General features: G+C 37.3%; 52 protein-coding genes (2 of these 52 cut by a window edge). 31 read left to right on the plus strand and 21 right to left on the minus strand.

All coding sequences use genetic code 11. The features are described 5' to 3' along the window. On the minus strand, nucleotides 1-77 hold the 5' portion of the coding sequence (locus tag A1704_RS10745) for a DUF445 domain-containing protein (RefSeq protein ID WP_062673221.1). It extends 1168 nt beyond the left edge of the window; 77 of the gene's 1245 nt are visible here — the first part of the coding sequence; its start codon is at nucleotides 75-77; its stop codon lies off the left edge, out of view. Nucleotides 78-219: 142 nt separating this feature from the next. Here A1704_RS10745 and msrB point away from each other — a divergent pair, with 142 nt between their 5' ends. Continuing rightward, the gene (gene msrB, locus A1704_RS10750; protein WP_238590605.1) at nucleotides 220-666 is read left to right on the plus strand and encodes a peptide-methionine (R)-S-oxide reductase MsrB; all 447 of its coding nucleotides are present in this window, start codon (nucleotides 220-222) and stop codon (nucleotides 664-666) included. A 127-nt stretch (nucleotides 667-793) separates the two neighbouring features. Further along, nucleotides 794-1549: a murein L,D-transpeptidase catalytic domain family protein gene (locus tag A1704_RS10755; protein WP_062673223.1), complete on the plus strand. Its 756-nt coding sequence runs from the start codon at nucleotides 794-796 to the stop codon at nucleotides 1547-1549. Nucleotides 1550-1580: 31 nt separating this feature from the next. Here the strand turns inward: A1704_RS10755 and A1704_RS10760 are convergent, their stop codons facing one another. Both A1704_RS10760 and A1704_RS10765 read right to left on the minus strand, forming a co-directional pair. After that, nucleotides 1581-2954: a HAMP domain-containing sensor histidine kinase gene (locus tag A1704_RS10760; protein ID WP_062673225.1), complete on the minus strand. Its 1374-nt coding sequence runs from the start codon at nucleotides 2952-2954 to the stop codon at nucleotides 1581-1583. Beyond that, the gene (locus tag A1704_RS10765) at nucleotides 2951-3637 is read right to left on the minus strand and encodes a response regulator transcription factor (RefSeq protein WP_062673226.1); all 687 of its coding nucleotides are present in this window, start codon (nucleotides 3635-3637) and stop codon (nucleotides 2951-2953) included. The genes A1704_RS10760 and A1704_RS10765 overlap by 4 nt, the downstream gene beginning before the upstream one ends. 236 nt (nucleotides 3638-3873) lie before the next feature. Here A1704_RS10765 and A1704_RS10770 point away from each other — a divergent pair, with 236 nt between their 5' ends. Genes A1704_RS10770 through A1704_RS10780 form a run of 3 tightly spaced genes read left to right on the plus strand, consistent with a single transcriptional unit; the run spans nucleotide 3874 to nucleotide 6134 of the window. Next, nucleotides 3874-5202: a porin gene (locus A1704_RS10770; protein ID WP_117753099.1), complete on the plus strand. Its 1329-nt coding sequence runs from the start codon at nucleotides 3874-3876 to the stop codon at nucleotides 5200-5202. Nucleotides 5203-5213: 11 nt separating this feature from the next. After that, the gene (locus A1704_RS10775; RefSeq protein ID WP_065119613.1) at nucleotides 5214-5633 is read left to right on the plus strand and encodes a Dabb family protein; all 420 of its coding nucleotides are present in this window, start codon (nucleotides 5214-5216) and stop codon (nucleotides 5631-5633) included. 21 nt (nucleotides 5634-5654) lie between these two features. After that, nucleotides 5655-6134: a cupin domain-containing protein gene (locus A1704_RS10780; protein WP_082798759.1), complete on the plus strand. Its 480-nt coding sequence runs from the start codon at nucleotides 5655-5657 to the stop codon at nucleotides 6132-6134. An 83-nt stretch (nucleotides 6135-6217) separates the two neighbouring features. On the opposite strand, the gene A1704_RS10785 is transcribed toward A1704_RS10780, so the two are convergent. From A1704_RS10785 to A1704_RS10815, 7 genes are all read right to left on the minus strand, one after another. Continuing rightward, nucleotides 6218-7342 carry a TlpA family protein disulfide reductase gene (locus tag A1704_RS10785; RefSeq protein WP_062673232.1) on the minus strand — a complete coding sequence of 375 codons (1125 nt, stop codon included), beginning with the start codon at nucleotides 7340-7342 and terminating at the stop codon, nucleotides 6218-6220. Nucleotides 7343-7521: 179 nt separating this feature from the next. Continuing rightward, on the minus strand, nucleotides 7522-8763 hold the full coding sequence (gene fabF / locus A1704_RS10790; protein WP_062673235.1) for a beta-ketoacyl-ACP synthase II: 1242 nt from the start codon (nucleotides 8761-8763) through the stop codon (nucleotides 7522-7524). 2 nt (nucleotides 8764-8765) lie between these two features. Further along, complete coding sequence (locus A1704_RS10795; RefSeq protein WP_062673236.1) at nucleotides 8766-9191, minus strand: PaaI family thioesterase; 426 nt, start codon at nucleotides 9189-9191, stop codon at nucleotides 8766-8768. A 10-nt stretch (nucleotides 9192-9201) separates the two neighbouring features. Next, nucleotides 9202-10470, minus strand: coding sequence for an acetyl-CoA C-acetyltransferase (locus A1704_RS10800; protein ID WP_062673238.1), 1269 nt, complete (start codon nucleotides 10468-10470; stop codon nucleotides 9202-9204). A gap of 10 nt (nucleotides 10471-10480) precedes the next feature. Then, nucleotides 10481-11086 carry a TetR/AcrR family transcriptional regulator gene (locus A1704_RS10805; RefSeq protein WP_062673240.1) on the minus strand — a complete coding sequence of 202 codons (606 nt, stop codon included), beginning with the start codon at nucleotides 11084-11086 and terminating at the stop codon, nucleotides 10481-10483. A gap of 178 nt (nucleotides 11087-11264) precedes the next feature. After that, nucleotides 11265-11684 carry an OsmC family protein gene (locus A1704_RS10810; protein ID WP_002982623.1) on the minus strand — a complete coding sequence of 140 codons (420 nt, stop codon included), beginning with the start codon at nucleotides 11682-11684 and terminating at the stop codon, nucleotides 11265-11267. Between the two features lie 89 nt (nucleotides 11685-11773). Beyond that, nucleotides 11774-12640 (minus strand): helix-turn-helix domain-containing protein, encoded by an 867-nt coding sequence (locus tag A1704_RS10815; RefSeq protein WP_062673242.1) that lies wholly within the window; start codon nucleotides 12638-12640, stop codon nucleotides 11774-11776. 201 nt (nucleotides 12641-12841) lie between these two features. On the opposite strand from A1704_RS10815, the gene A1704_RS10820 reads away from it, so the two are divergent. The 12 genes from A1704_RS10820 (at nucleotide 12842) to A1704_RS10875 (ending at nucleotide 33553) form a co-directional block, all read left to right on the plus strand. Beyond that, nucleotides 12842-13720, plus strand: a complete 879-nt coding sequence (locus A1704_RS10820) for an AraC family transcriptional regulator (protein WP_062673244.1) — start codon at nucleotides 12842-12844, stop codon at nucleotides 13718-13720. Nucleotides 13721-14107: 387 nt separating this feature from the next. After that, nucleotides 14108-17068, plus strand: a complete 2961-nt coding sequence (locus tag A1704_RS10825) for a SusC/RagA family TonB-linked outer membrane protein (protein ID WP_082798760.1) — start codon at nucleotides 14108-14110, stop codon at nucleotides 17066-17068. 17 nt (nucleotides 17069-17085) lie between these two features. Next, complete coding sequence (locus A1704_RS10830; protein WP_062673246.1) at nucleotides 17086-18711, plus strand: SusD/RagB family nutrient-binding outer membrane lipoprotein; 1626 nt, start codon at nucleotides 17086-17088, stop codon at nucleotides 18709-18711. Between the two features lie 173 nt (nucleotides 18712-18884). Continuing rightward, a complete protein-coding gene (locus A1704_RS10835) occupies nucleotides 18885-20186 on the plus strand; it encodes an MFS transporter (protein WP_062673248.1) in 1302 nt (433 codons plus the stop codon). A gap of 30 nt (nucleotides 20187-20216) precedes the next feature. Next, complete coding sequence (locus A1704_RS10840; RefSeq protein WP_047376309.1) at nucleotides 20217-21188, plus strand: glycoside hydrolase family 130 protein; 972 nt, start codon at nucleotides 20217-20219, stop codon at nucleotides 21186-21188. A gap of 128 nt (nucleotides 21189-21316) precedes the next feature. Continuing rightward, entirely contained in the window at nucleotides 21317-23548 is a 2232-nt protein-coding gene (locus tag A1704_RS10845) for a GH92 family glycosyl hydrolase (protein WP_062673791.1), read from the plus strand. A 31-nt stretch (nucleotides 23549-23579) separates the two neighbouring features. After that, a complete protein-coding gene (locus A1704_RS10850) occupies nucleotides 23580-25007 on the plus strand; it encodes a glycoside hydrolase family 125 protein (protein WP_062673251.1) in 1428 nt (475 codons plus the stop codon). Nucleotides 25008-25116: 109 nt separating this feature from the next. Next, nucleotides 25117-27267, plus strand: coding sequence for an endo-beta-N-acetylglucosaminidase H (locus A1704_RS23890; protein WP_065119597.1), 2151 nt, complete (start codon nucleotides 25117-25119; stop codon nucleotides 27265-27267). A 58-nt stretch (nucleotides 27268-27325) separates the two neighbouring features. Further along, a complete protein-coding gene (locus A1704_RS10860; RefSeq protein WP_062673253.1) occupies nucleotides 27326-29734 on the plus strand; it encodes an endo-beta-N-acetylglucosaminidase H in 2409 nt (802 codons plus the stop codon). 132 nt (nucleotides 29735-29866) lie between these two features. Further along, on the plus strand, nucleotides 29867-30727 hold the full coding sequence (locus A1704_RS10865) for an ROK family protein (RefSeq protein ID WP_062673255.1): 861 nt from the start codon (nucleotides 29867-29869) through the stop codon (nucleotides 30725-30727). A 21-nt stretch (nucleotides 30728-30748) separates the two neighbouring features. After that, nucleotides 30749-33031: a GH92 family glycosyl hydrolase gene (locus tag A1704_RS10870; protein ID WP_062673257.1), complete on the plus strand. Its 2283-nt coding sequence runs from the start codon at nucleotides 30749-30751 to the stop codon at nucleotides 33029-33031. 24 nt (nucleotides 33032-33055) lie between these two features. Further along, nucleotides 33056-33553: a cupin domain-containing protein gene (locus A1704_RS10875; RefSeq protein WP_062673259.1), complete on the plus strand. Its 498-nt coding sequence runs from the start codon at nucleotides 33056-33058 to the stop codon at nucleotides 33551-33553. A gap of 162 nt (nucleotides 33554-33715) precedes the next feature. Here A1704_RS10875 and A1704_RS10880 read toward each other — a convergent pair whose 3' ends face one another. From A1704_RS10880 to A1704_RS10900, 5 genes are all read right to left on the minus strand, one after another. Continuing rightward, the gene (locus A1704_RS10880) at nucleotides 33716-36421 is read right to left on the minus strand and encodes a TonB-dependent receptor domain-containing protein (RefSeq protein WP_082798761.1); all 2706 of its coding nucleotides are present in this window, start codon (nucleotides 36419-36421) and stop codon (nucleotides 33716-33718) included. A 69-nt stretch (nucleotides 36422-36490) separates the two neighbouring features. Then, a complete protein-coding gene (locus tag A1704_RS10885; RefSeq protein WP_062673261.1) occupies nucleotides 36491-36853 on the minus strand; it encodes a hypothetical protein in 363 nt (120 codons plus the stop codon). Nucleotides 36854-36872: 19 nt separating this feature from the next. Further along, nucleotides 36873-37517 carry a hypothetical protein gene (locus A1704_RS10890; RefSeq protein ID WP_238590606.1) on the minus strand — a complete coding sequence of 215 codons (645 nt, stop codon included), beginning with the start codon at nucleotides 37515-37517 and terminating at the stop codon, nucleotides 36873-36875. Between the two features lie 78 nt (nucleotides 37518-37595). Next, nucleotides 37596-38282, minus strand: coding sequence for a response regulator transcription factor (locus A1704_RS10895; protein ID WP_002982671.1), 687 nt, complete (start codon nucleotides 38280-38282; stop codon nucleotides 37596-37598). A 162-nt stretch (nucleotides 38283-38444) separates the two neighbouring features. After that, nucleotides 38445-39989 carry a sensor histidine kinase gene (locus A1704_RS10900; RefSeq protein ID WP_062673264.1) on the minus strand — a complete coding sequence of 515 codons (1545 nt, stop codon included), beginning with the start codon at nucleotides 39987-39989 and terminating at the stop codon, nucleotides 38445-38447. Nucleotides 39990-40190: 201 nt separating this feature from the next. On the opposite strand from A1704_RS10900, the gene A1704_RS10905 reads away from it, so the two are divergent. After that, a complete protein-coding gene (locus A1704_RS10905; RefSeq protein ID WP_062673266.1) occupies nucleotides 40191-40682 on the plus strand; it encodes an SRPBCC family protein in 492 nt (163 codons plus the stop codon). Nucleotides 40683-40822: 140 nt separating this feature from the next. Here A1704_RS10905 and A1704_RS10910 read toward each other — a convergent pair whose 3' ends face one another. The 5 genes from A1704_RS10910 to A1704_RS10930 form a co-directional block, all read right to left on the minus strand. Continuing rightward, nucleotides 40823-41161, minus strand: a complete 339-nt coding sequence (locus tag A1704_RS10910) for a hypothetical protein (RefSeq protein ID WP_062673269.1) — start codon at nucleotides 41159-41161, stop codon at nucleotides 40823-40825. 41 nt (nucleotides 41162-41202) lie between these two features. Next, a complete protein-coding gene (locus A1704_RS10915; protein ID WP_062673271.1) occupies nucleotides 41203-41562 on the minus strand; it encodes a four helix bundle protein in 360 nt (119 codons plus the stop codon). Nucleotides 41563-41572: 10 nt separating this feature from the next. Beyond that, nucleotides 41573-43618, minus strand: a complete 2046-nt coding sequence (locus A1704_RS10920) for a S9 family peptidase (protein WP_062673273.1) — start codon at nucleotides 43616-43618, stop codon at nucleotides 41573-41575. A 171-nt stretch (nucleotides 43619-43789) separates the two neighbouring features. Then, nucleotides 43790-44530, minus strand: coding sequence for a uroporphyrinogen-III synthase (locus tag A1704_RS10925; protein ID WP_034691594.1), 741 nt, complete (start codon nucleotides 44528-44530; stop codon nucleotides 43790-43792). A 12-nt stretch (nucleotides 44531-44542) separates the two neighbouring features. Then, nucleotides 44543-45211: a DUF4271 domain-containing protein gene (locus A1704_RS10930; RefSeq protein ID WP_051934165.1), complete on the minus strand. Its 669-nt coding sequence runs from the start codon at nucleotides 45209-45211 to the stop codon at nucleotides 44543-44545. A gap of 242 nt (nucleotides 45212-45453) precedes the next feature. Between A1704_RS10930 and A1704_RS10935 the strand changes: the two genes are divergently transcribed. The 4 genes from A1704_RS10935 (at nucleotide 45454) to A1704_RS10950 (ending at nucleotide 48860) form a co-directional block, all read left to right on the plus strand. After that, complete coding sequence (locus A1704_RS10935; RefSeq protein WP_034691591.1) at nucleotides 45454-46170, plus strand: polyprenol monophosphomannose synthase; 717 nt, start codon at nucleotides 45454-45456, stop codon at nucleotides 46168-46170. A 5-nt stretch (nucleotides 46171-46175) separates the two neighbouring features. Continuing rightward, complete coding sequence (locus A1704_RS10940) at nucleotides 46176-46544, plus strand: DUF4296 domain-containing protein (protein WP_238590607.1); 369 nt, start codon at nucleotides 46176-46178, stop codon at nucleotides 46542-46544. Between the two features lie 66 nt (nucleotides 46545-46610). Continuing rightward, nucleotides 46611-47741 (plus strand): tRNA guanosine(34) transglycosylase Tgt, encoded by a 1131-nt coding sequence (gene tgt, locus A1704_RS10945; protein WP_062673277.1) that lies wholly within the window; start codon nucleotides 46611-46613, stop codon nucleotides 47739-47741. A gap of 6 nt (nucleotides 47742-47747) precedes the next feature. Further along, complete coding sequence (locus tag A1704_RS10950; RefSeq protein WP_034691587.1) at nucleotides 47748-48860, plus strand: LptF/LptG family permease; 1113 nt, start codon at nucleotides 47748-47750, stop codon at nucleotides 48858-48860. On the opposite strand, the gene A1704_RS10955 is transcribed toward A1704_RS10950, so the two are convergent. After that, nucleotides 48854-49567, minus strand: coding sequence for a biotin--[acetyl-CoA-carboxylase] ligase (locus tag A1704_RS10955; protein ID WP_062673279.1), 714 nt, complete (start codon nucleotides 49565-49567; stop codon nucleotides 48854-48856). The genes A1704_RS10950 and A1704_RS10955 overlap by 7 nt on opposite strands. A gap of 87 nt (nucleotides 49568-49654) precedes the next feature. Between A1704_RS10955 and rsfS the strand changes: the two genes are divergently transcribed. From rsfS to A1704_RS11000, 9 genes are all read left to right on the plus strand, one after another. Continuing rightward, nucleotides 49655-50020: a ribosome silencing factor gene (gene rsfS / locus A1704_RS10960; protein WP_047097448.1), complete on the plus strand. Its 366-nt coding sequence runs from the start codon at nucleotides 49655-49657 to the stop codon at nucleotides 50018-50020. A gap of 21 nt (nucleotides 50021-50041) precedes the next feature. Further along, a complete protein-coding gene (gene ftsH / locus A1704_RS10965; protein WP_062673282.1) occupies nucleotides 50042-52063 on the plus strand; it encodes an ATP-dependent zinc metalloprotease FtsH in 2022 nt (673 codons plus the stop codon). Nucleotides 52064-52198: 135 nt separating this feature from the next. Further along, the gene (locus A1704_RS10970) at nucleotides 52199-52780 is read left to right on the plus strand and encodes an LUD domain-containing protein (protein ID WP_034691583.1); all 582 of its coding nucleotides are present in this window, start codon (nucleotides 52199-52201) and stop codon (nucleotides 52778-52780) included. Nucleotides 52781-52804: 24 nt separating this feature from the next. Further along, on the plus strand, nucleotides 52805-53677 hold the full coding sequence (locus A1704_RS10975; RefSeq protein WP_062673285.1) for a phosphatidate cytidylyltransferase: 873 nt from the start codon (nucleotides 52805-52807) through the stop codon (nucleotides 53675-53677). A gap of 4 nt (nucleotides 53678-53681) precedes the next feature. Further along, entirely contained in the window at nucleotides 53682-54338 is a 657-nt protein-coding gene (locus tag A1704_RS10980; RefSeq protein WP_062673286.1) for a phosphatidylserine decarboxylase family protein, read from the plus strand. Nucleotides 54339-55244: 906 nt separating this feature from the next. Further along, nucleotides 55245-55718 (plus strand): helix-turn-helix transcriptional regulator, encoded by a 474-nt coding sequence (locus A1704_RS24915; protein ID WP_238590608.1) that lies wholly within the window; start codon nucleotides 55245-55247, stop codon nucleotides 55716-55718. 97 nt (nucleotides 55719-55815) lie between these two features. Continuing rightward, nucleotides 55816-56229, plus strand: coding sequence for a hypothetical protein (locus A1704_RS10990; RefSeq protein ID WP_062673290.1), 414 nt, complete (start codon nucleotides 55816-55818; stop codon nucleotides 56227-56229). A gap of 1 nt (nucleotide 56230) precedes the next feature. After that, on the plus strand, nucleotides 56231-56551 hold the full coding sequence (locus tag A1704_RS10995; protein ID WP_062673292.1) for a hypothetical protein: 321 nt from the start codon (nucleotides 56231-56233) through the stop codon (nucleotides 56549-56551). 293 nt (nucleotides 56552-56844) lie between these two features. Then, nucleotides 56845-57671, plus strand: the 5' portion of a protein-coding gene (locus A1704_RS11000) for a hypothetical protein (protein WP_062673295.1). It continues 976 nt past the right edge of the window; 827 of the gene's 1803 nt are visible here — the first part of the coding sequence; it begins with the start codon at nucleotides 56845-56847; the stop codon falls past the right edge of the window.

Genomic DNA, 57671 nt, shown 5'->3' on the forward strand with positions numbered 1-57671 from the left:
ACAGCCATCAGGACAAATAATCCGGTGGCAAATGCTTTATATTTTCTAAGTTGTTTTCTTTTTGCTTCGTCATTCATATTCTCAAATTTACTAAATTTGGTTATGAAACCATTCGTGGTTAAAGAATTAAAATTTACTATGAAATTTTTAATTTCAATAACCCTGTTAATTATTCTGCAGGCATGTACGCAGAAATATAAACCTATTAAAAAAATTCCTATGGAAAATACAGAAGCAAAAAACAATTCATACTATTCCAGAACCGATACTACAAAACTCAATGTTTCCAATGAAGAATGGAAAAAAATCCTTGCTCCGGATCTATACGCAATAGCCAGAGAAGCGGCAACAGAAAGAGCTTTTACAGGAAAATATAACGAATTTGATGAGGTAGGAGAATATTATTGTGCGGTATGTGGAAATCATCTGTTCCGTTCGACATCAAAATTTTCCAGCAGCTGTGGCTGGCCGAGTTTCTTTGAAGCTGATAAAGAAGGAGTCTATTATGTAAGAGATCAGTCGTACGGTATGGATAGAGTAGAGGTACTTTGTAAAAGATGTGATTCCCATCTGGGACATGTTTTTGATGACGGTCCGAAGCCTACAGGATTAAGATATTGTATGAATTCTATAAGTCTGGAATTTGTTCCGGATTCTCAAAAATAACCACTTTAATTCACAAAATCAGGACGTTAAAGTTTCTTAAATAGCGTTAAACTTTGTAGAGTTATAACCCTTTGGTAATTATGTTTTTATAATTTTGCCCCACTAATTTGGATTTATATAGTATTGAATGAAAGGATTTTATAGCGTATTAGGCCTTGTTTACATGGTGACGACTTCATTCTACATTTCCCCAAAAGTGGTGGCGAAAAGTGAGAATGTGAAAACAACGAAAACTGAAAAAGTAGCTGAAACGAAATCTGAGAAGAACACTGCAGCAGTGTCTTCATCAGAAGCACTGTACCAATCTATTGCATTTGAGCCGGGGCATGAACTGAATTATGATGTGTTCTCAAAAGCATTGACGGGCTATGAAAATTTAAAAAAAGCAGGATTGCTTACCCAGGACTCGCATTTATTGACTATCTGCGATTTTTCTATGTCTTCTAATACAAAAAGACTTTGGATTATTGACCTTGAAGACAAAAAAGTTCTGTTCAACTCATTGGTAGCACACGGAAAAAATACCGGCGAAGAATTTGCGACGAATTTTTCTAATAAGGAAAGTTCGCTGCAGAGTAGTCTTGGATTTTATATCACGGATGCAACCTATCAGGGCGATAACGGATACTCTCTGAAATTATTGGGAATGGATAAGGGCTTTAATGATGCTGCATACAGAAGAGCAATTGTAATGCATGGTGCGGATTATGTGAGTGATGCATTTGCTGCGATGCACAAAAGAATCGGAAGAAGCTGGGGATGCCCTGCCGTCCCAAGAGAACTGACACAGTCTATAATCAACACGATTAAAGGAAAAAACTGTCTGTTCATCTATTATCCTGATCAGAATTATCTTTCTTCCTCAGAATGGTTGAAAGCGTAAGATTAAAAAAGCAGTCATTTTTGACTGCTTTTTAATTTTTGGAAGGAAATTCCACAGTAAATACACTTCCTTTGGATACTTCAGAATTGATAGTCAATTTTCCTTCGTGTATTTCTACAATTCTTTTTACAATGGAAAGACCGATTCCGTTTCCTTTTTCGAAACTCTTATTAGAACCGCGGTAAAAAAGATCAAAAATTTTTGAAAGATCCTTTTCTGAAATACCGATCCCATGATCAATAAAATGGATTTTGATATGTTCCTGTTGGGTTTCTATCTCAATATGACAGCTTTTGTCTGCCGAATATTTACAGGCATTCTCTATTAAGTTCGAAAAAGCAACCTGCAGCAGGTAAGGATTACCATAAAAATCATAATTGTTTTCATCATCATCTGAGGCATTGCTCATATAATTGATCCCGATTTTGAAGCCGGCATTTTTCTGCAGCAATGCAAGCTTAGCTTCTGCTAAAATCTCATCCAGACGTAGATTGGTAAAACTGATCTGTGATACATCATAGCTGGCTCTGGCAAAATCTAACAAGGCAGATGACAACTCCGAAGCGTCATTGGCATCCTGCAGAGCATTGTCAATAGAAAGCTTATAGTCATCCAAGGTAACGTTAAGTTCCTTGGCAAGCTCAAGTTCTGCAATTAAGGTAGAAAGAGGAGTCCGGAATTCATGAGAAATAGTGGTCACGAATTGCTTATGATTGTTGAAGGATTTTTCAAGCCTGTTGAAGGTAGAATTAAAAGTTTCCGTGAGTTCATAAATCTCATCTTTTGCCTTGGGAATATCCAGCCGTTTATTAAGGTTGTGCTCTGAAATATCACGGATCTGGAGAATGATATCCTTTAAAGGCTTAAGCGTATAATAGGAAAAAAGAAATCCTATAATAAAAATGATAATAATGGAGCTGATGTAGATGATGATGATATCTTTTTTAAACTCAGAAATATGGGCCTTTCCCGTGACGTCTACCGCACTTCCAATAATATAATATTTTTCTCCGTTGGAGGAGAGCTGAATGGCAATATACTGACGATCACCCCGCTGCCAGAATATTCTGTTTTTATCGGATCTGATCATTTTATCCAGATATTTTTCATTGCTTTTGAGAGGAGGAAGATCTGTGAAGGTAAGCTCTTTTTTGCTGTTATAAACGCTGATGTCTGCTTCATTCAGAAGTTTTTGGTTACGCTGGTGGAGTTCACGGATTTTTTCATCACTGATTCTGGCATCAAATATAAATTCTGAACGCCAGATCACTTTGTATCCCAGCCGGTCATTGAATTCATCTTCTCTGTTTTTTTCAGAAACAAAATAAAGAACGTAAGCAAACAAAAATAAGATGCCTGCCGTAAGGATGGAATAAATGAGTGCTGTTCGGGTTGCTATTTTCATAATTGTGAAGCAAAAATAAATCCTACTCCGGGTTTGGTGTGAATCAGTTTATGATCAAAATTTTTATCAATCTTTTTCCGTAAATAAGCAATATAGACATCAATATAATTGGTTCCGGTGTCGAAATGATTCCCCCATACATTTTCGGCAATTTCTTCACGGGTAAGAATTCTTTCGGCATTGCTTACCAGAAATACCAGGAGTTTAAATTCTTTGGGAGTAAGTTCTATTTCCGCTCCGTTTCTGAAAACTCTGTTGAATTTCTTATCGATCTTCAGGTCATGATATTCGAGTTCGGTCAGATAAGCTTCTTTATTTTTATTTGATCTCCTTTGCAGAATAGCTTTGATTCTCACATAGAGCTCCCTAATCTCAAAAGGTTTCACCATATAGTCATCTGCTCCGGCGTCAAATCCTTCAATTTTTTCATCAATGGTTCCAAGAGCGGTAAGCATGATGATGGGAAGGTCCGGATATTGCTGTTTGATCAGTTTGGACAGATCAATACCACTCATTTTCGGAAGCATAATATCCGTAATGGCCAGATCAAATGTTATTTTATTCAGCAGGACAATCGCATCTTCTGCATCTTCCGAAATATAAACCTGATATTGCTGGCTTTCCAGCCCTCTTTTCAAAAGGCTTGAAACGCGTGAATTATCTTCTACAATTAAAATTTTCATAAAGAAATACGATGAATAGGGGTGTTGGTTTTCAAACGTTTTTTGATTTTAAAAGCCTGACTTTCATTTATTCCCAAAGCACTGTGCAAAGGTATTTTATATTTTTCTTTTATCAGAAAACATTCCCCCTTTTAATAGTTTTCTATAAGGTTTCTAATAGATTTCTAATACCTGTCGGGCTTTTAGCAATCTAATTTTGTCCCGTTGAAATCAACAAAAGATAAGAATAGAAAAATATGAAGACTACCTCTTTCAAAACAGCAATTGCGTTGTTTTCCTTATTAGGACTTATGGGGAAATTAGAAGCCCAGAAAAAAAATGATTTTAATAATCCCGGATTGACTCATTATTTCAATGAAGATCACTCAAGATATATTTCCTTTAGCGGATATGCAGAATTGTGGGCCAGATATACCCAGCTTAACCCTGGAAGCCTTGTCAATAACGAAGCAAAATCAGACCTGTCTGACCTTTCGCTTAGAAGGGTTCGTGTAAAAATGACTTATAAGCCAACAGAAAAGCTGATGTTTGTATTGCAGGGTGGAACTACCAACGTGAATGTCAATGCAAAAGGAAGTAATTATTTTGACCTTCTGGATGCCTACGCTGAATATGCTTTTAATGATAAAATTGCTCTTGGTGCAGGACGTTCTACATGGCGCGGCCTCTCAAGATTTACTACAGGACCTTTGAATACGCTGTTATACGACCTTCCAGCTTACGCAACCTCCAATGCGGGAACAACAGATTATACGGTAAGGGAATTGAGTGCCTATATTAAAGGACAGCTCGGAAGATTTGATTACCGTCTGGTAGTGGCTGATCCTTATACCATGGCAACTTCTGATCCGAAACTGAATGTAGCTTCCTTTAGTAAAAACTCCCCCGGAAAAGACTTCTCAGGATATTTCAGATATGCTTTTTTGGACAAGGAAAATATTTCCACTCCCTTTAATGCAGGAACTTATGTAGGGAAGAAGAATGTACTGAGTCTGGGAGCCGGGTTTGATTATATTCACAATGCATTATGGCATCTGGATTCCGGTAAAAATACAGTGAATGATGATATGAAAAGCTTTGCAGTAGATTTATTTTATGATGCACCACTGAATAAAGAAAAAGGAACGTCAATAAGCGCTTATGGGATGGCGATGCATAACGACTACGGACCCAATTATATCCGGTATGTTGGTACCAATAATCCTGCAACTTCTGTAGATGTTACACAAGCGAGTCTGAATGGAGCAGGAAATGCAATGCCTGTTATCGGAACCGGAAATACATATTATGTACAACTGGGAGGAACCCTGCCTTATCTGGACAAAGAAAAGAAAAATCTTCAGCTTCAGCCTGCCGTAGGAATGCAGCTGTCAGATCTGAAAGGACTTCATGATAATGCTGTGATCTATGATGCAGGAATATCTCTGCTGATGAACGGAATGTCTTCCCGTATAACCTTTGACGCTCAGAACAGACCTGTTTATACCAATGACCCTTCAAACAATGCCGTAGTTTCAGACCGGAAATGGCAGTTTGTCCTTAAATACAGAATAGATTTTAATTAAAATAAATGACAATGGAAAGAAGAAAATTTTTATTCCGCTCAGTCCAGGCTTCTGCTTTGCTGCTGATCTCAGGAAATATGTTTGCGTCTGCTTTACCCATGTTTAATCCTAAAAAAAAGAAAAAAGTGTACTTCCATTATTTGTTGTTCTGGCTTAGAAAAGACCTTTCCGGGCCTGAGGTAAAAGAATTTGAAAATTTTTTTGAAGGCCTTAAAAAGCTTCCTTATCAGAAGAATCTCCGTTACGGAAAACCGGCAGCTTCCAGCCCGAGAAGTGTTTTAGACAGCACATTTACTTATAATGCTTCTATGGAGTTCGATAGCCTGGAAGAACTTGAAGCTTATGGAAAACTTCCTGAGCATCTTGCTTTGGTTCAGAAATATAAACCATTCTTTGAAAGAATGCTGGTTTATGATACTGTTTATAATTAAAAATAAAAAATTAAATTTATAATGAAAAATATCATTAAGGGCTTAAGCCTTGTTTTAGTAGTAAGTACTGTAGGATTTATGAATGCACAACACAAAAACCATAAAAATGTAAGTGTCACTTCGGAGACCTCCACTGAGTTTATTCCTGCTATAAGATTAATCAACAATCCTGACGGCTCATGCTCTTTTGAGAAAGGGAAAATACCTACTCTTAAACATATGAATACCACAACATTCTGGATGAGTAATAAAACGGAGGAGTGGGAAAAAAATGCACATCCGGCTCCCAGAAGACAATATGTGATTACCATCAAGGGCAATATAAGATTTAAAGTAACAGATGGTTCTACTTTTATGATTAAACCGGGAGTAGTTCTTCTTGCTGAAGATCTTAAAGGAACCGGTCACAGCTGGGACATGGTGAAGAGCAAGGAGTGGGAAAGACTCTATATTCCGATTGCTGAAAATGCCGATGATTTTTTTATCCCGGATGCTCAATAGTTACAAGTCAATCTCTTTATAAGGGGTATATAATTCGTTATGTTTGAAGCAGTCAGTTTTGACTGCTTTTTTCTTTTGAAGAATTATTGTAGAAATTCTTTAATAACAGCTCTGGCTTCCTCAATGCTATTGCTGATTCGGGCAATTATTTTTCCGTTTTCATCGATGATGAAATGAAGAGGATAGCTTGTAGCATTCACTTTTTTTTGAAAGTCTTTGTTTACATCAAAAAAGTTCATCCAATCCGCATTATTTTTCTTTAAAATATTCCTGGCAACCTCCATTCTATTGGGTTTTTGCTCGTCTGTAATTGTAATGAAGTTTACATTTTGACCTTTATATTCATGATACAGATTCACAATTTCAGGCATACTTTTTATGCAAGGGGCGCAAGTCGTTGACCAATAATCAATAAAGGTTAATTTATATTTCTTAAAATCTTCCGAAGTCAGTTTATTCCCCTTTTCAAAATAAATGTCAGGTATTTTTTGTCCGATGGAGGTAGATTGTTCTGCTTTTAAACGGGCTTCAACACCTTTGTATAATGTATTTTGCTTAAATTTTGCGGAAAATAAATTTAAGTTTTTCAAATAAGCAGGATGGTAATCGTTAAGAGTATAATCATTCACAATTTCCCATAATGCAACATACGAATTGGGATTTTTCCTGATGTATTCTCCTAAAAATTCCTGTTTTTTATCTATATTGATCAAGCTATCACCTTGATAGGGATTTTTTGATTTTATATAAAACGGTTCCAATGATTTTTGTAAAATCTTATATTCTCTGTTGGTAGGGGAGTCTATATTAAGTTCTACATTATTAAAGTCTTTGGGTAAATCAATTTTATATTTTCCTCCTTCTAAGAAAAATACTTTTGTACTATAACCCGCTTTACCGTTCTTTCCTATATAACCAAACGCTACTGGTTGAGGGTATTCTGTAAAACCACTGGCAATATTTTTTTTTTGAATCTTAAAATAATAAATAGAATGTTTCATCCTGATCTTTTTTCCAAAATCAGAAATGTTGTTGTTGGTTTGTATTTTGAATGTATAAAGCTCTCCGAACCCGTTTCTGGTTGCTGGAGCTCCTAACATAAGGCTATCATTAATGTATGAATCTGAACTGAGATCAATTTCAAAATTATTCTGAGAATAAAGAAAATTCGAAATAAGAATTAATAATGCATAGAAAAGTTTCTTCATAAAATATTTTGTGACGGAACGAACTTACAAAAACTTTTATATATAAAAAATCCCTGCGCTTTAAAAACACAAGGATTGTAATTATTTCCGTTAAATATTTTCAGAATTTTATTCTTCTGACTAAGGAAGAATGTATAATTCAATTTCAGATATGAAAATCTGTCGTAAGTTTATGATAATTAAGAGAATTTCTTAAAAACAACAGTTGCATTATGTCCTCCGAATCCAAAGGCATTACTCAACGCAAAATTGATGTTTTTTTCTTTTGCTTCTCCGAAAACAATATTGATATCCTGAGGAATATTCTCATCAATACTGTGAAGATTGATTGTTGGAGGAATAATTCCATTCTGAATAGCCTTGATTGAAAGAATGGCTTCTACCGCTCCGGCAGCACCCAGCAAATGCCCGGTCATGGACTTTGTGGCACTGATATCAAGGTTTTTACTTCCCTTAAATGCTTTATTGATGGCTGTTAATTCAACCATATCTCCTAATGGAGTGGAAGTAGCATGAGGGTTAATATAATCAATGTCTTCCATGTTAGCTCCTGCTTCTTTCACGGCCAGTTGCATTGCTTTGATGGCTCCTGCTCCTTCCGGATGGGGTGCTGTCATATGATAAGCATCTGCCGTCATGGCGGCTCCGGCTAATTCTGCATAAATTTTTGCTCCTCTGGCAACAGCATGTTCGTATTCTTCAAGCACCAGTGCACCTGCACCTTCACCCATTACAAAACCATCTCTGTCTGCATCATAAGGACGGCTCGCGCTAGCAAAGTCATCATTCCTTGTAGACATGGCTTTCATAATAGAGAATCCTCCGATGGATGCCGGAGTGATAGCAGCTTCGGAACCTCCACTGACGATTACTTTTGCTTTCCCGAGACGGATATAATTGAAAGCATCCATCAATGCTGTATTTCCCGTAGCACAGGCAGAAACTGTAGTATAATTGATTCCCTGAAGCCCATATTTCATAGAAATCATTCCTGAAGCCATATTGGCAATAAACTTCGGTACAAAGAACGGATTGAAACGTGGTGTTCCATCTCCAGCAGCGAAATCCATTACTTCTTTTTCAAAAGTCCACATTCCGCCCTGTCCTGTTCCCCAGATCACTCCTGTATCAAAAGGATCCATCTTTTCAAGTTCCAGGCCGGAATCCTGAATGGCTTCTGATGAGGCATACATGGCATATTGTGTAAACAAATCACTTCTCTTGATTTCGTTATGATTCAGATATACTTTAGGATCAAAGTCTTTTACCTCACAGGCAAAATGAACTTTAAACTTTTCCGTATCGAAATGGGTAATGAGTCCTGCTCCGCTGACTCCTTTAATACTGTTTTGCCAAAATTCTTCGACATTATTTCCCAAAGGCGTCACTGCGCCCAGACCTGTAATGACAACTCTCTTCATACTTAGTTATTGATTTTGAATAAATTAGAGGTTCCTCTTGCGATCAATCGTGTTTTGTCTGCGTTCCATATCTCGCATTGTGCATTTACGAATTGTTTACCTCTTTTAATGATTTTAGTTTCGGCTACAATATTATCATTTTCTTTTGCAGTTGAAAAATAATCGATGACATTATTTATCGTGGTAATGAAAGAATTTTCATTTAAAGAAAACATAGTAGCGCCAATGATATCGTCTATAATGGCAGCGGTAACTCCACCGTGGAGGTTTCCGATAGGATTCAGCCATTCCGGTCTTATGGTATATTGAAATTCCAGCTGACCTTCTTCTGCAGAAAGAACAACAGGATTGAGCCATTTCATAAAAGGAGAAGGTGACTGGTCAAATTCTTTTCCGATGAATTGTTTTAATTGTGCTAATCTATCCATACGTGCGTTTTTATTTTTCTAAAATCATCGTTACTCCCTGTCCACGTGCTGCGCAAATGGATATAAATCCTTTTCCACTGCCTTTTTCATGGAGAAGTTTTGCCAGTGTTGCGATAATTCTTCCTCCCGTTGCTGCAAAAGGGTGGGCGGCGGCGAGACTTCCTCCTTTTATATTCAGTTTACTTCTGTCTATTTTCCCAAGAGCTTTTTCCAATCCGAATTTTTTGGCCAGCTCATCATTTTCCCAGATTTTTATTGTGGCTAAAACCTGTGCTGCAAATGCTTCGTGAATTTCATAATAATCAAAATCAGATAAATTCATGCCTGCTTTTTTAAGCATTCTCTCTGCTGCAAAAACAGGAGCAAGAAGTAAATCCTGTTTATTTTCAACATATTCTATTCCTGCCAGTTCTGAAAAAGTGATATAAGCTAAGACAGGAAGGTTATTAGCTTTTGCCCATTCTTCACTGGCCAGCAAAACTGCGGAAGCACCATCCGTAAATGGCGTTGAATTTCCTGCCGTTAAAGTTCCGTTCTGTTTATCAAAAGCGGGTTTCAGTTGTGAGAGCTTTTCAATACTGCTATCGCGTCTTAAGTTATTATCTTTCTCTAAACCAAAAGCAGGAGTAATCATATCATCAAAAAATCCTTCATCATAAGCTTTTGCCATATTCTGGTGGCTTTTTAAGGCTAGTTCATCCTGTTCTTCTCTGGAAATCTTGTAATATTTGGCGGTAATTTCTGTGTGTTCACCCATGACAAGACCTGTTTTGGGTTCCTGCCCTTTATAAGGAATGGGCATCCAGTCTTTGAGCTTCGGGCTTAGCAGTTGTTTTATTTTTCCAAACGCTGATTTCTCTTTATTGGCTTTTAACAGGGCTTTTCTTAACCTTGGTGAAGACTCAAATGGAATGTTGCTCATGGCTTCCACACCGCATGCAATACCACAGTCTATCTGACCCAGAGCAATTTTATTTCCGATATAAATAGCAGCTTCAATTCCTGTATCACATGCCTGCTGTAGATCACATGCAGGTGTTGCAGGGTCAAGAGTGGTATTCATCACTGTTTCTCTGATGAGGTTGCTCTCAGAAATATGTTTAATAACTGCACCACCCGCAACTTCTCCGAATCGTTTTCCTTTTAAATGATAACGATCTATTAATCCGTTGAGAGAAGCAAGAAGAAGATCCTGATTGCCCTGCTCTGAATAAGCGGTATTCATTCTGGCAAAGGGAATTCTGTTGTATCCTACAATAGCCACTTTTTTTGTTTCCATATGGTATTATTTATGATGGAAGAATATTGAGTTCATGATCAATCATATGACTGACTTTATCTAAAGCGTGGTTGAGAAAACTTTGGTCACCCATTGTTTTTGAAAGTAGAATTCCACCTTCAATAAGCATGATGAATAAGGATGCATATTGCTCAGCATTCACTTTTTTATTAATTTCCCCTTTACTTTGTCCTTCAGCAATGGCATTTGATATTTTTGTCATCCATTGTTCAAAAGACCTTTGCACCTGTGCTTTTAAGGCAGGAAAAGAATCGTCAGCTTCCGTAGCAGCATTCATTAACGGACAGCCGCCGTTGGCAAAGACAAACTTCCAGTTTTTCCGGTAAAAATCTACAAAAGCATGCAGTTTATCCAATGAAGTTGGATACTCATTACCAAAAGAGCGGCTAAGTGTTTTGCCCAGTAATCCCGCATTGTATTTATAAACCTCAATGGCTACTTCATCCTTGTTTTCAAAATTTCCATAGATGCTGCCTTTCGTCAGTCCGGTTGCCTGAGTAATGTCAGACAGCGATGTGGAAATATAACCCTTGGTATTAAAAAGGTTTGCTGTTTTCTCGATAATATGCTGTTTCGTCTTTTCTGCCTTCGACATTATAAATGTTTAAATATGATGCAAATATACAAAAATATACCACTCGGTATATTTTATTTTAAAAAGTTTAATCAGGTAATATTCTAACTTTTAAGTTTTGGCTGAGGCTAATGGATTCTTTTTAAATTAAAAAACGGACTAAAAGCCCGTTTCTATTGATATTGAATGATTACTTAAATTAGTTTTCCAACGTAGCATTCAATGTGATTTCAAAGTTGAATGCTGCACTTACAGGGCATCCTTCTTCAGCAATCTTAGCAAATTTCTGGAATTCTTCTTCTGAGATTCCCGGAACTTTAGCAGTAAGAGTCAGTTCAGATTTTGTAATCTTACCAATATTGGGATCAAGGGTAATTACAGAAGTCGTCTTTAATTCTTCAGGATTATAGCCTGCCTGAGATAATTCTGCATCCAGTTTCATGGTGAAACATCCTGCGTGGGCTGCTGCCAGCAATTCTTCAGGGTTGGTACCTACACCATCCGCAAAACGGCTGTTGAAAGAATATTGAGTCTGGTTTAAAGTTGTACTCTGAGTTGTTAAATGTCCTTTTCCTTCTTTAATGGTACCGTTCCAAACGGCTGTTGCGTTACGTCTCATAATGTTTGTTTTTGTATTTAGTAATGTTGTTTGATTTTGATGTTACAAAGGTATATCTATGGCGGGGAGTATTCAATAGATAAAATGACTTAACTATTGTACTTTTTTCCCGTGATGTAATTTTTTTTAAAATTTACCGGTGTGCTTCCCGTTTTATTCGTGAAAAGGCGGTTGAAATAAGCGGGATCTTCATAACCCAGATCATAAGCAATTTCTTTGACAGGTTTATCCGTATAAAAAAGTAACCTTTTTGCTTCTAATAAAATTCTGTTAATAATAAACTGGTTGGGAGACTCCAGCTTTAAGTTTTTAAATTTATGAGTTAAAGTTTTCGGAGCGATGTGAAGAAGCTCTGCATAATCAGCAACATTATGTTTTTCTCTGAAATGAATTTCCAGATGTCTGCTGAAATCTCTGAAAATATCAAGCTCACTGCCAGGAATTCTGATGGTATCATTGTCTAAGTTTTGTTTCTTCCATTTGCGGGTAGCTCGTATGATGATCTGTTTTACATAGGTTCTAATCATTTCCTCTGCGGAAGAATCCTTCCCTTTAAGTTCATCCCGAATATTCTGAAACAAACTTTTTATAAGAGAAGTTTCTGAATCATCAAGTTCTACAAAAGGAATTTCAAATACATTATGAAAGAGAAGGCCGTCACAAGCCACTTCCTTATCATGGATCTGAATACAGTAGAAATCCCGGTTGTAGAAAAGAAGAATAGATTCATCTTTGCCTTTTTGGATACTCAAATGTTGGTTGGTGAGGAAGAAAAGTGAAGGTTTCTTTGTTTTATAATGATTAAAATCTACTGTAAGTTCATATCCTGAAGGAATAAAAAATACTTTAATATCTGAAGAGAACCGACTTCCGTTGAAATTCTCCAGATTTTCTTCTGAAAATACTTCCAGTCCGAGTCTTTTATAGTGATCTTCAAAAATAAGCTGTTGCGGCATACTTTAACTTTAGTTTAAAGATAAAAAAAAAGCATGATTTGAACTGTATTAAATTACTTAACCTATGATTTCTTATGTTGGATATATAAAATTGAAATAAAATAAATTCAAAATATGTTTTTACATTGATATTATTTTATCATTTTTACAAAGATTTGTATTGTAACCTAAAAGTATTAACCTTTTTTCATAACTGCCTGTATGAGCGAATTAGAAAATATTCTGAGAGAAATAACTCCACTATCTCCTGAGGATAGTTTTCTCGTGTTTGACAGGATTAAAGCCTCATTTGACTTTCCTTATCACTATCATCCGGAAATTGAAATCAACTTTATTTATAAGGGGAAAGGCTACCGAAGAATGATCGGAGACCATACCGGAGAGATCGGAAATATAGAGTTGGTGCTGGTAGGACCCAATTTACCACACTGTTGGGCAAATTACAGATGTAAGAACAGAAAAACCCACGAAATCACCATACAATTTAATCAGGATTTCTTTCAACAGTCACTGATGGAGAAAAATATCCTGAAACCTATCAATAATCTGATGAAAGACTCCATCAGAGGAATTCTTTTTTCTACAGAAACGGCTGAGAAACTAAAAGATTCGTTTCTCAATCTTTCAAAGATGAACAGCTTTGAATCTTTTATAGAAATTATGAAAATTCTGAATGAACTTGCCGTTGCAGATAATAAAACACTTTTATCTTCATATAGTATTGAGCTTGAGTCTTTTGCAGATAATGATAAAATGAAGATTGTTCATGATTTTGTTCATAAAAATTTTGAGAACAAAATAACGCTGGATAATGTAGCATCATTGGTGAATATGAGCAATGTGACGTTTAACAGATTTATCAAAAAAAGAACAGGGAAAACTTTTGTTAATTATCTTAATGAAATTAGAATAAGTTATGCTGCGCGCTGGTTGATGGAAAAAAATCTTACTGTTTTTGAAATTGCCTTTGAGGCAGGTTTTAATAATATTGCGAACTTCAATAAGGTATTTAAATCCATCAAAAAGACAACTCCAACCGAATTTAAAGAACAATTTAAAGGAGTTAAAAAGATTGAATAATATGTATTAAAAATGTACAGCTTTCTGTTTTATATCTTATCTGACATCCTGCAATTCCGTCCAGAAATCTACTTATATTTTGTCCAAATATCAGAATAAATCCCCTTTTTTTAATTGTTCGGGAAGTGTTGTATTTTGTTGATATTTAAAGTGTTAATGGCTTTTGATTTTGATTGCTGAAAAAATAATATCGTTTTATGATAAAATAGTATTATATCAGACTGGCAACAAAATTTAGATTTGTGAATGTGAATTAAATCTTAACAAAACTTTAAATTATTTAATACTTAAACGGCAAAATTTTGTTGAAAAAACAATAATTTTTTTTGTATTAAAAAATAAAGTAATGTCACTGATTCTCAATTAAATCTAACGAATCTATACCTTATGAGAAAAGCAGTTATACCCGTTCTGTTCGTTTTTTCACTTACTGCGAATGCACAGGAGAAAAAAACAGCCGACACTACGAAGACAACCAGTATTGAGGAGGTCGTGGTCACCTCTTTGGGGATAAAAAGGCAGGCCCGCTCTTTGACGTATTCCAGTCAACAGATTGGCGGGGATGAGCTTACAGAAGTGAAAACTCCCAATCTATTAAATTCGATCAACGGAAAAGTTTCCAATGTGCAGATCAACAGAACCAATGGTGTAGGTAGCTCCGTAAGGGTGATTATGAGGGGGAACAAGTCTGTCAACAATACACAGCCATTATATGTAATTGACGGAATTCCTATTATCAACGGAACAGGAAAATCAGCAGATATCGGACAGTATTCCAATATGCCGGATCCCGGAGATGTACTAAGCTCCATCAATCCTGATGATATCGAAAGCATCAACTTCCTGAAAGGAGCTTCTGCTTCTGCATTGTACGGTTCTGCCGGAGGTAACGGGGCTATCCTGATTACGACTAAAAAAGGACGTGCAGGGAAAAGTTCAATTACTTACAGCTCCAGCCTTACAGTGGACAGGGCTTATAGTCTTCCAAAACTACAGCACAGTTATCTGTCTTATGACCCTTCTGTATCGGGATCACAGCCGGGACAGGCAGTAGACAGCTGGGGTGCAAAAGGATCTTCTAAAGATTATCTTAAAGACTTCCTTCAGACAGGAACAACTTGGGTAAATAGCCTTTCTTTCCAGTCAGGAAATGAGAGATCAACAAGTTATTTCTCAATCGGAAATACTACCAACAAAGGAGTAGTTCCCATGTCATATTTTGATCAGTATAATGTATCCTTCAGAAATTCAAGTAAGTTTTTGGATGATAAACTGACGTTAGATGCCAACTTCATCGGGTCATTACAGGAAAGTAAGAACAGACAGACTCCGGGAGCTTCTTTTTCTCCTTTGACGAGTTTGTACTGGCTGCCAAGAGGCGTAGATTTTGACCAATACGGAGGAAATAATTATTCTTACATCAATAAAACAAGATTTTTGCCGGCTCAAAATTGGTGGGAAGTCAATCCGGACGGAAGCTTCAAAGGAAATCCGGTGACACAGAATCCTTACTGGATCTTAAACAGAAATCCCGTGACAGTAAGCAACAAAAATACTTATGGAGCCCTTTCATTGTCTTATCAGATCAATCCATGGTTGACTGCGAGAGTGAGAGGAAACTATAGCTGGAATATTTCAGACAGCCAGCGTGATATTGCGGCTTTCTCAGCTCCTAGCTTACTAGCTAATGGTATTAATGGCAGAATGCTTAAAAATACATATGAAAATTCTTCTACTTACGGTGATGTCCTATTAATCGGTAGTCCCAAAATAAGTGAATCTATTTCATTGGATTTTACTGTAGGAGGAAGTATCAATACTACAAGAAATAAAATAGGACAAATTGATAATGCTTATCTAGCCAATCCAAATCTTTTCACTTTGAATAACCTTCAGTGGAATGTAAACAGAGCGCCTGGAGATGGATATCATAATACTTATACGAATATGAAAAAACAGGTACAGTCTGTTTTTGCAAGTGCTTCCGTAGGTTATAAAAATATGTTCTATGTAGATATGACTTTCAGAAACGACTGGGATTCTACTTTAGCATTAACAGGAAGAACCGGGTTTGATTATGAATCTGTAGGAGCAAACGCTATATTGTCTTCTATTTTCAAACTTCCGGAAGTAATTAATTTCTGGAAAGTAAGAGGATCTTATGCAACGGTTGGTTTGGGATTACCTACCAATATTACCAATGCAATGGTGGAATATAGCAAAGGGTATGTTTATGGAGTAGATGCAGGAACCATTGTATATCCAAAGAGTTCTTTTGCTACTGGAGCAGGTTTTGAGGCATTGCTTCCAAAGCCGGAACTTAACAAAACATTTGAAGCCGGAACTGAGTTGAGAATGTTGGGGAATAAATTAAATTTTGATATTACTTATTATAACTCAAATACGAGCAACCAATTACTGGAAACAACAATTCCTTCCTATTTAGGAGGATTAGCTCCAGGATCATACTACATCAACGCAGGAAAAATCCGAAATACAGGTTTTGAATCTTCACTATCCTACAAGATTTTTGATTCGTCAAAATTCGGATGGACGGCCACTTTGAATGCATCAGCAAATAAAAACAAGATTGTTGAATTATTACCAACAAGTATCAATGTTTCCAAAGATCTGACCTTTTCACTAACAGGTGGTGGTGATTATACAAGATTAAAACTTGGAGGTTCTTTTGGAGACCTTTACGGAATCAAATTTAAAAGAGATGATCAGGGCCGTATTCTTGTGAATGAAAAAGGTGTTCCTTTGGCAGAGAGTACTCCTTCTTATCTGGGTAATCCGAACCCTAAGTTTATTATGGGATTCAATAACTCCTTTACTATTGGTAAACTGGGAATCTCTTTCCTTATTGATGGTAAATTTGGAGGTAAAGTATTATCTCTTACAGAAAAAGCCAATGATCTATATGGAGTAAGCCAAACCACAGCCGATGCAAGAGATGCCGGAGGCGTATCTATTCCAAACGCAGTGTATGCACCAGGAACTCCAAACGCAGGACAGGCTTATACAGGGTTGACGAATGCAAAAGATTATTATAAAGCAGTAGGAACAACCGAAGGATTCGGGAAAGGAGTTGATGAAGCGTATTTATATAGTGCTACAACAATCCGTTTACGCCAGGCATCTGTTTCATATATGTTTGATATCAACTCAAAATATCTGAAAAATGCAACGGTAAGTTTAGTAGGAACCAATTTGTTTTTCTTCTACAAAAAAGCACCGTTTGATCCAGAGCAGGTATCAGGAAATACACCTGGTGGGGTAGGAGTAGATTCATTCGGTCTACCGGTTACCAGATCTATCGGATTATCTTTAAAAGCTAACTTCTAACTTTTACAATTAAGACAATGAAAATCAATACTATTAAAACATTGGTGTTTGGAGCTGCAGTACTTTTTTCTGCTTCGGGATGTACGAATGACTTTGACCAATATAATCAGGAGAAATTAGGAGGGCCTGAAAATTTTTATGCAGATTTTATCGCTATAGTAAACCCTATGAAATCTATTCAGAGAGGTTTGCAGGCAGATTATCAGTTATATCCAAACCTTAGTGCAGATATGTATAGCGGAATGTTCAGTACAGCAACACCATTTAACGGAGGAGTAAATAATCTTACGTACTCTATGATGGATGGATGGAATAACAGAATTATTGCCAGACAACAGGATATCTTCAATTATTCTATCATTATTGATAATGCTGCGAAAGGGAACTATCCAGGTGTAGATTTTACCGGAACACTTGCTGTAAAAAAGATTTTGAAAGTCATTACAGCCGCAAGAGTTTCAGACAGTCATGGCCCTGTAGTTTACAGCAAATATGAAAAACCCAATCCTAACGGAGTGACTGATTTTGACTCCCAACAGGAAGCCTACAACTATTTTATTGCTGATCTTACTGCAGCCATTACAGATTTACAGAAAGTAATTGCGATGCCAGCAACACAGAATGTTGAAGATAAAACTTCACTGAAAAGTGCAGACTTAGTATATGGAGGAAATATGGCGCAATGGGCAAAGTTTGCCAATTCTCTAAAGCTGAGGTTATCCATGAGAATGAGCTACGCTGATCCTGCAAAATCTAAACAATATGCAGAAGAAGCATTGGCTTCACCTGCAGGATTGATTACTGACAATGCAGATAATGCGTTGATCAGTGTAGGACAGTCAGAATTGAGTTTTATTATTTACTCATGGGGAGATTGTTTAATCGGAGCCCCTTTGATGGCATATATGAACGGATACAATGACCCAAGACTTCCGGCATATGCTATTCCTGCATCTGATCCAAGCTTACAGGGAAAATATATAGGAATACGTCAGGGCATTGATTTATTAAATGGTAAATCAACGTACGGAGGGTTCTCGCAGCCACAGGCAAAATCTGCCAGCGGAGATTATTTTTCCGGTACCGATGGTAAAATGAAATTATTCACCGCTGCAGAAACATGGTTCCTTAGAGCTGAAGCTGCTTTGAGAGGATATGCAGGAGCAGGAGATATTCAAACTAACTATACAACCGGAGTTCAGCAGTCTTTCGGGGAATGGGGGAAAAGTGCTAATGTTGCTGCTTATCTTGCCGATAATACTTCTACTGAAGCACCTTATATTGATCCGAAAAATGCAGACAATAACGTACTTGTTGGAAACCCCCAGTTAAGTACCATTACCATTGCATGGAATAACGGCGATACCAACGAAAGAAAATTAGAAAGAATTATTACCCAAAAATGGCTTTCTCTTTATCCAAACGGACCGGAAGCATGGGCTGAGCAGAGAAGAACAGGATATCCGGTTCTTTTTAAGGTAAGAAAGAATGACAGCGGCGGAGCTATCAGTACAGAAGCAATGATCAGGAGAATTCCTTTCACTATTGATACCAAAACATCATTATATAATTACCAGCAGGCCGCTCAAATGCTTAACGGTCCTGATACCGGAGGTACAAAACTTTGGTGGGATAAGAAATAAAAAATATTCAGAATCACTCATTAATAAAGAGACATCTCAAGATCAGATTTTTATTTGATGCATTCATTAAGGCGGGAGAATAGAGTAGAATCTCCAAAAAATTTATAGTTTCGTTTTTTTAGCCTGAATGTATTTTTGAGATGTTCTCTTTTATTTAGAATCTTATTTTAAATATGGGAAAAAACAACTCCGGAACCCGTCGGATTCAGCCGATTCTTTGGATTTCAACATTATATTTTGCAATGGGAGTGCCCTTTGTAACCATTAATGCGGTTTCAGGAATCATGTATAAAGATATGGGGGTTTCGGACTCGCAGATTACTTTCTGGACTGCCCTTATCATGTTCTCCTGGACATTAAAACCTCTTTGGAGCCCTTTTCTGGAGATCTATAAAACCAAAAAATTCTTCGTTGTTTTTACTCAGTTTGCGATAGGAATTCTGTTTGCATTAGTGGCCTTAAGCCTGCCAATGCATGCTTTTTTCAAATACAGTATTGCCCTTTTTGCGATAGTTGCATTTTGCGGAGCTACCCATGATGTGGTAGCAGACGGAACGTATATTGGGTTTTTGACCAATAAAGAGCAGGCAAAGTATATTGGATGGCAAGGTGCTTTTTACAACCTGGCGAAGATTATCAGCAGTGGAGCACTCGTTTATTTTGCCGGGGTTTTAGAAAAGACAAAAGGCGTAACCCATGCCTGGATGATCATTATGGTGATCTATGCATTACTCTTTTTTGTACTGGCTATTTACCACTATTTCATTCTGCCGAAGGAAAACAAAGAAGAACGGAAAGATGGAAAGACTGCCGGAAATGTTCGTCAAGAACTATTGGAAGTGATTACCTCTTTCTTCACCAAAAAGAAAATTCTATGGTGTATCCTCTTTATAATTCTGTACCGTTTTGCAGAAGGATTTGCGATCAAAATTGCGCCTTTATTTTTTAAAGCTCCAAGAACATTAGGAGGATTAGGATTATCTACTTCCGATATCGGGCTTATTTATGGGACATATGGTTCTGCAGCATTCATCCTGGGATCCGTATTGGCAGGGTATTTTATCTCAGCCCGCGGATTGAAAAGATCTTTGATATGGCTATGCTGTGCATTCAATATTCCATTTGTGGTCTATGCATTACTGGCTTATTATCAGCCGGCAGATCTTTTACCGGTAGGAATTGCGGTGGTAGTGGAATATTTCGGTTACGGATTTGGTTTTGTGGGACTAATGCTCTACATGATGCAGCAGATTGCACCCGGAAAACACAAAACGGCACATTACGCATTTGCAACAGGGATTATGAATCTTGGCGTAATGATTCCCGGAATGATCAGTGGAACGATCAGTGACTGGATCGGATACAAAATTTTCTTTATCTGGGTCTTGATTGCTACCATTCCTGCATTTTTGGTCACTTTATTTGTTCCTTTTCCTCATCCGGAAAATCAGAAAGAACAACAAATCAATTCATAATAATTAAAAATAAAAAGTAAAAAATACTTTATGACAGCTCAATCAGTAATGATCCCTTGGCAGGATCGCCCGGAAGGTTGTAATGATATCATGTGGAGGTTTTCCGAAAACCCGATCATTAACAGATACGCTATACCAACATCCAACAGTATATTCAACAGTGCCGTAATTCCTTTTGAGGACGGATTTGCCGGAGTGTTCCGTTGCGACAACAAGGCAGTACAGATGAATATTTTTGCTGGTTTCAGTAAAGACGGAATCAATTGGGATATCAATCATGACCCTATTGAAATGCAGGCAGGAAATACGGATATGATTGAATCCGATTACAAATACGATCCACGTGTAACTTTTATTGAAGACCGCTACTGGATCACCTGGTGCAACGGATACAATGGTCCTACCATCGGAATTGGGTATACTTTTGATTTTAAAGAATTTTTTCAGTGTGAAAATGCCTTTCTTCCATTCAACAGAAATGGTGTTTTATTCCCTGAGAAAATCAATGGTAAATATGCCATGTTGAGCCGTCCGAGTGATAATGGACATACACCTTTCGGAGATATTTATATCAGCTATAGCCCTGATATGAAATACTGGGGTGAACACCGTTGCGTGATGAAAGTAACACCTTTCGAAGACAGTGCATGGCAGTGTACTAAAATCGGAGGAGGGCCGGTTCCTATCAAAACAGAGGAAGGATGGCTGCTTTTCTATCATGGCGTGATCAATACCTGCAGAGGATTCAGATATTCAATGGGAGCTGCTTTGCTTGATCTTGAAGATCCTACAAAAGTGTTGTACAGAACGAAGCCTTATTTATTGGCTCCGGCTGAATTGTATGAACTGACAGGAGATGTACCCAATGTGGTTTTCCCTTGTGCAGCATTGACTGAAGGAGACAAAGTAACAGTATATTACGGTGCTGCTGATACCGTAGTTGCGATTGCCTTTGGATATATCTCAGAAATCATTGATTTTATGAAAAAGAATTCAATTTAATACAGTAATATAAAGTTTAGGAAAATAGGTTAATCATCTTAATTTTTCCGTTTGCTGGGAATTTTATAATGGTTTTCCTATTTTTAAACCAACTTTTAAATAAAAAAATCTCCGATACCTCTCTTATCATGAAAAAAGAACTGTTAATCTGCTTTTTTACCACCCTGATTTCTGTAGCTAGTGCCCAGCAAAATAAAAACGATGTTTTATCCTGGGTAGATCCTTTCATAGGCACAGGAGGACATGGGCATACTTTTCCTGGGGCAACCACGCCATTTGGAATGATACAGCTGAGTCCGGATCAGAATACAAAAAGTGGCGACTGGGACTGGTGCTCAGGATACCACTACAGCAGCAAAACGATTATGGGATTCAGCCATAACCATTTGAGTGGAACGGGTTGGGCAGACCTTGGAGATATTCTGGTAATGCCTACCGTAGGGCAGATTAAAATGGTTCCAGGATCAGAAGATAAACCGGAAACAGGATACCGTTCAAAATTTACGCACGATAAAGAAATAGCGTCTCCGGGGTATTATTCTGTAATGCTGGACAGCTATGGAATCAAAGCAGAGCTGACCGCTTCTCCAAGAGTCGGATTTCATAAATATACTTTCCCGAAAAGTAGTGAAGCTAATATCATTATTGATCCTACCAACAAAATCTTCGGAAATATCTACCATACTTTAGTAAGTGTGGAAGGCAATAATAAAATCAAAGGATACTGCTACAGCAATGGCTGGGGAGGTAAACGGTTTGCTTACTTCGTGATGGAGTTTTCCAAACCGTTTAAGTCTTACGGTGTTTATGCTGACGGAAAAATCAAAAATGATGAAAAAATTGCCCTTGCCAAAGATGCGAAAGCTTTTGTGAGATTTTCCACAGAAGATCAGGAAAGCATTGAAGTAAAAGTATCTCTATCTCCGGTGAGTACAGAAAATGCACAGGAAAATTTTGATACCGAAGCAACAAATGTTGATTTTGCCAAAGCAAAAGAAACAGCCCAAAAAACCTGGAGAGATCTGATCGGCAGATTTCAGGTGACAGGAGGAACGGATAGCCAGAGAAAAATTTTCTACACGGGAGTTTACCATACCTTCATTGCACCGAATTTATATATGGACGTGAATGGAGACTATGTTGCCGCTCAGGAAAACATGAATACCAAATGGTTTACCAACTACAGTACGTATTCTTACTGGGACGGATTCAGGGCAACACATCCATTATTGACTATTATGGACCAGAAACATACGAAAGAATTTGCCAATTCCCTGATCAGCAGATATACAGATCGTAAAGATCACATGCCAATCTGGGAGCTTTGCGGATATGATAACTTCTGTATGTTAGGATATCACAGTGCCTCGGTAATCTGGGATGCCATTTCAAAAGGAGTTCCGGGTATTGATGCAGAAAAAGCATTTGCCGCGATGAAAGATGCTTCTTTAACAGATAAAATGAGCAGCAGCGATGGTGGTGGCGGTCTTAATGATTATATCAAATTAGGCTATACTCCATCAGAAAACGGAGCTTCAGTTTCTGCAACATTAGAATATTCATATGATGACTGGTGTATTCAGCAGCTTGCAGAAAAATTAGGTAAAAAAGAAGAATCGGAAGTATATAAAAAACGTTCTATGAACTTCCTGAATACCTTCAATAAAGAAAATAATCACTTCTGGCCAAGACAAAAAGACGGTAAATTCTTAGCAGATTTTACTCTTAACGATTGGAAAAAACTTCAGCCACACTGGGTTTCCGGAAACATCTGGGCGTACGACTTCTTTGTTCCTCATCAGATTGATGAAATGATGAATCTGTACGGAGGGAAAAAAGGATTTGAAGAAAAACTGGATAAAACCTTCACAGAAGCACTTCATATGGAAGGAGAACAACATGTTGATATCTCAGGATTCATCGGATCTTTAGGATTCGGGGATGAGCCTGGTCATCATGTTCCATACCTGTACAACTATGCAGGAAGTCCTTACAAGACTCAGAAAATGGTAAAATATATCCGCGACAATATGTACGCGGCGAAACCAGACGGAATTGTCAATAATGAAGACTGCGGCCAGATGTCAGCATGGTATATCTTCTCATCATTAGGATTCTATCCTGTGACACCGGGGAAACCTGTTTATGCCATCGGTGCACCACAATTCCCGAAAGCATCATTAAAATTAGAAAATGGAAAAACTTTTACCGTGATCGCTGACAAGATATCCGACAAGAATATCTATGTACAGAAAATGTTCCTGAACGGTAAAGAATACAAAAGCTGGGAGCTGAATCACAGTGATATCATGAACGGTGGTGAATTGAGATTCGTAATGGGAAGCAAACCAGTAAAATAAGACTCATAAAAATAAACGAAACAAAATATCAATGGAAAGGAGAAATTTTATTAAAACAAGTGCATTGGCAGGAGCCGGATTGCTGTTTACTCAAAATGTTTTTGCTAAAAATTTAGTGCTGGACGATTTTCCTGTTGTCCGTGTTCCTAAAGATAAAAGACATTTTACCAGCGAATCCGTAGAAAGTGCTATTGCCGCGTTTAAAAAGAAAGTGAAAAACAAAGAGCTGAGCTGGCTTTTTGAAAACTGCTTCCCGAATACATTGGATACTACTGTTTATTATACGGAAACCGGAGGAATACCGGATACCTATGTGATCACCGGGGATATTGACGCCATGTGGCTTCGTGACAGTTCCGCACAGGTTTTCCCTTATCTGCAGTTTTCGAAAAAAGACGAAAAACTGCATAAGCTGATTTCAGGAGTAATCCATAAACAGACTACTTTCATCCTGAAAGATCCTTATGCGAATGCTTTCTATAACGATGATCAGAAGATCAGTAAATGGAAAGAATATGACCATACCGATATGAAGCCGGGCACCCATGAAAGAAAATGGGAAATCGACTCGCTTTGCTATCCTATCCGTTTGGCCTACCACTTCTGGAAAACTACAGGAGATACAAAACCTTTTGATGCGAACTGGCTGAAAGGAATCAAACTTACCCTGCAGACCTTTACAGAACAGCAGAGAAAACACGATTTAGGACCTTATAAATTCGAGCGTACAACGGCTTGGGCAACAGACGGAGTTCCTATGGGGGGATATGGTTATCCAACGAAACCTGTAGGATTGATCAGCTCTATGTTCCGTCCAAGTGATGATGCTACCATCTACGGATTCCTGATCCCTTCCAACTTATTTGCGGTGGTAAGCTTACGCCAAGCTGCGGAAATGGTTACTCAGATTAAAAATGAAAAAACGTTGGCTCAACAATTGAACAGCCTTGCTGATGAGGTAGAAACAGCCATCAAAAAATACGGAATTTACAATCATCCTGAATTTGGGAAAATATATGCTTTTGAAGTAAATGGCTTTGGAAGCTATAACCTGATGGATGATGCGAACTGTCCAAGCTTGCTGGGACTGCCTTATCTGGATGCGGTGAAAGCTGATGACCCTGTGTATTTGAATACAAGAAAATTTGTGTGGTCAGAAAACAACCCGTTCTTCTTCAAAGGTAAGCTGGCAGAAGGAATAGGAGGTCCGCATATCGGACTTGACATGATCTGGCCAATGAGTATCATAATGAAAGCACTCACTACCAAAGACAAAAGTGAGATCAGATGGTGCATAGATACCTTACAGAAAACGCACGGAGGAACAGGCTTTATGCATGAATCCTTCCATAAAGACGACTCTAAAAAGTTCACCAGAGAATGGTTTGCATGGGCCAATACCTTATTTGGAGAATTGCTATGGAAAACATTTAACGAAAACCCTGAGCTACTGACATAGCACACCCTTTTATATGGCTTTTTTATCATTGATTCCTTCCCGAAAAAGAAGGAATAAGGGGATTGCTATATAAAATTCAGACACCAAAACACCTTAAAAAAATTATACAATGAAAAAAAAATCCATCTTTACCGCACTGATTGCCATGATGCTTCAGTCTGGTTCTCTGATTAACGCACAACAGCTTAATCCTACCGGAATATGCTATGTGGAAGTGAATAATAACAACCTCCTGAATGCGGGAGCGTACAAACTGCAGACATCGAACAGCTACCTGTTTAATGTGGTGAATATTTTTGCGGCCAATATTAATTATGATACCAGCCGTGGTAGAGCATATCTGTATTCCAATAATAACGTAACCAAGGTTCTTACTAATGCAGATACTTACATAAAGCCACTTCAGCAAAAGGGAATGAAAGTAGTACTGACTATTTTAGGGAATCACCAAGGGGCCGGGATCTGTAATTTTCCTACCCGTGAAGCCGCAAAAGACTTTGCTCTGCAGCTTGCCAATACAGTGAATACCTACGGTCTTGATGGAATTGATTTTGATGATGAATATTCTGAATACGGAAATAACGGAACAGGACAGCCTAATGACAGCTCTTTTGTAATGCTTGTTCAGGAGCTTAGAGCGTTATTGCCGAATAAGATTATTTCATTCTATTACTACGGCCCTGCTGCTTCAAGACTTTCCTGGAACGGAGCCAGAGTAGGAGATAATGTCAACTACAGCTGGAATGCCATGTACGGAACATTTTCTGCTCCAAATGTACCACCTCTTACCAAAGCACAAATCTCTCCTGCTGCCGTATGGATGGGAAATACTTCCAATTCTACCACCACCAGCCTGGCAACTCAAACAAAAAATGGCGGTTATGGAGTATTCATGTGGTATGATTTACATGGAACGAATGAAACATCACAGCTTTCAGCAGGAACTCAGACATTATATGGAGAACCAACTGTTTTAAGCGGTACTTTACAATCCTGGACACAAGGAACCAATTGTGATGCCCCTATCGGATTGTACACAAGCAATCTTACAGGAACAAGCGCAAAACTAAACTGGTCAGCCGTAGGAACCAATACTTATGATATTGATTATAAACCTGCTTCTTCAACAACATGGACGAATGCAGTAACAGCAACGAGCTCCACTTCCGTAACCATTTCCGGATTAACAGCCAATACTGAATATGACTGGAGAATCAGAACCAACTGCAGTGTGAAAAGCGCCTATATGTTTGCTCCAAGATTTACAAGCACTTCAGGAACAACTCCTACAGGATCCTATGCTCTGTCTTTGGATGGAAGTACTGAATCAGGAGCGGCCGGAAGTATGAATCTAAGTGGGTCTGCACTATCTTTTGAAGGATGGATAAAACCTTCATCATTCAAATCTGCGTCACCATATATTTCTTCTATCATGGGAACAGAAGTAAGCGACAGCAATTCTGCATTCTTACGATTAGGAGATGCCAGTCTGGCGAATAATAAACTCCAGTTTGTGGTAAGTATTAATAATGTACAGCAAAAACTGGCTTCTGCTACTGCTTTGAATGCCAATACCTGGTATCATGTAGCAGCTACTTACGATGGATCCAATATGAAAATTTATATCAACGGTGTTCTGGATGCCACTAAAGCACAAACAGGAAGTGTGAATTCAACTGGTGCATTTAACGTAGGATATTTATATAATACTTCCAGAAATTTCAATGGTAAAATAGATGAAGTAAGAGTTTGGAAGCGCGCATTGAGCCAAACCGAAATCAGTCAGAATATGTGTAATGTATCCGTTCCGGCAACTTCACTGGCTGCGTATTGGAAGTTTAACGAAGGAAGTGGTTCTACAGTTCAGGATACTTCAGGAAATGGTGTGACTTTAACGTTAACGGGAGTTGATTCTTCTAACTGGGGAACAGATCTGCCATGTACAACAGGAAGTTCAGCATTAGCAAGAACTGCAGGGCAAAAGGCGGTCAATGTCGGAGAGACAAGCATTAAAAATCAAATCAAATTATATCCTAATCCGGCAAGCAAATCTTCATTACTGACAGTTTCTGTTCCTGATGAATACAGCAAAGGAAAATTGACAATTTATGATTTTAACGGAAGAATCGTAGACACAAAATCACTGAACTCAGGAGATAATCAATATGAATTGAGCAGAATTCCGGCAGGAAACTACATTGTTCAGTTTGAATCTCATGATGGAAGCCTGAAACAATCCGAAAAACTAATTGTAAAATAATAACCCCCGTCATTGGACTTCGGCCCAATGATTTTTTCTACTACAAAATTGATATACTATGAGAAAAAAATCCTTTTTTATTCCCTTAATGGCCTTGATGCTTCAATCAGCTCCGGCACTCAAGGCACAGCAGCTTAATCCTTTGGGAGTCTGTTATGTGGAAGTGAACAACAACAATATGCTGAATGCAGGCTCGTATACTCTGCAGAATACCAACAGACAGCTTTTTGATGTTGCTATTATTTTTGCAGCGAATATCAACTATGATGTTTCTAAAAACCGTGCTTATATCTCAAATAATAACAACGTTACCAAAGTTCTGAATGATGTCAATACCTATGTAAAACCTTTACAGCAAAAAGGAATAAAAGTATTGCTGGATCTTTTAGGAAACCACCAGGGAGCTGGAATTTCCAATTTCCCTAACCGTGAAGCGGCTAAAGATTTCGCTCTGCAGGTTGCTCATACCGTTTACACCTACGGCCTGGATGGAGTAGACCTTGATGATGAATATGCAGGATACGGAAATAACGGAACAGGACAGCCTAATAACAGTTCTTTTGTTATGTTATTACAGGAGCTTAAAGCTGCAATGCCGGATAAACTGATTACATTCTACTACTACGGTCCGGCTACAACCAGACAAACGTATAATGGAGATTTAGCAGGAAATTATATCAATTACACCTGGAACGCCATGTACAGTACTTACAATGCGCCTGTTGTTCCACCTCTTGATAAATCTAAAATCTCTGCAGCGGCAACCTGGATACAGAACTCGAATCCAAGTTCAACTTCTGCCACTACACTGGCAAGCTTAGCGAACAGTACAAAGAATGATCAATACGGCGTGTTTATGTGGTACGATCTGCCGGGAACCAATGTAGCCAGCTACCTGAGTACAGGATCCAATATTCTTTATAATGAAAATACACTCTTAAGTGGTCAGTTGTATTCATGGTCACAGGGACAGGCTTGTGATCCGCCATTGGGGCTTGATGTCTCCAACGTGACAGGAACTTCAGCTCAACTGAACTGGACTTCCAATGCTTCTCAGTCTTACAATATTGATTATAAACCAGCTAATTCAACGGTATGGACAAACGTTGCCAATAATTATTCAGGAAATAATATTGTCATCAGCAACCTTACCCTGAATACCAATTACGATTGGAGAATCCAGTCTAACTGCTCACCGACATTAACAAGTACTTATATTTTTGCACCAAGGTTTAACTCCGGAAGTGGCTGCACTACGCCATCAGGATTGACTTCCGGAAGTTTCCTTGGTAATACGGCTCAGTTATCATGGGATGCCGGAAATGCAACTTCATATACATTACAGTATAAAACTGCTACTGCCACAACCTGGACTGAAATTCCAAATATTACAACCAATTCCTATTCATTACAAAACCTGACACCTAATACAAGTTATGTGTGGAAAGTACAGGCTTCATGTACAGGAGGAACTACAAGTACTTATTCAGGAGAAGGATCATTCAACAGTGGTTTCGCTCCGGTTACAAGTCCGGGTGCAAGATCTCTTGCTTTCAACGGAAGCACGCATTATCTTAACGCAGGACAATTTAACCTGAGTGGAAACGCGGTGACCTTTGAAGGTTGGGTAAAAGTAAACTCATTTAAATCTGCTTTCCCTTACATCTCATCGGTAATGGGCGTTGAAGTAGGAGATAATAACTCGGCGATGCTTCGTTTCGGAGACGGCAACCTTGCGAATAATAAGCTGCAGTTTATATTAAGTTTTGGTTCGTCACAGGTGAAATTGAATACGAATACTTCATTCAACACCAATACATGGTATCATATAGCAGCTACTTATGATGGAACAGCCATGAAAATTTATGTCAATGGTAATCTTGATGCTACTTTTGCAGTAACGGGTAACTTTACGGCAAACGGAATTCTTTATCTGGGAAGAAACTATGACAATTCCCGTACACTCAATGGCTTTCTTGATGAATTCAGAGTTTGGAAAAAGGCATTAACACCACAGGAAATTTTAAGTAACAGCTGTAATGTTCCTGCCAATTCTACAGGTCTTGAAGCGAACTGGAAAATGGATGAAGGAAGTGGAATGGGAGCTTTGGATGCTACGGCCAACACTCATTTTGCAACCCTGATCAATATGACAGATGCCAACTGGAGAACAGATGTTGCCTGTGCTTCTAATCTTGCAGTGAAAGATGTTGAATCTGTGAAAGACAACAGCGCAGTCTATCCGAACCCTGTGAAACGAGGAAATGATCTTCACTTTGCTATCAGTGACAACTCTGCAAGTGAAGTGGCATTGTATGATGCTTCAGGAAAATTGATCAAAAAACAGAATATTAATCAAAATAATAACGCAGTCAATACGCAGGATTTAATCAGTGGTACTTATATTTACAAGATTACATCTGCGAACAGTAAAGTAATATCAACCGGTAAAATTATTGTGAAGTAAAATTCAGATAATGAAATAGTTATAGGAACTAATAAAATAGCGTCTGAAATACAAAGCAGACAGACAGAAGTGTACTTCTGTTTGTCTGTTTTTTCAGTCACGGGAAGGACCTTAAATTTAAAATAAAAAATAATGCAGAATATAGTAGGAATTGATATCGGAGGGTCGCACATTACGCTGGCTCAGGTAGATGCTGGAAAACGTGAAATCATTTCATCAACCTATGTAAGAGAACATGTAGATGCTTTCGAAAACAAAGAAGTTATTTTCAAAGCTTGGATTTCAGCCATTAATAAGGTGGCTCATGATCTGGTAAAAGAAGATCTTTTAATCGGTATCGCAATGCCGGGACCTTTCGATTATGAAAATGGAATATCTCTTATGCGGCAGGGAAAATTTATTGATATCTATCAGGTCAATATTAAAGAAGAACTGGCAAAAAGGCTGGCCATTTCTCAGAAGCAGATTCATTTTGTAAATGATGCGGCTGCGTTTATGGAAGGAGAAGTATTCGGAGGATGTGCCCAAGGTTTCAGCAGTGCTTTTGGAGTGACTCTTGGAACAGGATTGGGAACTACTTTCTTCAATGGAGATTTTGCTGCCGATGAAGACTTATGGGATGCTCCCTTCAGAGATTCCATCAGTGAAGACTATCTGGCGACACGCTGGTTTGTGAATCATTATAAAGAACTGACCGGAGAAGAAATCTCAGGAACGAAGGATCTTCTGGATAAACCTACAGAGATACAGACTCAAATGTTTAACGATTATGCAGACTCCTTTTCTGAGTTTATTGTCAGATATGTAGATCATTACAAACCGGAAGTTTTAGTTATAGGAGGAAATATTGCCAAGGCTTATCCTCATTTTGAGCAAAGATTTATTCAGAACTTAACCAAGAATAATATTAACTTGCAGGTTAAAATTTCTGCTATATTTGAAGATGCGGCCATTCTTGGAGCTGCCAGCTATGCATTAAAAAAGCGTATATAAATTAACAAACGAAAAGATACAATGAAGTTTATATTTTCTACTTGCTTACTGTTATTACAGGCCTGGGCTTTAGGTCAGAATGTATCTCCCGTAGACTATGTGAATCCTTTGATGGGAACCCAATCCAAACCTTCATTATCCAATGGAAATACCTATCCGGCTGTCGGACTTCCTTGGGGAATGAATATCTGGACACCACAGACCGGTAAAATGGGCGACGGATGGGCCTATACCTACGATGCAGATAAAATAAAAGGATTTAAACAAACCCACCAGCCGTCTCCCTGGATGAACGATTATGGCGCATTTGCCATCATGCCTGGAGTTGGAAAAGTGAAGTTTAAAGAAGACGAAAGAGCAAGCTGGTTCAGCCATAAAGCTGAGGTTACCACACCTTATTTCTATAGCGTTTATCTTGCTGATATCAATGTCACAACAGAATTTACACCTACTGAAAGAGCCTCTTATTTTAAATTTGATTTTCCAAAGACAGACAGCGCTTACGTAGTGGTTGATGCTTTGAACAAAGGATCTTATATCAAAATTTTACCAAAAGAAAGAAAAATCCTCGGATATACTACAAGATATTCTACCGGGAAATACGAAAACTTTAAAAACTACTTTGTTATTCAGTTTGATAAAGATTTTGAACTCACAAAAACCTGGAAAGATGATAAACTGGTGAATGATCAGTTAGAAATTACCAGTGATCACACCGGAGCTGTGGTAGGATTTAAGCTTAAAAATAAAGAAACGGTTTACGCAAAAGTAGCTTCTTCATTCATCAGCTTTGAACAGGCAGAACTGAATCTTAAAAGAGAAATCGGAAACAGAAATTTTGAACAGGTCAAGACCGACGCTAAAAATATCTGGAATAAGACATTAGGAAAAATAGAAGTAAAAGGAGGAACAGATCAGCAGATGAGAACCTTTTATTCCTCTTTATACAGAACTTTATTCTTCCCGCAAAAGTTATATGAGATTGATGCTCAAAATAAAATAAAACATTGGAGTCCATACAATGGCAAAATTGTAGACGGAAGAATGTTTGCAGGAACCGGTTTTTGGGATACTTTCCGTGCTCTATATCCTTTCCTGAATCTGGTGTATCCAAGCATTAATGTGGAAATGCAGGAGGGACTGGCCAACGCTTATAAAGAAGGTGGTTTCTTACCAGAGTGGAGCAGTCCGGGATATTCTGATATTATGATTGGAAACAATTCCGCATCCGTAGTAGCAGATGCTTACATCAAAGGACTTCGCGGATATGACACAGAAGCGCTGTGGCAGGCTGTAAAACACGGAGCAAACAATGAAGGTCCTATAGAAGCTGTAGGCCGCGCAGGAGTAAAGTATTATAATGAACTGGGGTATGTTCCTTACGATGTAAAGATCAATGAAAATGCAGCAAGAACATTAGAATACGCTTATGATGATTTTTCAATCTATCAGTTAGGAAAAGCATTAGGAAAGCCTGCTTCAGAAATTGATATCTATAAGAAAAGGGCATATAATTACAAAAATGTATTCGACAAGGAGACGGGCCTTATGCGTGGTAAAAATAAAGATGGTAACTTCCAGAAACCTTTCAATCCTTTCAAATGGGGAGATGCTTTCACAGAAGGAAACAGCTGGCATTACACATGGTCTGTTTTCCAGGACATTGACGGTTTGGCAGAACTGATGGGTGGAAAGAAGAAGTTTGAAGCCAAATTGGATGACGTCTTTTCTCTGCCTCCTGTTTTTGATGACAGTTATTATGGAGGCGTGATCCACGAGATCAGAGAAATGCAGATCATGAACATGGGACAGTACGCTCACGGAAACCAGCCTATTCAGCACATGATCTATCTATATAATTATGCAGGAGCACCTTACAAAACTCAATATTGGGCAAGACAGGTGATGAATAAATTGTATCATGCAACTCCGGACGGATATTGTGGTGATGAAGATAATGGACAGACTTCTGCGTGGTATATTTTCTCAGCTCTAGGTTTTTATCCGGTAACACCGGCGACAGATCAATACGTATTGGGAGCACCATTATTTAAAGAAGCCACCATTCACCTTGAAAATGGTAAGAAAATTGAAATAAAAGCTCCTGAAAACAATGCGGAAAATTTATATGTAAAATCTTTGAATGTAAACCAACAGCTTTATTCCAAAAACTGGCTAAGCCACAAGGAATTGATGAAAGGTGCCGTGTTAGACTTTAAAATGGATAGCAAACCTAATAAAGAAAGAGGTACACAGGAAAAAGATTTCCCATATTCAATGTCAAAAGAAGAATCAAATAAATAATTTTTAAATTAAAAATATAGCTGCATGAGTACAGAAAAAAAAGAAATATTCGAGAGAGTAGAGAATATGCTGCAGACACAAGGTTTTACTATTGCTGCAAAAGATGATACAAGACCATGGGGAGGATTTTTTGTGATTGATGAAACACAGGCACAAGATTTTGCCAACCAGTATTTTGACGGGATTGATGTAGACAGCCTGAGAATAGGAGGGAAGCTAAGCCCTAAAATTCTTATCGTGGCTCCGGAAGCAAGATTAAGCTGGCAGTATCACCACAGAAGAGCCGAAATCTGGCAGGTAGTAGAAGGAACTGTAGGCATCAAAAGAAGCAATACCGATGAAGAGGGAGAATTGAAAGAATATGGTCCGAAAGATCAGGTGAAACTTCAGCAGGGGGAAAGACACAGATTAATTGGTCTTGCAGGCTGGGGAATCGTTGCCGAAATCTGGCAGCATACCGATGCTTCCAATCCTTCAGATGAAGATGATATCGTAAGAGTACAGGATGACTTTGGAAGATAAATAAAAAGAATCCGCTTCATTGAAGCGGATTTTTTATTGAAAGGAAGCCTGAGGCTGTAAGAGGGGAGTTACTGGAGGTTTTTAAAGCTGTTGGATTTACTTCGTTATTACCGGTGAATTTTACTAGCAGTACTCCAGCTTCATTCCTCCAACTTCCTGCTTTTAAAACGTCACATCCAGTCCCAAATTGAAGTTGGCCTTCATAATCGGAGCATATACCATTCCTCCGTCAAAATAGCTTCCGAAAGGATTTTTAAAATCTACAATCGTATTTTTCTGATAATAAGAAGTCAGGTTTTCTCCTCCTACATAAGCTCTGATCTTTTTATTGAAATTTCTTGAGATCTGAGCATTAAGAACTGCATATGATTCCGAATAAGTTGGGAGCTGAAATTCTGCCGGATTCGTTGAAGTATCAGGAAGTCTTTGCTTTCCGACCCAGTTTAAAGTCGTATCAAAACTCCAGAATCCTCCTTTATCACTTTTATTGGTCGAATAGGCCAGATTCACGAATCCTCTGTGCTTTGCCATAAATGGAACTTCTCTTCTTCCACCGATATAATCAGCCTGCACATCATAATATTTATATGCCAATCTTACTTCAAGATTTTTTACAGGCATGAAATCCCATTGAGTCTGGAATGAATTGGCAAAAGATTTTCCATCCAGATTATAGAATGTCAGCTGTTGAGGAGATCTGTCCAGATCTACCAATACCTGATCCTGGAAATCTGTTCTGAAGAAGTCAGCAATAATGCTTGATTTTCTTCCGAATAACTTAAATTCCTGTTGTAAACTGGCTCCATAATTCCATGCGATTTCAGGTCTTAATCCATAAATATTTCCTCCATTAGGTAGAATATTAATCGCTCTGTTTGATGCAAAATACTGCTGGCTTTCCGCAAATACATTTGCTGTTCTGAAACCTCTTCCCGCAGAAAGTCTTAAAATTGTTTGAGGTGTGAAGTCATATTTAAAGTTCAATCTTGGCGTAAACTGTGTTCCTGCCAGGTTGTGGAAATCAACTCTTGAACCTGCTACTAAAGTATATTTTAAACCAGTTAAAGTATATTCAGCAAAAATGCCCGGTACAATTTCATTTCTTCTCATATCATCCAGCAAATACGTTTCTTTATAACCATCATATAAGAAACTTGCACCAGCCTTGTACTTGTGGTTGGTATTTCCGATGATGCTTTCAAAAATTAAATTGGAATAGTATGTATGCTGCTGTCCCGCATAATTTCTCAATCCAAAAAAGCTGTCCTGCTGATGGTAAACATACTGGTTCATCCATCCGATACTCTGGTAAGGTTTTCCTTTAAAAACATACCCAGTTTTATTCCAGACCTGGAATCTTGAAATATCGATTCCAACCCCATAAAAAGGCTGTTTGTCCTGACCCAGTTTTTTATCAAAACCAATCTGTCCTGCCGTTCTTTCATCTCTGATAAAATTAATTCCAAAATGAGACCCGAACCCCGACTTTTCAAGATCGTTATAGTTCAGCAAATATGCTGCATTAATCTGTGTTCCTTTCGGTCTATCCAGAAAACCATCATGGTTCATATCTGTATTTCCAAACGTTCCGTTTCCGTGAAGAAGGAAAGTTTGCGACCATTTATCGTTGATCGGAGAAACATTGGTGATATTGATTTCTGCTCTTCCATTGAAGTCAGAAAAAAGGTTCAGTGACGTTTCAGGCGTCTTGGCATTTTTTAAAAGCTCAGTATTGATCTGTCCTGTGATACTTTCATAACCGTTGGTTACCGTACTTCCTCCTTTGGTAAGCTGAATACTTTCGATCCATCTTCCCGGGATAAAATTTAATCCATAAGCAGAAGCCAATCCTCTGATTTCAGGGAGTTGTTCCTTCGTTAAGCTGGTATATTTCTGATCCAGCCCAAGCATTTTCAGCTGTTTTGTTCCCGTAACTGCATTGCTGAAAGAAACATCTACCGTTGCATTGGTTTCGAAACTTTCAGATAAATTACAACAAGCAGCCTTTAAAAGTTCTTTTTTATCAATATTAAAAACAAGTCCGGCTTCTTTTTTACTTAAAGCTGTTGCTGCCTTAGAACCCGTTACCACAACACCATCAATATTTTTTTCATGTTGAGAATGATCCTCTTTAGCTAATGAAGTCTCATTGTCTTTATGATCTTCATGCTTTGTTGCTTCTTCGTAATGAACCTTTGGATTAGGCTGCCCAAAAGTAAACTCTCTGTCATACAGGCAGCATCCCGGAAGTCCGTTGTAAACAGCATCAGAAGCTTTGTATTTTTCATTATCATGACCTGCATCAGCAATAGCCTTTAAAATCTTATCCGATGAGGTTTTTGAAGGGTCAAAATTCAAAGTAACCGTTTGTTTCTCTGCATTCCATTCCGCAGTATCAGCCCCCGCATCTTTTGATGCTTTTTCAATTCTGGCTTTACAAGAAGCACAGTTTCCTCTTACATAGAATTCATTCTCTTTTTTAGTGGAAATAGTAGCCTCTGCATGATGCTCATGATTGGTTTCTGCCTGTGAAGACTTTGCATCTCTGTCGTAATGACAACATCCCGGAAGTCCTTCATAGGTTGTGTCAGGAGCTTTGAATTTTTCGTTATCATGACCTGCTTCTGCTACTTTTTTCAGAATATCATCGGCGGATGCTTTGTCTGTTTCAAAGGTTAAGGTTTGAAGATCAATAGAGTATACTGCTGTTTTTGCACCCGCTTTTTTAGCGGCACTTTCAATTCTTGTTTTGCACATTTCACAGTTCCCTTTTACCTTGAACTGATTTTTTGAAAGTGTTTGAGCAGCTATAAATTGTGTAAATAGGAATAATCCACCAAGTATCAACCTGGAAATATATAATTTCATTTTGTTTAAAAGTTTAAATTAATTAAAAAATAGTTCACTATAAGACATAATGAACCCTTGATGTTTTAATTAACCTATCTTGGGCGGTTGCCAGATTTCCTTTAAACGGTCTGAAAGATAAGGATCAGCATACTGAAACTGAGGATTCTTATTCGATTTATAATAAGACAGTTCCAGACGTAGATTTTTTGAAAAAGGGGTTTCAATAAAAGTATAGCAGGCAATGCATGATGAGCAGCAGTCATCTTTACATGATTTTGTTTTATCATGGTTGCTGTCTTTTTTTGAAGAATGATTTTTACAGCAATCCATTTTTTTTGAAGACTCTGCTTTACAGCATGTTTCCTGGGCCTCTTGCGCATAGAAATTATCCTTGGGAATCAGAAAGACTCCCAGGCAAAACACTATGGCAAGTATGTGAAACAGCTTCATCTCTGCAAAAATACAAAATTTATGGCAAAGGATCACCAACTTTTAGAGAACAGCTGTGCCAAGGTTCTCCGTGTGCCGGATTCAGTTTTGGTTTTTCACCCATCGCCAGATTCTGTGCAGCAGGTGCAGGAGCCGGACTTGGAGAAGGCTGAACTACATTTTGTGCTGGCTGTGGTGTGGGTGCGGGCTTACTGTTTAATGGCTGGCCTACCGGAATATCACATCGGTGTCCAGGCTGCCCGTGGGGAGGATTCATTCCTGGAGCGGTTTTAACCTGTTTTCCATTGTTATCAAGGGAAATTTTCCCTGGTGATACAGCATTCGGATCAATCTGGATGGTATTGCCTCCGTTCACGTTTACATTTTGCGTAGCGGGAGTAGCTGCAGCAGGTTGACCATTTAAAGGTTGTCCTACCGGAATATCGCATCGGTGTCCAGGTTGCCCGTGTGGAGGATTCATTCCCGGAACGGTAGCCATAGGAGCAGGAGCAACGTTAGACTGGATGCCTGCCTGTTCCATCAGAGCGGTTTTTGAGGTTGTATTTAGGGCTACGTTGGGCTGGCCAGCGTTGGCTTCTTCTTTTAAGTAAGTAGCTCTCTCATCCTTTTTACAGGATGCAGCTAAGAGTGATACGGCGATCAAACCTATAAATGTATTCTTCATATCCATGGGTATGAAACAAAATTAGCAAAACATTTTCAATTGTTTTGCTAATTTTATACTTATAATTTGATTTTTGGATTAATTTTTTACCAAAAGTCTAAATCCTTCTCCGTGAACGTTGATGATTTCCAATCCTTCGTCGTCTTTTAATAACTTACGAAGCTTGGCAATATAAACGTCCATACTTCTTGCTGTAAAGTAATTTTCCTTTTTCCAGATCTTTCTTAAAGCAAGGTCTCTCGGCATGAAATCATTTCTGTGGATGCAAAGAAGTTTTAATAATTCATTTTCTTTAGGCGAAAGTTTGTATTCTTTATCACCTACTTTCAGCTGTCTCAGCATAGAATCAAAGAAGATATTGCTGATCTTGAACTGCTCCTGTTCTTCATTTTCCAGGGTAGAACTTCTCTGAAGAATTGCTTTTATTTTGTATAATAGAAGCTCAGTATCAAAAGGTTTTGTAATATAATCATCAGCACCTAACTGATATCCCTTCAGGATATCTTCTCTCATGTTTCTTGCAGTAAGGAAAATGATCGGTGTATTTTTATCAATCTTTTTTACGTCTTCCGCTAATGAAAATCCGTCTTTTTTAGGCATCATTACGTCAAATATGCAGATGTCGAATTCATTTTCCGTAAATTCTTTAAGTCCCTGCTCCCCATCAGTGGCAAGAGTTACTTCAAAATTATTGATGGTCAAATAATCTTTAAGCACCGCCCCGAAACTCTGATCGTCCTCTACTAATAATATTCTGTTGCTCATAATTTTAATAATTAAAAATTAACAATTAAGAATGAACTTCCTCACTCTATCTTCTATATTTTGATATTTGGTTACACTTTTTATAATTGATGAATGATCATTGATAATTGATGTGGTGGAGAAGTTTTATCATTTATCGATTATCATCTATCATTTATTTTTCTAGCTCATCGGTAGTTTTATCGTGAATGTACTTCCTTTTCCTTTATGAGAGTCTACGATAATCTGTCCTTTGTGCAGTTCTACAATTTTCTTCACGTAAGAAAGACCTAATCCCTGGCCTTTTACGTTGTGAATATTTCCGGTTTCTTCTCTAAAGAATTTTTCGAAAATTTTGGTTTTATTCTGCGTATCCATCCCCATTCCCTTATCGGAAATTTCAATTACATACCAGTGTCCTTCATTTCTTGTTTCCACATGTATTTCCGGTGCTTCAGGAGAATATTTATTGGCATTATCCAGTAAGTTGACCAGCATATTGGAGATGTGGAATTCATCTATTTTAAAATTATACTGAGTGGCCGTAAACTTCTGCGTAAGGGTTCCATTCCTTTGTTGTACAATCAGGTTGAAAGATTCTGTCGTTTTTTTGATCAGCTCTCTTACGTTGGTCTCTTTTAAAAATAATTCCACTTCATTTCGCTCAAGCTTGGACATGTTAAGTACATTTTCCACCTGCTTTTTCATCCTTAAGTTCTCCTGCTTGATCAGTTCGGAATAGTATTTTACCTTATCCGGATTGGTGGCAATTTTGTCATTAGCCAAAGAATCCGTGGCTACAGAAATGGTTGCCAATGGTGTCTTAAACTCGTGAGACATGTTGTTGATGAAGTCTGTTTTCACTTCAGCAAGTTTTTTCTGCCTCATCATATAATTGATGGAAATAATATAAATTCCAAGAATGGTAAGTAGAGAAAGGAATGTTCCCAAAAGCATCGGCCAGTTATTCATCGCGAGGGAATATTCTTTTTTAGGAAATACCAGGGCAAGGCTGTATAATGTATTTTTCTTATCCGCAAAAAGAGGAAAGCTGTAGGTATTACTGTCCTTCTTTTCTTTATAAGCCTTATTGGCAATGCTTGTAAGCTTATTATTACGATCCAGAACTCCATATCCGAACTTGGCAGTGATACCTCTTATTTTCAGTTCTTTGGCAATAACGGAGTCAAGTGTTTTCGGATCTACTCTTTTAGTAATAGGAAGGTTGTTTCCATATACTTTCACAAACTCTTTCATGGAATAATCTCCCGTCTCAATCTCCTGATTGATATCTTGCGTTAAAAGTTCGCGATTGGTGGTATCTCTTTTTATTTTATAAGCAGCTTCGTCTGTATACAATGTAGTCAGCTTGATAGAATCTCCTTTTTGAGAAATAGGCAGCTGCGTTTTTTCAATGATATTTTTGGAATAAATAATCTGTCTTTGAGTCCCGGAGTCTTCTACTTGCTGAATGGTAGTTAAAGATGGCTGTTTGCTGTTCGCAAGAATATTTTTTCTGAAATCTTTATAATCCTGATTCAGGTATTTGTCAGCTTCAATCTCTTCAATACTTTTTGAAGTACTTTCCAAAACCGCATACACTTTATTTGAAAAATCCTGTTCCAGTACGCCGTAATAGCCTTTCAACCAATAAAATTGGAGCGTCACAAAGACAATCAGTGAGATTGTCATAAACACTGAAATTATTGGGATGAATTTGTTATTCATTATTTAATTATATAGGTTTTGGAAAAATGAATGTTAAAATTAATTGTTTTAAGAGTACCTAAACAAAAAACGAGCCAAAAAATTGTTTTTTTTTTCTTAAAAGAGTGTTTTTTAACAATTATTTATGAATTATCTTTTAGTTGTCATATGAAAAGTCCCTTTCAATAAATAAAGTGTTAACTTTATTAAAAATAAATATTTATGGAATCTAATATCATTTTCAACAAAGATTTTGATGCGTCCAGTACTTATGTCATGAAGATTTATAAGGCTGATGTTTCAACAGTGTGGAAGTATTTTACAGAAGCCGAATTACTGGATCAATGGTGGGGGCCTAAACCGTGGAAATGTGAAACGGTAAGTCAGGATTTCAAAGAAGGAGGGATCTGGATGTATACGATGGTAGGACCAAACGGAGAAAAAGGGCCTATGTATTCTCAGACTCAATATGGAGAAATTACAGAACACAGAAGTCTTGACTGGATGAGTGCTTTCTGTGATGAAAAAGGCAATGTCAATGAAGACTTCCCAAGGTCAAAATGGCTGATTGGCTTTACCGGAGTGGAGGAAGGAACTAAAGTAACCATCAATATCCATTACCATTCTCCTGAAGTGATGAAAAAGCTTATGGATATGGGATTTGAAGAAGGTTTTAAAATGGGGCTTAATCAATTGGAAGAATTGATTGGATAAGAATACGATACGCAACTTGATTCTTAATAAATAAAAAATTTCGGATCTTTCCCAAGGAAAGATCCGAAATTTTCTATTTAGAATAGAAAAGTTACACGGTGTTGATTAACTTCCTGCTTCCATCTTCAGGCTTCCTGCTTTTACAAAAGCTCTTCTTCCTGAAAGTACTGGATAATCGCCTTTTTCATAAGCAAAGTCTGCTCATTAGGTTTGAGTTCCGGAAGTTCTTCCACAGTTTCAAAGTGGGGCCATCCGTCTTCATAGTGGGTAAATTTATAATATCCAAAAGGCTCGAGCAATCTGCAGACTGCAATATGAATCAGGTTTACCTTGTCTTCTTTTGTATATCTTTGCTGGCCGCTTCCCAACTCCTGTAATCCTATCAGAAATAAAAGGGTTTCAATGGGTGGGTTCTTTTCAGTCTGGAAATTGTCTTCAAAGAATTGTTCTATTTTTTTCCAGTATTCAGTTTCGTTCATAATATATTTAAATGATAAATGATAGTTGATCAATGATAAAGTTAGTTCTTTAGCATTTTTCTATAGGAAGAAGTTACTTTCAGTATTTCTTCAGTCTTTATTTTTATATCTGCTATAATTTCTTTTTGAACATATTTCAGTTCCTCTAACATTTCAAACCAAAACAAAGTTTCATCAGTTTCTTCAATCACGATAGATATTTTAGAAAACCGCTCAGCTTTTGATCTTGCTCTGCACATAGCTCTATAATTAGCAGCCATAGAAGTAGAAGACCGAAATATTTGTTTTCTGATCACAGAAAAGGCTTCATTATGTGGAAGTTTAGAAAATTCTTTAATAATCATGATGGCTAGCTGCTTTGTTTTAAAAGCAAAAATTGTGTTATAATCCGGGCTATCCATCATTTATCATTTATGAATTATCATTTATTTTCAACAGGAATGCATATTCTAATGCATCTTCTTTCAGAGATTCAAATCTTCCGCTTGCCCCTCCGTGTCCGGAGCTCATGTCGGTTTTGAAGACTAAAATATTATTATCTGTTTTTAATTCTCTCAGTTTTGCCGTCCATTTTGCAGGTTCCCAATACTGTACCTGAGAATCATGAAATCCTGTCGTGATCAGCATATGCGGATAATCTTTCGCTTCTACATTATCATAAGGAGAATAGTCTTTCATATAATGATAGTATTCCTTATCATTAGGATTTCCCCACTCATCATATTCTCCGGTTGTCAAAGGAATTGTATCATCCAGCATTGTTGTAACAACATCTACAAAAGGTACCTGTGCCACAATTCCGTTGAATAACTGAGGTTCATAATTTACCACAGCGCCTACCAGCAATCCGCCGGCACTTCCTCCCATGGCATACATATGTTTGGATGAAGTATAATTTTCTCTGATCAGGTATTTTCCTGCGTCAATAAAATCAAAGAATGTATTTTTCTTAAACAACATCTTTCCGTCTTCATACCATTCTCTTCCCAGATATTCTCCACCACGGATGTGAGCAATAGCATAAATAAATCCTCTATCCAGCAAAGACAATCTTACATTGGAAAAGCTGGCATCAACAGTATGTCCGTAGCTTCCATATCCATATAAAAGAAGGGGAGTGTCAGGTAATTTCTTAGTGTCTTTATGATAAACCAGGGAAATAGGAACTTTTGTCTTTCCATCTCTTGAATCTGCCCAGATTCTCTCCGAAATATAATTTTCAGGAGCAAACTTTCCACCCAAAACTTCCTGTTGTTTCAGAAGTTTTGTCGTCTTTTCCTTCATGTTGTACTCATACGTGGAACTAGGCTGTGTAAGGGAAGTATATCCATAGCGTAAAATTTCCGTATCAAATTCCAGATTGATCCCGATATAAGCTGTATAAGTAGGATCTGAGAAAGGTAAGTAGTAAGATTCCTGTGTTTTCTCGTCAATGATTTTGATCTGAAGCAATCCTCTTTCTCTTTCCTCGAGAACCAGATAATCTTTAAAGATCTCAAAACCTTCCAGTAAAACTTCTGCACGGTGCGGAATCACATCGACCCAATTTTCCATGCTGCAGTTATCAATCTTTGTCTTTACAATCTTGAAATTGATCGCATCATCCGCATTGGTAATGATATAAAATTCATCTTCATAATGCTCTACTGAATATTCAAGATCCTCTATCCTTGGCTGGATCACCGTCCATTCTGCAAATACGTTGTCAGAAGGAATAAAACGATGTTCATCAGAAATAGTGCTGGAGCTTGCAATGAAAATATACTCTAATGATTTTGTCTTAAATACATTGACATCAAAAGTCTCATCCTCTTCATGAAAAATCAGAACATCTTCCGCTGAATCTGTTCCCAGCTTGTGTCTGTACACCTGAAATGCACGAAGACTTTTATCTTTTCTGATGTAAAATATATGTTGGTTATCATTTGCCCAAACAGCTTTTCCTGTCGTATTAGGAATAGTGTCCGGCAGGATTTCTCCGGTTTTTAAGTTTTTAAAATTTAGTGTATAAATTCTTCTTCCTACATCATCGGAAGAAAAAGAAGTCAGTTCGTTGCTGGGGCTTACGGCAACACTTCCTACTTCAAAAAACTCTTTACCTTCTGCCAGAATATTAACGTCGAGTACAATTTCCTCATCATTCTCAAGGCCTTTATACTTTCTGCAGAAGATAGGATATTCTTTGCCTTCTTCATAACGTACAATATACCAGTACTCATTAAAGAAATAAGGAAGAGACTCATCGTCCTTTTTGTAGCGGGCTTTCATCTCTTCGAAAAGCTCTTCCTGAAGGGCTTCCGTATCTTTCATGATGAATTCTTCGTAGGCATTTTCTTCCTCAATGTATTTGATCACTTCAGGGTTTTCCCTTTCGTTCAGCCAAAAGTAATTATCGGTTCTTATATCGCCGTGGGTTTCTAGTATTTTTTCAATTTTTTTTGCCTGTGGAGCTTTCATCCGGGGTATTTTATTTTTTTATTGAATAGAATGTTCTTATACTTTTTTCTTCTGAAAGTAAGTAATTTAAGCAGAAATCCTTTCAATATTAATTTTTGTTCAAATTTAGGTAAAAAAAAACCATCTTTCCTTTATTGAAAAGATGGTTCATTGTATTTTTATAATTAAAGACTATTTGTGAAGTGCTTTAATATACTTTTCAAGGGCCATTGTCATAGAAGGAGTTTCCTTCGTAGGTGCCATTAAATCTACTTTTAATCCTGCTTCTTCTGCAGCTGCCAAAGTCGTGTTTCCAAAAACTCCGATCTTTGTTTCATCCTGCTTGAAGTCAGGGAAATTTTGTTGTAGCGATTTTATTCCCTGCGGACTGAAGAAAATCAGCATGTCATAATCTTTGACATTGATATCTGTAAGGTCGCTGCATACGGTACGGTACATAATTGCTCTTGTCCAGTCTACATTAGATGCATCCATGGTTTTTACAATATCCGGACTCAAAACATCTGAAGATGGCAACAGATATTTTTCAGTTGGGAATTTTTTGAAAAGAGGAAGCAGGTCTGAGAAGTTTTTCTCCCCAAAGCTGATTTTTCTTTTTCTGTACACAATATGCTTTTGAAGGTAGTTGGCAATTGCTTCCGACTGGCAGATGTATCTCATCGTATCCGGAACAGCAAAACGTAATTCCTCCGCGAGTCTGAAGTAATGGTCAATCGCATTTTTACTGGTAAAAATAATACCGGTATACTGCGTCAGATCTATTTTCTGTGTTCTGAGCTCTTTATTGTCAACCCCTTCGACGTGGATAAATGGACGGAAATCAATCTTTATTTTTTCCTTCTTCGCTATATCCAAATATGGAGAAGACTCACTAGGCGCTGGTTGAGAAACCAATATAGACTTTATTCTCATCATTGACTTTTATTAAAAAAATAACAACTTCCAAAGCAATAATAATGGTGCGATTTGGAGGGTGCAAATATACAAAAATTTATAATACCATTTCTCGGGAAGAATCTTGTTCTTGTGAAATAAATAGAAAAATACTTTGAAAATGAATACAAAAGCGAAGAAGCAGAAATAATATAAAAACATTTTATTTCTGTCTATCGGGAAGTAATAATGGGCTACACAAAGAATTATTAGCAAAAATGAAAGAATGAAATAAAATTTTGTGGAGGTAAAATAAAAAATAGTCCATTTTTTTCCGTCCCCTATACTTTGGTAAAATAGAAATCCTAATGTTGATTTTGTTAAATAAAAAAGCAGCACCGCCAGCAATGTATATCCAAATTTATTAAGCTGATATCCCAGAAGCTGAAGATCTGCAATATATTTCGGTACTATTGGAACGTACTGTGAAATTAATACAGACAGGGTAAGTGTCGTTACACAGGACGTGATAATCCAGCTGGGAAGGTTGTTGCTTGCATCAAAATATTTCTGAAGCAGAAAATCTTTGAGACTGGCATCCCTTTCTATGACGTTCATCATAAAAACATATAAAAATATACAGCCCACAAGGATAAAGATTACCCAATCATTATTTTCAGGTATTCTTACGTGATTGATGAAGTGTTGTGATGATGGCAAAATTTAAGTTTTTTTATTTATTATTTAACTTCAGAATGACACAGTCCGGCACAGGTTTTCCTGTCACCAGGTCCATGAACCTGCAGTTAAAATATTTGCTCTCATCGATTTTACGTATTGTTCAGATCTGTTGAATAAAAGTTTCTGTATCATCCGCTTAATCCCCGAGAAATATTTTTGCAAAATTATAGATTATTTTGTATAAAATAAAAAGGTTAAATAAACTATCTTTGCAAACTGAAATGAAAAAACTCGTCATCATCCCGACCTATAACGAAAAGGAAAATATTGAAAATATTATTTCCGCAGTTTTTGCATTGGAAGATGACTTTCATATCTTAGTAGTAGATGATTCTTCTCCTGACGGAACTGCAGAAATTGTAAAAGAACTGCAGAAGAAACATCCGCATTACCTGCACCTGTCCATAAGGCATGTAAAAGACGGATTGGGAAAGGCATATATCCACGGGTTTAAATGGGCCATCGAAAATAAATACGATTATATTTTTGAGATGGATGCCGATTTTTCCCACAATCCTAACGATCTGCCGAAGCTTTTTGAAGCATGTAAAAATGCAGATATGGCGATCGGTTCCCGTTACTCAAAAGGAGTGAATGTAGTGAACTGGCCTATGGGAAGAGTGCTGCTTTCTTATTTTGCATCCAAATATGTAAGGTTTGTATTAGGCCTTCCAATTCATGATACGACAGCGGGATTTGTCTGCTTTTCAAGAAAAGTATTGGAAGAAATAGGATTGGATAATGTGAAACTGAAGGGATATGGATTTCAGATTGAAATGAAATTCAGAGCATTTAAAAAAGGTTTCAGAATTGTAGAAGTTCCTATTATATTTACCAACAGAATTTTAGGAGAAAGCAAAATGAATGGTGGAATTATCCATGAAGCAGTTTTCGGGGTATTGAATTTAAAATGGAAATCAATCATCAACAGATTATGAAACTGATGAAAAAGTTAATCTTTATTTTCGTTTTGTTGGGCTTGTGTTCGTGCAGCGATTATATTGATAAGCCCAAAAATCTGGTCGATAAAGGTTTGATGGCTGAAATCATTGCCGATCTTGCCATCAACGATCAGGCTATTTTTGTATATCCTGACAAAAATATGGAAGCAGGAACCAGAGCTGTTTTGAAATCACATAAGGTAAAGCCTGATGATTTTGTAAATAGTTTCAAATACTATGTGATTAAAGAAGAAATGGATGGGATTACCAGTGATGCACAGGAAATATTGCTGAAAAAAGATCCCAAAGCAGATAAATATGTAAAGGAAAGACTGAAACAGAATGGTCCTGTAATGCCTGTAGTAAGGTAAATAAGGCTGGAAGTTTCTGTCACACAAAATCACTGGTCAAAACAGTGCATTTAAAAAAGTATAGAGATGAAATTTTTTAATATAGAAAAAACCTCTGAAGGAAAAGCAAGAGCAGGGGAAATTACCACAGATCACGGGAAGATTCAAACTCCTATTTTTATGCCTGTGGGAACTGTAGCAAGTGTAAAGACAGTTCATCAGAGAGAATTAAAAGAAGACATTAAAGCTCAGATTATTCTGGGAAATACTTATCACCTATACCTTCGTCCGGGCATGGAAACGATGCAGGATGCAGGTGGTTTACACAAATTCATGAACTGGGATCTTCCTATTCTTACCGATTCAGGAGGTTTTCAGGTATTTTCACTGGCAAGTAACAGAAAAATGACGGAAGAAGGTGCGAGATTCAAATCTCACATCGACGGAAGTTATCATATGTTCTCTCCGGAAAGATCAATGGAGATTCAAAGACAGATCGGAGCTGACATTTTCATGGCTTTTGATGAATGTACACCTTACCCTTGTGATTACAACCAGGCGAAATCATCTATGGAGCTTACCCACCGTTGGCTGAAAAGATGTATTGACTGGACTAACGATAATCCTGAATTATACGGACATAAACAAAGACTTTTCCCGATTGTTCAGGGATCTACTTATTCTGACCTTCGAAAAATTTCTGCAGAAGTAATTTCTGAAGCAGGAGCAGAAGGAAATGCTATCGGAGGACTTTCGGTAGGAGAGCCTGAAGAAGAAATGTACAGAATCACTGATGAAGTGACAGACATCCTTCCAAAAGAAAAACCTAGATACCTGATGGGAGTAGGAACTCCTTGGAATATTCTTGAATCGATCGGGCTGGGAATTGATATGATGGATTGTGTAATGCCAACAAGAAATGCAAGGAATGCAATGCTTTTTACATGGCAAGGGGTGATGAACCTTAAAAATGAAAAATGGAAGCGCGATTTTTCGCCTTTGGATGAATTTGGGACCAGTTTTGTAGATGGTGAATATTCAAAAGCGTATCTTCGTCACTTGTTTGTATCTAAAGAATATCTGGCAAAACAGATTGCTTCGATTCATAATCTGGCATTCTACCTTGATTTAGTAAAAGTAGCCAGAGAACATATTATGGCAGGTGATTTCTATGAATGGAAAAACTCTGTAGTACCGGTTCTTAGACAAAGACTGTAAGAGAATATGCTTAAAATTGTAGACAGATATATCATTAAAAAATACCTTGGAACTTTCAGTTTCATGTTGGTATTATTGTCTATAGTCGTATTGGTAATCGATGTTCAGCAAAAGATTCCAAGGATAGAAAATGCCAAGGCCATTGATCCGAAACTGGATCTGACCTATTTTCTTATCCATTTTTATCCTTTCTGGATCATCAATCTTGTGGTGACTTTCCTTTCCATTCTGGTATTTATTTCGGTGATCTATTTTACCTCCAGAATGGCAAATAATACTGAAATTGTTGCTATTATCAGTAGTGGAGCCAGTTTTCACAGGTTTTCCAAGCCCTATCTGGTTACTTCCATTTTTATTGGATTGATCGCCCTTGTAGTGTACCATATGGTGCTGCCATGGGCCAATATCAAGAAAAATGAGCTGGAAGCCTATACTTATAATGCAGCCAATAAAGAAAAGATTTTAGGAACCGCTCCTGCTTCTTCACAGCTGAGTAAGACGGAATATATTTTCGTTGATTCTTGGAATAAAAGAGAAAAAAGAGGGTCGAGTTTTGTCTATCAGAAATATGATAAAGACAGAAAAATGACCTATGAGCTGAAGGCAAGCGAAGTATACTGGGATAAAGCTAAAAAACAGTTTGTTCTAAATAACTATCTGGAAAAAACAATCAATAAAGACAATACCGAAAAACTCGGTAACGGAATAGAATTAAGGAAAAATTACGGGCATTCTCCGGAAGAACTTTTCCCGAATGAGCTTTTGGGACAAAATAAAACCACTCCCGAACTTTTGAAATTCATTGAAAGAGAAAAAGAAAGAGGAAACAGTAACCTGAACTCTTATCTGAATGAACTTCACCAGAGAACTTCCATGCCTGTTTCAATCATTATACTGACATTTCTGGCGCTTTCCCTGTCATCACAGAAGAAAAGAGGAGGATTAGGAGTCAATCTAGCCATCGGGATTTCATTGGCCTTCATTTTCGTGTTTTCATTCGAAGCCTTAAAAGTGGTTTCGGAAAATAAAAGTTTGTCTCCGGCTGTAGCCATGTGGCTGCCTAATATGGTGTTTTTGCCGCTTACCCTTTATTTGTATATCAAGAGAGCTAATCAGTAAAGTAATTTTACTTCTTTGTGATAAAAGGAATGCATTCCGTCTTCCAGTTCGATCCAGAGTTCACCTTTTTCGTCTGCATGTCGGATGATGCCATTTTGTCGCTCTTTTTCAATTTCAAAAACTGAGATCTGATCCTTTCTGAAAAGATTTTTATTAAATCCATCCAGAATTTCCTGATCTGAAGGTATGCTTTTAAGCCTTTCAGACAAATATTCATGAAGGTTGAATGCAAGTTCTTCCAGATCAAATCGGATCCCTGTCTGCGTCAGAAGTGATCCTGCATTGGATATTTCATCAAAACTTTCCTGAAGAATATTGATCCCGGCTCCGATAATGAAATAATTATTTTGATTAATTTTTTTCTTTTCTATTAAAATTCCAACGATTTTTTTACCTTTAAGGATAATATCATTCGGCCATTTGATTTTTACCTCAGAGTCAGACAATTTGGCAAGGAAATCCCGGATCACCATTGCGGTATAATAATTGAACATAAAGTCGGAGCACAGGATGTTCTGAGTATTCACTGCCAGCGTATAAGCCAGATTTTTTCCGGCGGTCTGAGTCCAGATATTTCCATACTGACCACGGCCTTTAGTTTGATTAAAAGTATGAAGCCCTATAAAATTTGAATCTCCGTAAAGTAAAAACTTTGATATTTCGTCATTAGTAGAAGAACATTCTTTCAGGTAGAAGAGTTGGCTCATTTAAGAAAACTTTAAGAGATTAAGAAGGTAAAAGTAAGGTTAAAGTAAAGAAAAAACAATAAATTTGCAGATTATAGTATTTTTTTAATGAATAAAACAGCAGAAAAACAAGCGTTAATAGATAAAATCGTTGAAGCTATCCAGGATGTAAAAGGAGAAGACATTATGATCTTCGATCTTTCAAACATCGAAAACTCCGTAGCAGAAACGTTCGTGATATGTAGTGGAAACTCAAATACACAGGTAGCTGCATTGGCAGGAAGTGTAGAGAAGAAAGTAAGAAACGAACTGCAGGACAGACCTTGGCACGTAGAAGGTACTGAGAATGCGATGTGGGTATTGGTGGATTACGTTTCAGTGGTGGTTCATATATTCCAGAAACAGGTACGTGAGTACTACGATATAGAAGAGCTTTGGGGTGACGCAGTCATTACCAGAATTGAAAATGAATAATAAAAATTTTAAAAAGTCTAAATGAATAATAAAGGATTCAACTGGTTCTTTCCTATTGCAATCGTAGCTCTTTTGCTATTCTTTGGCTCCAACTTCCTTGGAGGTGATGCAGCAAAATCTATTGATGAAGATGGTTTCTTTAGAGAAATGCAGGCGGGCAAAGTCCAGAATATAATTATATACAAAGACATAGAGAAAGCTGATGTTTTCCTAACAAAAGAAGCAAAATCGGCAATGGTTTCCAAAGCCGGAAAAGAAAACAACCCTCTTTCTGCCTTCGAAATGGCTCCAAAAGCAGATTTTTCTGTGAAATACGGAGATCTTCAACTTTTCCTTCAGAAATTTGAACAGGTCAAAGCCAGCAATCCGGTTATTAAAACAACCAAAGATTACGGTACAGGGAAGAGCGCATTAATGGATATCTTAATCCCTGCGCTGGTTTGGATTTCAATTTTAGGATTATTCTACTTCCTTCTTTTCAGAAAGATGGGCGGTGGCGGAGGTCCTGGTGGACAAATTTTCTCTATCGGAAAATCTAAAGCGAAGCTTTTCGACGAAAAAGAAAGAATTCAGGTAACATTCAAGGATGTTGCAGGATTGGAAGGTGCTAAAGAAGAAGTTCAGGAAGTAGTAGACTTCTTGAAAAACTCCGAGAAATATACAAAGCTGGGAGGTAAAATTCCTAAAGGAGTTCTTTTAGTAGGGCCTCCGGGAACTGGTAAAACCCTATTGGCGAAAGCGGTTGCAGGGGAAGCTAAAGTTCCGTTTTTCTCACTTTCAGGTTCTGATTTCGTTGAAATGTTTGTTGGGGTAGGAGCTTCCAGAGTAAGAGACCTTTTTGCTCAGGCAAAAGCAAAATCTCCGGCCATTATCTTCATTGATGAGATTGATGCTATCGGACGTGCAAGAGGAAAAAATAATTTCTCCGGCGGAAACGACGAAAGAGAAAATACCTTGAACCAGCTTCTTACTGAAATGGATGGTTTCGGAACAGACACTAACGTTATCGTAATGGCAGCAACCAACAGAGCGGATATCCTTGATAAAGCTTTGATGAGAGCCGGGCGTTTTGACCGATCTATCTATGTAGACCTTCCGGAGCTTCATGAAAGAAGACAGATCTTTGATGTTCATTTGAAAAAGATCAAACTTGATGATAATGTAGACAGAGAATTTCTTGCAAAACAGACTCCAGGATTCAGTGGAGCGGATATTGCCAACGTTTGTAACGAAGCGGCGCTTATCGCAGCAAGAAATAACCATACTTCCGTAACAAAACAGGATTTCCTTGATGCTGTAGACAGAATCATCGGTGGTCTTGAAAAGAAAAATAAAGCAATCAAACCTTCTGAAAAAAGAAGAGTGGCTTACCACGAAGCAGGTCACGCTACGATATCATGGTTGGTAGAACACGCATCTCCACTTTTAAAGGTGACGATCGTTCCCAGAGGACGTTCACTAGGAGCAGCATGGTACCTTCCTGAAGAAAGACAGCTTACCACAACTGAACAGATGTTGGATGAAATGTGTGCAACATTAGGAGGTAGAGCAGCAGAGCAGGTTATTTTCAATAACATTTCTACAGGAGCACTTTCTGACCTGGAAACAGTAACGAAGAGAGCTCAGGCTATGGTAACGATCTACGGATTAAGCCCGAATATCGGTAATATTTCTTACTATGACAGTTCAGGCCAGTCTGAGTATAATTTCGGAAAACCATATTCTGAAGAAACAGCTACTAAGATTGATGCAGAGATCAAATCCATCATCGAAAACCAATACGAGAGAGCAGTAAGAATTCTTGCTGATAATAAAGACAAGCTTGATGCTTTAGCCAGCAAACTGTTGGAAAAAGAGGTGATCTTCCGTGAAGACTTAGAAGAAATATTCGGAAAAAGAGCATGGGATCCTGAATTGACAGAGAAACCTGTAACCAATACTATTCCTGAAAAAGATCAGCCGGTAGTAGTGGAAACACCTCAGATCAAAGAAAAAGAAGAAGAAAGCGAAATACAGGCTCCAGAAAGCCCAACACAGCTTTAAGACTCTTAAAAAATAGAATTCATAAAAACCTGACGACTTCAAGTTGTCAGGTTTTTTCATATTTAAGGAGATATTTTGGATACTATTGTAATTAATTTTCTATTTTTGTATAAAGTTGACTAAAAATAGATTAAGTTGAATTTATTCAAGAGGATTGTAAGCAAACTTACCAACCAGCCTGAAGAAGAGGACAAACAGAGCCTGGAGAAGCTTGGGGATTCGCTGAAAAATGCGGATCTTGACTATAAGTTTGCGCAATTATTTACGCATTCAGGGGGATTTTTTAATTATTGTGCAGATGAAGCGGAGGCTCTACAAACTTTAAATCAAATTATCAAAATAGAAGGGATACATAATCTTTTTTGTTGGGATAAAGAACTTCAGAATTTTTTGAACGTTGTGAAGTCTTCGTATACTTCAGAATTACAGCCGTCTAATGACGCCGCATTCATCACCTGTGAATATCTGATTGCTTATGACGGCAGAATCATGCTTTCACATAATAATATTCTTCATTATCATTCTTCAAGGCTTCCCGATAGAATTATCATTATTGCCAATGTTTCTCAGATTGTAAACAACCTGAATGACGCTATGGGGAAAATAAAAAGAAACGGAAATATCAAGAACCTTACTTCCATAAGCGGAAGCCAATCGAAAATGGACAGTTCTTCCAATTCCAATACAAAACTGTTTTTATTGCTGCTTGAAGATTAAGCAACCACTTCTAAATTTTAAATTTTGGACAAAAATCTCATTCAAAGAACCCTGTCAGGTATCGTTTATGTAGCTATCATTATTCTTTGTTCTACTCCACTGGGAGCACAGCTGCTGAACAATATTGCACCTGGTCTTATCAAGCAACAGTATCTCTATCATGGATTAATGAGTTTGCTGCTGGTTGTAGGAACCTGGGAGTGTGTCAAAATCATGAAGTTTGGAAACGGCTATGAAAAATGGGTGGTATATCCATTGGTCATTTTTATATTCTATATGTTCTCCAAAAGATATTTTAATCACGATTTCTTTTTTGATTTCAGGCTTAGTGAAATACTGGCACTGGTACTTATTGGGATTGCTGTGGTTACATTATTCAAATATCCCAACGAACTCTACTTCGACAGCGGAAAACTTATTTTTACCGTAATCTACGTAGCCCTGCCCTTCAGTTTTGCATTGGGGTTACCCAAATTCTCCAGTTATAGTGACAGTTTCTCTCTGGAGGTTCTGTTCCTGTTTATTCTGATCTGGAGCAGCGATACCTTTGCGTATCTGGTAGGAAAATTCTTCGGTAAACATAAAATGGCCCCTAAAATATCCCCTAAAAAAACTTGGGAAGGATATGCCGGAGGTGTTGTTTTAACATTGGTTTTATCCTACTTTATTGAACACTATCAGCCTGAGCTGAGAGGCAACTGGATGGTTGTAGGATTTTTGATTGCTGCCTTTGCTCCTTTAGGAGATCTGGTGGAGAGTCAATTGAAGAGAAACTTCGGTGTAAAGGACAGTGGAAACATCATTCCCGGGCATGGAGGAGTTTTAGACAGACTGGATAGTTTTATTATCTGCGTTCCTGTCGTATATTTGTACTTTATTTTAGAAAAATTTATTTAGTCTCATGAAATTACATAGAGAATCAAAAGGAACGATTACCGTTGCAACCCTGCTTTTTATTATTCTGGGTGCTTTAGCAATTTATTTCCTTGAAATATGGTCACTGGTGATCATTATGCCTTTGTTGGTTATTTACGGTTTAGTTTTCTGGTTCTTCAGAGTTCCGGATCGTAATATTCTTGATCACAAAGAAAATGTTATTGCTCCGGTTGACGGAAAAGTGGTAATGATCAAAGAAGTGGAAGAGGATGAATTTATAAAAGGAAAAGCCATCCAGGTTTCTATTTTTATGTCTCCACTCAATGTTCATATCTGCAGATACCCGGTGTCAGGAGAAGTGATTTACAAAAAATATCACCCGGGAAAATATCTGGTAGCATGGCATGAAAAGTCTTCTACAGAAAACGAAAGAACTACGGTAGCTATTCAGACGATGACTAATCATAAAGTAGTCTTCAGACAGATTGCCGGATATGTTGCGAGAAGAATCGTTTTCTACTGTAATGAAGGGGATAAAGCAAAGGCCGGGCATGAATTCGGATTTATTAAATTCGGTTCCAGAATGGATGTATTCCTGCCTTTAGACACAGAGATTATCTGTAAGATCGGAGATATTACAAAAGGAGGTGAGGATGTTATCGCCAAACTGAAAGAAAATTAAAATTATTACAATATAAATATATAAGAGGGCCATTGGGTCCTCTTTTTCATTTGATGGGTACTACTGATAGGTGAGTTTAGCTACTCAAGAGTAGTATTGCGTATTGATATATAGGTTTTCTTTTATAGAGAACAATAATTTTGCCGGCTTAAAAATAAGACACATTAATTAGGTAAGTTGATAACTGTTAATGTTTTTGTCATATGATTTTGCTTAGTTTCAATATTTCAATATTGGAATTTTAGTAAATTGTATAAAGAAAATCACTTAATTTTTTTAACAGGAAATTATTAAAAGGCACTTTGTATTTTATTTGATTAAGAATATAGAGGATTTTTTTCTAGCTTTGTTCGAATCCCTATTTGTTCTTTATAAAACAACAATAAGATGATTTATAATTTTTTATTTAAAATGCTTAATGGCGAGTCAGACAAAATGGAAGCTAATGCTGACCGTAATTATCTGAATATTATTAACAGGTATCTGTTTTCATTGTTTTTCATATTCTTGTTTTATTCTGTTTTTATCATTGCTTTTTTTGGAGACATGCTGATTTCAATATTCCTTACTTCTATTACTTTTTTTTGGCTGCTTCTGATGGCTATAAAAGGTAAAACAAGAAGATTTAAAAAGATTTTGAAGCCTTTTATTATCCTTGTTTTTGTTTTACTGACTTTTATAGTAAGTTTTTTTTATATTTATACCTATAAGAGTGGCGGTGTAGAATATTTCTATTTTTGCCTCTTATTTGCAGTTCCATTTTTTCTCAATTATAAGAAGGATCCGTTTTGTATCATTTTTATTACTCTCATTATCAGCATTAACTTTATTGCATGCCTTTACTATGATTTTAATTTTCTTCCCAGAAGTAGATTTTTAGAAAAAGATGATTTTAAAACCTTAAAATTGTTAAATATCTTGTTTTCTATCGCCTATTTTTTCATGGATATTGTTTTTATCACTCAGAAAGATGCATTGATTCATGGACTGATTTCCGATAAAAAAGAAAAAGACTCTACCATTAAGGATCTTGTAAAAACGAATACAGAACTGATGAAGCATCAGATGCTTATCAATCATCTTTCAGAAGAAAATGTCCAGGAGATTTTAAGCCTGGCAGAAAATAATTCACCAATGTTCTTTGAAAAATTTCAGGTGTTTTTTCCTCATTTTATTCCTGAAATTTTAAGAATAAATCCTAATCTCATCCATTCTGAACTCTATTTCTGTGCATTGATGAAGCTGGATTTTGATACAAAAAAAATTGCACAGTGTACCAAAAACAGTATTCGGGCTGTGGAAAGTAAAAAGTACAGAATCCGGAAAAAATTAAATATTTCCTCGGAGATTAATATCAATAGCTTTCTTATAAAAATTTAAACAAAATTCTGATTTTTATTACTCGTACGTAGTGTTGAGTAGCTTCCGATGGTGTTTTTTGATTTTCTTATCAATATTTTTACTTAAAAGCATTGTGATGAATATTAAGAACATTCATATTGGAAGCCTTATCCAGGCTAAAGTAGAAGAGTGTCAGATTTCAATAGAAAGAATTTCCAGGTTTTTAAACAGGCCGGAAGACGAAGTAGAGAGGATGTATCATGCCAAAAGTATGGATACCGATGTTCTTCTGAAATGGTGTAAGCTTTTAAAATTCGATTTTTTTAGGTTCTATACAGGACATCTGATTTTATACTCGCCAGGTTCAAGAGTTGATAATACATTCCGGCATAAAGGAGAAACCATGGTTTTCAGAAAGAGTATCTATACACAGGAAGTGAAGGATTTTGTGCTGGAAAGAATAAATACAGGAAAAATGACGGCCAATGATGTGGTTGAAAGGTATAAAATACCCAGAACCACTTTATTTAAATGGATGAAAAAGATATAATATGATACCAGATTATAAGCAGATTTATACCGACATTCTTGAAGAAAAATTTCCCGAAAAATTATCAGATGCCACCATCAGGCTCAAGCTGAATTCATTGCATTCAGCTTTTGATATTCTGAAATTTAACCAGCTGATTTTTGGAGAGGCTGAATATACGGTTAGCCTTAATAATCAGAAGCTTCGGTCTTATGATCAGGAATCTATTCTTAGGATTCTCAGTTACCAAAAAAGAAATGGACTGACTAATCTTCAGGTGAGTCATCATTTTAAGATAAGCCGAAATACAATTGCCAGATGGAAAACCATTTTTAAATTATAAAAAGTATTGTATTCTGTTTAATCTAATCGATTTATTTTTTTTTTATTACATTAGAAAGAATTGATTTTATGCTGTTTTGAATTTGTTTTTAAATTTATGGTTGAGTTTTTTATAACTCAACTTTTTTATTTGTATTGAATGTGATGATAAGTTATTGGCATTTGTGAGTTTTACTACGCGTGAGTAGTATTGCGTAGCGGGAATTAATTTGTAATCGTCTGTGCTTGATAATTTTGTGGAAGTTAAATGTTCAGGTTAAAATTTTAATTATCAAACAACTATAACTTATTACAATGATGGAAACAAAATTTACAATGCCTTCAATCAAAGCCTTGTTCATCGCAATGCTCTTTGTTTTTGGAAAATCTTTTTCTCAAACCAATAATGGTGCAGTAGGGATTAATACTACAACCCCGAACGCTAATTCCGTTTTGGATGTTGTTTCAGGAAATAATAACAAAGGAGTCCTTATTCCTCGTTTAACTGAAGCACAGCGAAATGCAATTGTAATCAATCAATCCAATGATGATGGTCTGACGATTTACAACACCACAGAAGACTGTTTCAATTACTGGAGCCGTGCGGATAACGAATGGAAAAGTGTCTGCGGACAGATGGGAAAAGCTGTTTTTACCATAGATTGCTCCACGTCCAAAGCCATGGGTAGCTATGTAAAAGGAAAAGAGCTTACCAACTCAAATTATCTAAGCATTGCCGTGAATGTAACCAAACCGGGTAATTATACCATTTCAGGAACTACCACAAACGGATACAATTTTTATGGAACAGGTGTATTTTTAAATGCCGGAACACAAACCATACAGATTCCGGGACAGGGAACTCCCCAGAATATTCAGACGGATAATGTAGTTCTTGAAGCCAACGGAACTGAAGTAACTTGTACTCCAGCTATTTCTATTACGGTGCTAAGTCCTGCAGGTACATATACCATGAGCTGTGGTACTGCAACAGTAAATGGAGTATACAAAGTGGGGACAGCCCTAACAGCTTCGAATACAATTACCTTACCTGTGAATGTTTCAGCGTTGGGAAGTTACACGATTACTACCAATACCGTTGACGGAATTTCCTTCAGTGGTTTAGGTACATTTACGTCTAC

It is taken from the genome of Chryseobacterium cucumeris, from assembly GCF_001593385.1.
Taxonomy (GTDB): Bacteria; Bacteroidota; Bacteroidia; order Flavobacteriales; family Weeksellaceae; genus Chryseobacterium; species Chryseobacterium cucumeris.

Coding starts and splice junctions, on each gene's coding strand:
- msrB (WP_238590605.1), top strand. CDS start 220: ATGGAAAATACAGAAGCAAAAAACAATTCATACTATTCCAGAACCGAT.
- A1704_RS10755 (WP_062673223.1), top strand. CDS start 794: ATGAAAGGATTTTATAGCGTATTAGGCCTTGTTTACATGGTGACGACT.
- A1704_RS10760 (WP_062673225.1), bottom strand. CDS start 2,954: ATGAAAATAGCAACCCGAACAGCACTCATTTATTCCATCCTTACGGCA.
- A1704_RS10765 (WP_062673226.1), bottom strand. CDS start 3,637: ATGAAAATTTTAATTGTAGAAGATAATTCACGCGTTTCAAGCCTTTTG.
- A1704_RS10770 (WP_117753099.1), top strand. CDS start 3,874: ATGAAGACTACCTCTTTCAAAACAGCAATTGCGTTGTTTTCCTTATTA.
- A1704_RS10775 (WP_065119613.1), top strand. CDS start 5,214: ATGGAAAGAAGAAAATTTTTATTCCGCTCAGTCCAGGCTTCTGCTTTG.
- A1704_RS10780 (WP_082798759.1), top strand. CDS start 5,655: ATGAAAAATATCATTAAGGGCTTAAGCCTTGTTTTAGTAGTAAGTACT.
- A1704_RS10785 (WP_062673232.1), bottom strand. CDS start 7,342: ATGAAGAAACTTTTCTATGCATTATTAATTCTTATTTCGAATTTTCTT.
- fabF (WP_062673235.1), bottom strand. CDS start 8,763: ATGAAGAGAGTTGTCATTACAGGTCTGGGCGCAGTGACGCCTTTGGGA.
- A1704_RS10795 (WP_062673236.1), bottom strand. CDS start 9,191: ATGGATAGATTAGCACAATTAAAACAATTCATCGGAAAAGAATTTGAC.
- A1704_RS10800 (WP_062673238.1), bottom strand. CDS start 10,470: ATGGAAACAAAAAAAGTGGCTATTGTAGGATACAACAGAATTCCCTTT.
- A1704_RS10805 (WP_062673240.1), bottom strand. CDS start 11,086: ATGTCGAAGGCAGAAAAGACGAAACAGCATATTATCGAGAAAACAGCA.
- A1704_RS10810 (WP_002982623.1), bottom strand. CDS start 11,684: ATGAGACGTAACGCAACAGCCGTTTGGAACGGTACCATTAAAGAAGGA.
- A1704_RS10815 (WP_062673242.1), bottom strand. CDS start 12,640: ATGCCGCAACAGCTTATTTTTGAAGATCACTATAAAAGACTCGGACTG.
- A1704_RS10820 (WP_062673244.1), top strand. CDS start 12,842: ATGAGCGAATTAGAAAATATTCTGAGAGAAATAACTCCACTATCTCCT.
- A1704_RS10825 (WP_082798760.1), top strand. CDS start 14,108: ATGAGAAAAGCAGTTATACCCGTTCTGTTCGTTTTTTCACTTACTGCG.
- A1704_RS10830 (WP_062673246.1), top strand. CDS start 17,086: ATGAAAATCAATACTATTAAAACATTGGTGTTTGGAGCTGCAGTACTT.
- A1704_RS10835 (WP_062673248.1), top strand. CDS start 18,885: ATGGGAAAAAACAACTCCGGAACCCGTCGGATTCAGCCGATTCTTTGG.
- A1704_RS10840 (WP_047376309.1), top strand. CDS start 20,217: ATGACAGCTCAATCAGTAATGATCCCTTGGCAGGATCGCCCGGAAGGT.
- A1704_RS10845 (WP_062673791.1), top strand. CDS start 21,317: ATGAAAAAAGAACTGTTAATCTGCTTTTTTACCACCCTGATTTCTGTA.
- A1704_RS10850 (WP_062673251.1), top strand. CDS start 23,580: ATGGAAAGGAGAAATTTTATTAAAACAAGTGCATTGGCAGGAGCCGGA.
- A1704_RS23890 (WP_065119597.1), top strand. CDS start 25,117: ATGAAAAAAAAATCCATCTTTACCGCACTGATTGCCATGATGCTTCAG.
- A1704_RS10860 (WP_062673253.1), top strand. CDS start 27,326: ATGAGAAAAAAATCCTTTTTTATTCCCTTAATGGCCTTGATGCTTCAA.
- A1704_RS10865 (WP_062673255.1), top strand. CDS start 29,867: ATGCAGAATATAGTAGGAATTGATATCGGAGGGTCGCACATTACGCTG.
- A1704_RS10870 (WP_062673257.1), top strand. CDS start 30,749: ATGAAGTTTATATTTTCTACTTGCTTACTGTTATTACAGGCCTGGGCT.
- A1704_RS10875 (WP_062673259.1), top strand. CDS start 33,056: ATGAGTACAGAAAAAAAAGAAATATTCGAGAGAGTAGAGAATATGCTG.
- A1704_RS10880 (WP_082798761.1), bottom strand. CDS start 36,421: ATGAAATTATATATTTCCAGGTTGATACTTGGTGGATTATTCCTATTT.
- A1704_RS10885 (WP_062673261.1), bottom strand. CDS start 36,853: ATGAAGCTGTTTCACATACTTGCCATAGTGTTTTGCCTGGGAGTCTTT.
- A1704_RS10890 (WP_238590606.1), bottom strand. CDS start 37,517: ATGAAGAATACATTTATAGGTTTGATCGCCGTATCACTCTTAGCTGCA.
- A1704_RS10895 (WP_002982671.1), bottom strand. CDS start 38,282: ATGAGCAACAGAATATTATTAGTAGAGGACGATCAGAGTTTCGGGGCG.
- A1704_RS10900 (WP_062673264.1), bottom strand. CDS start 39,989: ATGAATAACAAATTCATCCCAATAATTTCAGTGTTTATGACAATCTCA.
- A1704_RS10905 (WP_062673266.1), top strand. CDS start 40,191: ATGGAATCTAATATCATTTTCAACAAAGATTTTGATGCGTCCAGTACT.
- A1704_RS10910 (WP_062673269.1), bottom strand. CDS start 41,161: ATGAACGAAACTGAATACTGGAAAAAAATAGAACAATTCTTTGAAGAC.
- A1704_RS10915 (WP_062673271.1), bottom strand. CDS start 41,562: ATGGATAGCCCGGATTATAACACAATTTTTGCTTTTAAAACAAAGCAG.
- A1704_RS10920 (WP_062673273.1), bottom strand. CDS start 43,618: ATGAAAGCTCCACAGGCAAAAAAAATTGAAAAAATACTAGAAACCCAC.
- A1704_RS10925 (WP_034691594.1), bottom strand. CDS start 44,530: ATGAGAATAAAGTCTATATTGGTTTCTCAACCAGCGCCTAGTGAGTCT.
- A1704_RS10935 (WP_034691591.1), top strand. CDS start 45,454: ATGAAAAAACTCGTCATCATCCCGACCTATAACGAAAAGGAAAATATT.
- A1704_RS10940 (WP_238590607.1), top strand. CDS start 46,176: ATGAAAAAGTTAATCTTTATTTTCGTTTTGTTGGGCTTGTGTTCGTGC.
- tgt (WP_062673277.1), top strand. CDS start 46,611: ATGAAATTTTTTAATATAGAAAAAACCTCTGAAGGAAAAGCAAGAGCA.
- A1704_RS10950 (WP_034691587.1), top strand. CDS start 47,748: ATGCTTAAAATTGTAGACAGATATATCATTAAAAAATACCTTGGAACT.
- A1704_RS10955 (WP_062673279.1), bottom strand. CDS start 49,567: ATGAGCCAACTCTTCTACCTGAAAGAATGTTCTTCTACTAATGACGAA.
- rsfS (WP_047097448.1), top strand. CDS start 49,655: ATGAATAAAACAGCAGAAAAACAAGCGTTAATAGATAAAATCGTTGAA.
- ftsH (WP_062673282.1), top strand. CDS start 50,042: ATGAATAATAAAGGATTCAACTGGTTCTTTCCTATTGCAATCGTAGCT.
- A1704_RS10980 (WP_062673286.1), top strand. CDS start 53,682: ATGAAATTACATAGAGAATCAAAAGGAACGATTACCGTTGCAACCCTG.
- A1704_RS10990 (WP_062673290.1), top strand. CDS start 55,816: ATGAATATTAAGAACATTCATATTGGAAGCCTTATCCAGGCTAAAGTA.
- A1704_RS10995 (WP_062673292.1), top strand. CDS start 56,231: ATGATACCAGATTATAAGCAGATTTATACCGACATTCTTGAAGAAAAA.